Origin of the sequence: Lysobacter sp. Root916 (genome assembly GCF_001429785.1) — a bacterium.
Classification (GTDB): Bacteria; Pseudomonadota; Gammaproteobacteria; order Xanthomonadales; family Xanthomonadaceae; genus Lysobacter.
This window is the reverse complement of the sequence record NZ_LMJF01000001.1, coordinates 172114-226813: the sequence shown is the minus strand read 5'-3', so window position 1 is coordinate 226813 and position 54700 is coordinate 172114. Positions and strand designations below refer to the sequence as shown.

The following is a 54700-nucleotide window of genomic DNA, read 5'->3' as shown; positions in this document are numbered from 1 at the left end:
GTAGCGCGGCTCGCGCGCGTGCGCCAGGCCGAAGAACGCCGCCAATGCGAACAAGAACCCTGCTTTCATGAGGCCCATCCTAGCGCCGGATCGCCGCCAGGCGATCGTCGCGGCGGCACCCGAGACGATATCGGCGAGCTTGTGGGTCATCGGCGGTCTCCAGCCCTGGCGTCCTCAACACGATCGCCCGTGCCGCGTCGAGCACCAAGGACGCGGCGGTGCATCGATCCGCGCTGATGCAGCGGCCGCACGCCTGCGAAAATCCAGAGCCGCGGCTTACTCCCCACGCTCCGAAATGGCCGACGTTATCCGGTTCTGCGCATTCAGCTCCTCGAGACGGAACCACATCATCCGAATCCGCAGGTACTCGGTCACGTTGTCCAACTCGAGCCCGCGCGCCATGGTCAACTCGGTCTGGGCATCGTAGTAGCGGGACCAGGCCACCTGGCTGGCCACCAGCTTCTCGCGCTGCGCTGGCGGCAAGCTCCGGTTCAAGCGGTAATAGGTGTCGTCCAGCAGGTGCTGGACGCGCTCACGGGCTTCGCGCAGGCAGCGCATGCTGCGGCCAACCGGATCGTCGCTCCTTTGCGCCTCTTCGGCGCAGGCGCGCAGCATTTGGTCGTCCGTAGGCGCCTGAGCGGTCTCGGCGGGCGCTCGCCCGGCGATCAAAAGCAGGCCGAGCAGCCATGCCGGTTCAAGTTTCATCGTGCCCCCTGTTGCCGGCATTCTCCGCCGGCGCGGGGATCCACCTCAAGGCGGTTGGCAGGCCATGCGCCGAACCGGGCCGCGTCAGCCGACCGAAATATTCCGCGCATCCGACATGGACGTCCGCGCCGCTTCGATCAGATCGTCAATTTCAGCACCACCACCCCGATCAAGCCTGCGCACATTGCAATGAACGGCAGGCCGATACCCAGGAATTCCATGGCGCGAGCGAGCGACCGACTGGACGAATCGAGGTACGCCAAGAGCGCGGCGAAGAACGCCGCCGAGAACAGCGTTATGGACACCACCACCGACACGATCAACCACAGCAGGCCCAGCAAGCCGCAACGCACGCCGCCGACGGCATCCGACGAGCCCGTGTCCAGCGCCCATAGCACCGCATAGGCAAGCAGCGGCGTCGCAAACGCGGTCGCGAAATACAACCACGAACGCGAACGCGGCGACGCAAGCAGGTCCGACAGGCGGTCGATTCTTGACATACCGCGCATCCTAATTCACTTCCGACGGATCTTCGCCCGACGGGACGGGCCCGCGAGTCGCCCGCTCACGCCCACTCGACCTCAGGCACCCACAGCCGGGTCCAGCGGCCGATTTTCTGCTCCCGGCTCAAAAGCTGCGGCGAAGCACCGACCGCCGGGGCGAAAGCGTCGCGCTCGTCCAGGCAGCCAGCGTTGACCGCCGCGTACATGCGGCCGTCCTGCTCGTAAGTCACCGCCACCAGCACGCCGCAACGCCCGCACAAGCGGAACAGGGCGGCCTCGGAGCCCTGGCGGTACGACAACAAGGCCTGCGCGTCGGCCACGGCGATGCGCAGCGCGCCGGCCGGGTCGGAGACATAGGCCGCGCCATGCATGCGGCAGAAGCTGCAGTCACAGGCGCGCGGATGAGTGTCCGCCGGCGCCAGCGCGCTGGTGTAGACAAGCCGCACCGAACCGCAGTGGCAGCCACCGGCCAGCGAGGACGCAGCCGACAGGGGGCTCGACATCGCGCTCATCCCACCAGGAGGTCGAAGATCTGGGCGCCCGAGGAAAGATCGGCGCGGTAGAACTCGGTGTAGCCGCAGGTCTCGCAGCTCACGTACTTGAACTTGTTGGTCGATACATCCAGCACCGAGGAGACCAAACCGCCGGCCGCGCGCAGCTCGCCTACGGTGCAGGACTCGCCGTTACATTTGACGCAGCGGAAGGATGACATGCCGTTCTCCTCGGGTTGCATGGTCAGGGGGTGCAACGATGGCTCGCGAATTCCATCAACCTTTCGGTCAGCGAGCCACCCTCCTGCCACCGGATGTCGAGTATCACCCAGCGCCCGCGTTGCTTGCCCAGCAGCACTGCATCGGTCCAGCGCACCTCATCGTCGACTAAAGCGACCCAGACCCTTGCGACATCGCGGTCGACCCGCTCAGTCGCCGCCACCATCGCGTCGGCTTCGTCCGCACCCCAAAAAAAGGGGTTCTGATCGAGCATGTAGGGCTTGATGCCGCGCGGGGTGATGCGTGCGCAGGCGTTCTCGTACACGTCGTATGCGGCCAAAGCCCGGTAAAGATCCTCGCCCAACAGCGGAGCCATCGTCGCGAACCGCCCCTGTACGGGCTCGGGTCGGTCGGGATGGATCGCCAGCCGATAGAAATCCGCCGCCACTTGGGCGGGGCGCTGACCGGCCATCACGGCGATGGGCGCAGCAAGCATCGCGAGGACGAACCCGCACCGAAGAAGTTTCACGCGCCCAGTCTCCCATCCAGCTGCGGGCGAGACGCCCGGCCTGAGCCAACTATCGGGCTAGCAGCGCCGAAACGGCAAGTATCGGCCGAGGGTTCCAGCGCTCTCCGTCCCAACCGCGCAGGTCGCAACTAAGACAGCGCGACTGCCACGCCTGCGAGGTAACACAGCAGCGAAATCGCGATGCCGATCAGCGGCGCCCTAAACCAGTAGATCTTGGCCACCACGAACAAGGTGCCCAGCATCAACGCGCCGACCGTGAGCAGATAGGCCGAGGAAAACAGCAACTCGCGATGCGCGATGGCCAGATAGCCGTAGATCAGCCCGTACAGGATCGCAGCCAGGCTGTGGCTGATATTGAAGCCGACCCAGAAGTCCCACATGCTGGCCTTCCTGGTGATCCCCGGCGAGACCTCGCGCATCCGCGCCTCCAGTGCGCGATCGCGCGGACGCAGCTTGGGGCCGACGAAGGTGATGATCAAATGGGCGGTGCCGAGCGTGAGCAGCACCGCCGCGCTCACGACCAGCAAAAGGGTGGCTATCACTGGACACGACTCCCGGTCGCGAGCCCGACGCAGGCTGCCGCATTAGTTTAGCTGGCCGGCCTCAAGCACGAGCCGCCGTGCGGACCGGCCGCCTCGGCCCTAGCCCCGCCTCCAGGCGGCCATTCGTGCTGCGCGTGGCTGTCGCGGGATCGGGCTCCTGCTACGGCCACGGCCGGGCCGGGCCCTCGCTTCGGTGCGAACGGGCGCATGATATTCGGACCAGATTGGGCAAGGTCTCCGGCGGACTTGAACAGGCTGCGAAGGGAGATCGAAAGCGAAACGCCGAGTTGGCGTCATGCACCCTCGCGCCGCTGGACCGTTCAGACCTCAGGAACCACGCACATGACAGACATCGCCCCCGCACCTGCCTGCCCGAAATGCGCAAGCTCCGCACATACGCGCCCCAAGCTGTTACTGATAGCACCGTTCGATTCCGCTCATTTCGAGCAATCTCCCGACACCCGGTCAGCCTGCGAATGCCATGGACAGCTCAGCGCCGACGGCCTCAAACCGAATGCCGTGCCGCAGGCGCCTCTGCAACAATTTGTGTCCGGCCTCTACTGCCAGGCTTGCGGTATCGCCTTCGTCCCGGACGAGATGGCCAAACCCACGGCACAGCGGTGGATGCTCACGCTGCAGGGGTTTCACCCGATCCAACCGGACGGCTCGTTAGGGCCGGCTCAGCAGCGCGTGGCAGGGAGCCATCGGGACGTCGAGTAAATTCGGAATACCGTCCCTCAGGTGTCGTCCCCCAAAGGGCGGGTTGACGGCAGGGCAGCGCGCTATTCGCCGCCGTCGCGCTGCAGCACGGCCTTCGTCGTCTCATGGCCGATCGGGGCCGACGTATGCTCGTGAAATATTCTCCAGGTCTCGCCAGCCCGACGCATCGCCACGGTGATCCGGTTGTCCAGCGAGCGCAGGCGTCGACCATCGGCGGAGTAGGCCGTGTAGCGCAGCAAAGCATGGCCCACGGCCAGCCCCGCGTCCGCACTCGACGCCACCTCCTCAGCCTCGACCACGACATAGTCGCTGCCCAGCGATGCGAACCACTCCGTCGCCATCCGTCGCCAGGCGTCGATGCCTCGCAGCGACCATGCGCCCCACATGTCGAACACCTGCAAGTCGTCGCTGTAGATCGCCAGGAAAGCCTCGACGTCCTTGGCGCGCACGGCGGCCTGGTAGGCGTTCAATACCTGTTGAAAGGGCGTGTGCTCCGGGCTCATTCGGCATCCCATCGATGGGGTACGACCTTCGACGGCGTCGGGCCGCCGGTCAATGCGTGTGATCGGGCATATCCGGCATATCCGGCATATCCGGCGCTAGCGTACCGCCCGGTTGCACCCTCGGGACATCGCGCTTCAGATCGGTGAGATATTCCACGTAATACGTCAAGTCCGCCGAATCGACCTTGGCCAGCTTCGCGTCCAGGGCCTTGAGCCGGGCATCGGAACGTTCGACGTTGCCGAATTCGCGCTCGTAGACGGCGCCCACGAACAGGTACTCAAGGGTCTGCTGTTCCTTGAGGCCGGCAGGGGCAGTGAGCGCCGCATCGATCGCGGCCAACGCCTCGCGTCGCAGCTTGGTGGCGCGTGCACCATCGCCGGCCGCCTCGTACATGTACGCCAACGAGCGCAACAGCGCGATACGTGCAGGCTCGTCCAATTTGCGCTGGGCGTAACTGCGCTCCAGCGCTGCGATCTTTTCGAGCTCGGTCGGCGCTTGCGGGCCGGGGCGGTAAGCCTCGGCGAGCCGCTGGGCGATGGCCGACTTTTCGTTGTCGCTGAGTTTGTCGGCGTCTTCGATGAAGCTCGCGAAGCCGGACTCGGGACAAAACCAGATCATGTTCGCGGCCGCATGTGGCCAGAACACCTGGTCGTACTTAGACGGAAATTGATAGATGTAGGTGCCGTAACTGTTGGGCACCGGCACCTTGCATTTGGCGCCGGCCTTGATCGGATCGTCGATCTCCTGCTCGCTCAACGTGATCGCCGATGCGCAGAACGAGCACGCGCCCAGCAGCAGCGCCAAAACGAATACGAGGCGATTCATGGCATGACGCTCCGGACGCTATGAAGACGGAACCCGAGGCTTGGGCCGCTGTTGCGAAATGTAGCCGCAAGGCGCAAGCGAATACCACCGTGGCGCAACCCACCCCTTAGCTTGCGCCAAGCGCCTCCACGACCGGCCCTAGCCGGGACCGATGCCCGTAAGAACGAGCAGCAACTCGCTACGACCGTCGGCGCGCCGTCCGTGATCCGGGGCGAAAAATCGGCATGACCACCAACGCGGTCAGAGTCGGTACCGGGCAGTGCCACATGAACGCGGCATCCCAGGCACCGAAATACAGTCGACCGAAGGCGGCAGTCGGCGCCCCCGCTTGCCGGGAGCGCACTGGCGCGCGCGGCGCCGTCGCCATCCGACCGAATCGGGCGCGCCCTTACGGACGCGCCCGATCGGGTGGAACTCAGCGCTTGCCGTCCTCTTCCTCGGGCTCGACGGTGGGATCGGCGGCCTTGTCCTTCTTCTTGTCTTTCTTCTTGTCCTTGGCGGCTTGCTCGGCCTTGGCCTTCTCGGCCTCTTCGGCCTTCTTCTGGGCCTGCGCGGCGGCCTGCTCGGCCGTCGGGTTCTGGGCGGCGTCCTGCGCCATCGCCAACGGCGCCACCAGGGCGGCGGCGATCAGGCTGGGAATCCAATACTTGCGGGTGGTCATGGTGCGGTCCTCCGATGTCGTGGGGCTCACAGGAAAGGCGGGGCGCCTAGGCCGCTCCCCTCAGCGACGGCGCGACCGTAGCGGCTGCTTCCCTGCTCGCGACTGAACGGCCAAATGTTAACCCGTACGGACCACTCATTCCGGGTCGTCGCTGCCTTCGTACGGTTCCCTAGACCAGGCGTCTTGCGGGCTGGCCCTGTAGGCGCACCACCCTGGCGGCATATCGGCCAGATCAAGCAGGCTTGGATCGCGGCCGATCATGCAGCCCAAGCACACCAACTTACAGTCCGCTGACGCGCTCGTCGTGCCGCACATGAATTGCCATTCGCCGTCGTGGTCGTGATACACCTCCAAAATAGGAAGCGTTCCTTCGATGACATGCCTGGTCGTGAACGACGCGCTGTTGACTGGAACGTCGAAAGGCCAGTCTGCCTCACTGAAGTCGTGATCGTGTCCCATCGTCCGTACCCGACTTGATTGAATCATTGGAGGGCGAGCCCTCAGTCCCAATAGATCGTACAGACCTCGTAAGAAGCGGCGGACTCCCGCCCTATGCGCCATCAGCCACCATTTCGGCAGGACTCAATCGCATCCTGCGTCGCCCTCCGGGTGACCTCGCTCGCTTCCTTGTTGGCCACATCTGTTATCCACAGGTACTTCTGGCCCGTGGAAGAGCTTACAAATCGATTAATTGCCGTGATCTCAGCTCGACTGAACTGGATCGGACCATCGATGACCGCCCCTTTGCTTCTATAGAACAGTTCTCGAGCGTACAAACTGTAGCGAGCCCCTGGATCCGACCCGCTGAACGCGTTCATTTCATCAAGCTCCTCTTGAGTCAGCGTGGAGCGTAGATATGCCTCATACGCCGGCGCCATCGAGCCGCCATCAATACTCATAACGCAATCGCTGAATTTTCGCCCCGCGCCGGGGTCGTTCTTGACGGCAAGCCTTAGTCCTGCAACCGATTGCTCGGACAAACTCCTCGCCGCCGCACCAGGGAGCTCATTCGCTGCGGTAGCGACGCTCGCCAGCAGTAAGAAGACAAGCATGACAAAGCCTCGACGTCGTCTCATATATCCCCACTATAGGACCAGGCGCAGCCCCGCCTCTAATGAACGGCTGGACTCACCGATTCTCGAACTGCTTCTCTGAATTCCTAAGTACCTGTTACAAGCGCCGCATGTTCGGCGACAGCGTCGCTACGAAGCCCAGCCTTACAACCCTTGAACATCGCCGCGCGAGACCCATCCGACGTCGGAGTCCAGCCCACTCGCGAAGCGGTTTGGACAGAGTGAAGCGTAGTGGTGCCTACGGTGTATTGAGCTGTGAAAGCTCGACACAGTAAGAACGTCCACCAGCCGTCTTGAATTCAACTCGACAATCGTACGCTACAGACCCGCCGGGCACGGGCAATGGGTCGTGAAATCGGTATATGGCGGTAGCGCCGACCAGCAGATCGGTGTCGAAGCCTTCCTTTGCAAGAAGCTCAGGCAACAATCCGGCCAATTTATCGATGGCATGCGCGCCCTCCCCCAAAAGCGCCGGCTCCGATGCTCCGGCCAGCAGATCGATCTTGACTTGATTTTCGGCGCGCACCGAGCGGGCCAAATGATTGATGCCGTAGTCGCCACCCCAATAGTTAAATGTGCTCGCGAACTGATGGCAGAGGTTGTGCGCAACGGATTTCAGCGGTTTTAGCGATGGCACCTATCCGCCCCCCCCTAATGCCTGAATCGAGCCGATCCACGAAGCATGCAGAGCATGCCACAGGACCTCCACCCTATTGGATTGAGTGGATATCCGCCCCTCAAGCCTGCAGCTCCGTAGTTCCCATGCGGCTCCAGATATCTCGTGCCCGGAAGAAGCCATGAACTGAGCGGTCAGGCCGTACTGACGAGGCCCGCACGCTTGGATCGAACTGCATCCGGCACCTCGTACTCGTCCATGTAATCGCTCAACAAACGAAGAGCGCTATCTTTCTGCCCGACTTTCGCGAGCGTGAACAGATAGGCAAGTGCTGAACGTAGTTCTTGAACCAAAATCTAAAGGTTGAGGCGCTCATCTGATCGGCAAACAGCTCCGGCAGCTGTTCGACTCGCTGGCTGCGCTCGAAAAATTGAACAGCCATCGGCCAAGCCTTCCGGAGCTGAGCCGACGCTTGGCGGCGGAAGTCCTCTGCCTCGCTGAAGCTGCGCATGTACCAATCGTTGTAACGCTTGAAATGGTCGACCGGATCGAACCGAAGGTCGAACATGGACGAACGATTGGTTCTATGCCAAGCCAGCTCATTTCCCTTTAGATGGGGCACATAGTCCAGCGATATCCCCCAGATATAGAGATATGCGCCACCTTTCATCGCTTGCACCGTGAATAGGTGTCTTATCGGAGCGAACCTGTCGCACACCCATTTCCTAGGAGTTACCTCCACGAAGCCTTTTGGCTCCAGGGAACTTCCTACGACCCACCGAAAGGCCGAATCAAGCTCTTCTTTGGATAGAAACGACATTTCCATCTACGGATCAAGCGCTGAACTTGGCCAGCTCACGACAGCGAGCGAGCCCGGATGAATTCTCAGAACGCACGCCAGACGGCATACACGCCCCACGCTACCGATAGCGCCACAGACACACGAGCCAGCCCACCCCATACGGGACTGTTCGCATTGTGGGCGCAACGCCAAATGCTCACCAAGGCAAAAACCATATAGAACAAGAGCATTGCGACTAATAGCAGGCTAACCGACAGGCTCGACAGGGCGGAGTATTGGCGGAGTGGCGCAAGCACAAAGGCAACCGCGCCAAAGGCCGCCAAAGCCACGAATTGCCCTAGGACGCCTACCAGCCAGTAGGCTTGCCAGAGCCGCGCGGAGCCTGACCAACAGCGAGCGAAGAAATTTTGACTGGATGCCGATGGGGTTGAATTCACTGGGAATGCTCTACGCCTGAGTCAAGCCGGCCCGGGAAGCGGATTCTGCTTGAACGAATTGTTTGACTGCACGAGCCACTGCCTAACTCTATCGTGATGCGGACCCCATGCATCCCAAGCCGACTGCGCCCAGCGCCTCACCATTGCCGCATGCGCCGACGTTTCCGTCGCCTGCAGAACGTCATGTACGGTGACGGCACCCAGCGCCGAAGGTGGCTCGAGCCAACTAAACGTATGCTTGATCCGTCCCGCGGCGAGCATGGCCTCATTGGCCCTGTCGGGCGCCAAGCCATGCTCCAGGAACAGGCAGAGCCGGATCAAGTGGACCCCGACGGACTGGATGCTTTGTCGGCAGGGGCTGCCTGGATGCTGCACCGCATAGGCATCCACGCTCAATCTGTGGATCGATAGCAATGCGGGCTCACTGTACTCGCGCGCCAAGACCTCGCCGAAGGCCGCCCAGCAGGCCGGCGACGACACCATATAGGGATGCATCGGGCCATCGCACCGAGGGAACGCAGCGCCGCAACCTGGGCATGTTTCAAGGTTCATGCGTGGTGCCGGTGCGATCTAGCGCCTGAATTAGGCCGAATCGCGAAACGGCTTCGGCGTGCATGAATGTTAGGCGACACCATGACGACGGCGCCGAACAAGAGCCGCAATAACCGCCACTTGCCAGAACAGCCAAAGCGCAAGCCATGCAACGGCGAAGGGCCAAACCGCATACATGTAATGGACACCCTCTCGCAGTGTCCTTGCAACCAGCGCCCCATCCAGAAAGACCGCGAGCACGGCAAGCAAGACCAGGCCGAGCCCAGGGCCTCGGTTGGTATACGCAACCGAGACGCAAGGGTAAAGGACCAGGGACATAAGCCCGAACGGCAATGCGGAGTTCCAGCCGTGCCCACCGCCGGCCGCCATGAGCGACAGGAGAGCTGAAAGGAGTCCGAGCGCAATTCCGGCGATCAAGTATTTGAGCATTCGAAGGAACCGTTGGCGCGCCTGATGTCTGAACTAAGCCCTGCCCATAAGGGGGTTCGACTTGAGTGAGTTGCCCGGCCACATGCCCACGCTCTTCCAGTCCGAACATTTTTCAGCCGGGTCTATGAGTTGCGCACGCCAAGCGCCGGTCAGAGGATCCCAAGCTCTTTGGTCCATCAAAATGCGCCCGTCGAGTAGCGAAAAGGTAAGCGAGTAGTAGTCGTTGGTCGAACTGCGCATGTGGTGCCACGAACCACTGGCTTGAACTTGTGAAACGTTCTTCAGCTTAACGAGAATGCATCGATTGAGATTGATACTGAAGCGCGGTGACGTTATCCGAACTTGCGTCCAAGCCTGCGAACTGGCCGGATCACGGGAATGTGCACCTTAACCGGCCCATAGGTCGCGGGAATCGCGCTCAGAGTGCCATCTGCCTTAATGGGCAGTATCCGGTTTTGGTGGGCAGATACCGAGCCTGTCACAAGCGAAAACACCACAGTTGCCGCGAGCTGTTTCATATGGCCCAAGCTGGGCCACAAGGATCGAGCTGCGCAGAAGCGCCCGGCATTTGCCCGCAGCCTGAGACCGTCGGTTTCGGTCCGGTTGACATTCAGAACCCCAATCGGTGAAGCAAGTGAGTCAGCTCGAATTGCTGGCAGGGCGCCTCGGGCAGTGCCCCGTCCTCGAGAATCCCCATCTCGAAACCTCCTTCGACATCCTCGTAGTAGAGCAGCCCCTCGGGAAGCTCTGCTACCACCAGAACGGACCCCATGGCGCCGTACCTGCGTATCGGGACGGCGTAGAACGGTACGCGCCGAGTAGCGAATGCCTCCCGCTCTGAGGGCGAACACGCTTCAAGTTGCTCCACAACCAGCAGCTCCAGCTCCGCGACCGTGATCGGCTGCCATGCACCCAATGCGGGACCCCGAACAGGATCGGATGCGGCTGGCTTCGCAAGCGCGCGCCATCGCAGCAAGGCCCATATCAACATGGCGAGCGCCAGTAAATTGACGCCCACCTTCCCGGCGTCTATCCAGCTCAGCGTGATGTTCAGATGCACGCCAAGCCAGACCGAGTAGAAGAACCAAGGGGTCTGAAATGAAGGCACTTGAGCGGCAAAGACCGCGATACCTAGCGCTCTGGCCCAAGACAGATTGCGGAAAGAGCCGACGCCCGCGATGAGCGCCGCCACGATGGCGGGGGCCAGAACCAGCAAGACGCCCGTCGAGAGCCCGCCTAAGGCCGCGAGCCACAGTGTCGTGGCGATGCCGGCAAGACCTTGAAAGATGAGAAATACAGCTATGAACTTGTCTTGCTTGGTCATCGACCGGCCCCCGCAACCCTGCACGCCGCCAAGCGCGCCGCGCGAGGCCCATGCCATTTACTTTACGGTGTTGCGAGGAGCCGACGGCACCGGCTGGACGACCCCATCGACCGGATGGGCGCGCACCACCCCCAGCTTGACCCCGCCCCACCCCGTCGCCATGCTCGCTGCGCTCACTCAGGGGACCTTCCATGCGCCGTCTGGCTATTTCGTTCATGTTGTGTCTGGGCCTTGCGGCCGTCGCGCCGGTTTGGGCTGGCCATACCGGGGTGCCGGTGGGGCAGATCCGGATCGACGAGCTGATGGGCGATACCCAGAAGACCGGCGGCGGGATCGGCAGCAGCGAAATGATCTGGTGGCTGCCGCCGCAGCTGTGGGCCTATGTGCTGGATCAGCAGAGTGCGGGCGCCAAGGGCGCGACCAAGCAGGCGACCCAGGAGGCGTCTGCGCAGTTCCAGGACCTGTTTTCCCGGCATACGGTGATCGCGGCCCTGCGGATCAACAATGAGACCCAGGACATCAGCTTCACCAGCGAGGCCGATCTGCGCAGCCAGCTGAAGCTGGTCGACATGCATGGCGGGGTGCACCGGCCGATCGCGGCCGACAAGGTCGACCCGGCCCTGAAGGGGCTGCTGAACACGATGCGGCCGCTGCTGACCAGCATGATCGGTCCGGCGGGCGAGAATATGCAGTTCTATGTGTTCCCGGGCCGTACCGCCGACGACAAACCCGTCGCCGACCCGCTCGGGGATGGCAAGATGCTGGTCCGGCTGGACCGTAGCGAGTTCAGCTTCCGCCTGCCCCTGGGCGGCCTGTTGCCGGCGCGGCGCGACCCCGCCAATGGCGAGCTGTTCCCGGGCGGCTACCGCTACAACCCCTACACCGGCGCCGAATTGCAGGCCGTCGGCGCCGGGCGCTAACCGATTCCCCCTTTGCTTCACTACCCCATGCAGGTTTCATGAGCAGTCGTTACAACGCCGCCGATATCGAAGTCCTTTCCGGCCTGGACCCCGTCAAACGCCGTCCGGGCATGTACACCGACACCACCCGGCCCAACCACCTGGCCCAGGAAGTGATCGACAACGCCGTCGACGAAGCCCTGGCCGGGCATGCGCGCAGCATCGAGGTGATCCTGCACGCCGACGGCAGCGCCGAGGTGTCCGATGACGGCCGCGGCATGCCGGTCGACATCCACCCCGAGGAGAAGATCCCCGGCGTGGAGCTGATCCTGACCCGCCTGCACGCGGGCGGTAAGTTCAGCAACAAGAACTACACCTTCTCCGGCGGCCTGCACGGCGTCGGCGTCAGCGTGGTCAATGCGCTGTCGACTCTGGTCGAAGTGCACATCAAGCGCGACGGCAACGAATACCGCATGACCTTCAAGGACGGCGACCGCGCCACCCCGCTGGAGGTGGTCGGCACGGTCGGCAAGAAGAACACCGGCACCCGCGTGCGCTTCTGGCCCGACGCCAAGTACTTCGACACGCCCAAGTTCAACCTGCGCTCGCTCAAGCACCTGCTGCGCGCCAAGGCCGTGCTCTGCCCTGGCCTGAGCGTGAAGCTGCACGACGTCGCTAGCGGCGAAACCGCCGAGTGGTACTACGAGGACGGCCTGCGCGACTACCTGCGCGGCGAGCTCGAGGGCCGCGGCGAGCTGCTGCCGCCGGACCTGTTCGTCGGCCAGCTCAAGAAGGACACCGAAGTGGCCGACTGGGCGGTGGCCTGGGTGCCGGACGGCGAGCTGGTGCAGGAAAGCTACGTCAATCTGATCCCGACCGCGCAGCACGGCACCCACGTCAATGGCCTGCGTACCGGCTTCACCGACGCGCTGCGCGAGTTCTGCGACTTCCGCAATCTGCTGCCGCGCGGCGTCAAGCTGGCGCCGGAAGACGTGTGGGACCGGGTCGCGTTCGTGCTCAGCATCAAGATGACCGACCCGCAGTTCAGCGGCCAAACCAAGGAGCGTCTGTCCTCGCGCCAGGCCGCCGGCTTCGTCGAGGGCGCCGCCCACGATGCGTTCTCGTTGTGGCTGAACCAGCACACCGAACTGGGCGAGAAGATCGCCCAGCTCGCGATCGAGCGCGCCGCGGCGCGTTTGAAGACCGAGAAGCAAATCGTCCGCAAGAAGATCACCCAAGGCCCGGCCCTGCCCGGCAAGCTCGCCGACTGCACCTCGCAGGATCTGTCGCGCACCGAGCTGTTCCTGGTCGAAGGCGACTCGGCCGGCGGCAGCGCGCGCCAGGCGCGCGACAAGGATTTCCAGGCGATCCTGCCGCTGCGCGGCAAGATCCTCAACACCTGGGAAGTCGCGTCCGGCAGCGTGCTGGCCTCGCAGGAAGTGCACGATCTGGCGGTCGCGATCGGCTGCGATCCGGGCAAGGACGACATCACCGGCCTGCGTTACGGCAAGGTCATCATCCTGGCCGACGCCGACTCCGACGGCCTGCACATCGCGACCCTGCTGAGCGCGCTGTTCCTGCGCCATTTCCCGGCGCTGGTCGCGGCCGGCCACATCTTCGTGGCGATGCCGCCGCTGTTCCGCGTCGACGTGGGCAAGCAGGTGTTCTACGCCCTGGACGAGGAAGAGAAGCGCATCCTGCTGGAGAAGATCGAACGCGAGAAGATCCGCGGCGCGATCAACGTCACCCGCTTCAAGGGCCTGGGCGAGATGAACGCCTCGCAGCTGCGCGAGTCGACCATCCACCCCGACACCCGCCGCCTGGTTCAGCTGACCGTCGACGACGGCACCGAAACCCATTCGCTGATGGACATGCTGCTGGCCAAGAAGCGCGCCGGCGACCGCAAGCAGTGGCTGGAGACCAAGGGCGATCTGGCGACGCTGGAGGTTTGAGCGTCGCCGCGCTTTCAGGAACCGCCGTGGAAGACGACAGGCCATTGACCGCCGCGGACGGTCGCGCGGAATCCGCGCTGCACTACGCGGCATGGTCCGGCGATCTGGATGAGGTGCGGGCGCTGATCGCGGCCGGGGCCGACGTGAACTGGCAGGATTCCATCGGGGAAACGGCGCTGTTCGGCGCCGCAGCCTGCGGCCGTACGGACATCGTGCGTTGCTTGCTGGAGGCCGGCGCCCGCCACGACCTACGCGAACGCAGCGGCTACACGCCGCTGCACTGGGCCGCCAGCCACGGCAATCTGGCCACGCTCGAAGTTCTGGCGCTCGCGGGTGCGGACACGGCGGCCACGGACGACGCCGGTCGCTTGCCGATCGATGCGGCGCATATCCACGGAAAAGGCGCACATGTTGCGTATCTGAAGACAGTGGGACCGGCGCGCGCCTCGCGGCGACGCTAGGCTTGGTGTATAGCTGAGGCAGCGCCGCGTTGCCTTAAGCGCGTCGCCCCGCTTGCGGCGCCGCCTCCGCTCGGTCGCCGCGCACGCTCATCGGACCGAGATCTGCGATGAACAGCCACGAGCAACCCACACCGCGCCCTCTTCTGTTCTATCTGGCGATCGCCGCGGCGGTCGCGCATGCGCCCTTGGTCTGGTTGATGCGCACCTTCAGCGGGCCCTGCGGCGATGGCTTGTGCGGGTTCTGGGAAGCGATCTTCCTGTGGCTGATGTCGGGCTTCGGCGGCGTGGTATTGGCGCTGGTCGGCTGGGCGCGCGGCGAGCGGCCACGTTGGCTGGTGGCGCTGGTGCCGGTGGCCTTGGTCGTGCCGGTGGCCGTGTTGTTTATCACGGCGACGTTGACCCAGGGCTAGGTCGAAACGCTGCGCGACGACATGCCGCACAGCGCATCGCGCTTTGGGGTAGGAGCGGCGTGAGCCGCGATCGGGGAGACAGATACGCTTGCGCAAGATGGTCACGAGCCCTGCGCCAGGCGCGTCGTATGTGTTGTGGCGTGGTCGCGGCTTGCGCCGCTCCTACAGGATGCTGGCGGCGGTACCGCGCATTTGCACGCGGCGCCTACCCTAGAGCAGCTTGCCTAGGCGGATTGAAGCGCGCGCAGGGCCGCGCGCAGCGGCGTGCGCAGGGTTGCGGGGCGGCAGCGTTGCAGGTCGATCTTGGGGGTCGCATGCCAGCGCGCACAGTCGTCGATCGCGCGGGCGATATCGGCGATCAGGGCCTCGTCGGCGACGACGTCCTCTTCCAGGAACAGCGCCTTGACCTCGAACACGCCCTCGCGGCGGTGCGCCTTGGCGTCGAGGCGGCCGACCAGACGACCGCGCGCGAGGATGGGCAGCACGAAGTAGCCGTAACGGCGCTTGGGCTCGGGGGTGTAGCACTCCAGGGTGTAGTCGAAGCCGAAGAATTCGCTGGCGCGTTCGCGATCCCAGACCACCGGATCGAAAGGCGACAGCAAGGTGGCGTGGCTTGCGCGCAGGCGTCCCGTCGCGGCCAGCGCGAGCGCGGCGGCGTGGTCGGGATGCACGTAAGCCGGCGCGTCCCAGCCCTTCACCGCCACCCGCAGCAAGGCGCCCTGCTCCACCAGCGGGTCCAAGTCGGCGTCGCGCAGGCGCGGTTTGGTGCGGTAGTAATCGGCGATCCAGCGCGCCTGGGTCAGGCCCAGCGCGCGCACGGACTTGAGCAGGGTCTCCCGCCGTACCGTGGCGATATCCAGGCGCGCGGTGTTCCAGTCGGGCACGACGCTGCCGGCCACGCGCTCGGTGAGGTCGTAGACGCGGTGAAAGTTCTCGCGCCGCGCGACCATCAGTTCGCCCAAAGCGAACGCAGCTTCCAGCCAGCGCTTCTCGTCCTTCCAGCCCCACCAACCGCCGCCGCCCGCCTGCTCGCGCTCGAAGTCGGAGGATTTGACCGGGCCCAGGCCGCGTATGTGTTCGAGCAGGCGCTCGATCTTGGCGCCGCTGCTGCTGCGATGGGCCTGGGCGTTGCGGATCGCCCAGTGATGGGCGCGCTGCGGCATGGCGTTGCGATGCAGCAGGTAGTCGCTCATCGGCGCGAAGCAGGCTTCGTGGGCCCAGACCTCGAAGATCTCGCGCTGGGCCAGCAATTCCTCCAACCAGGTCTGCGGGTAGGCGCCCAGGCGCGAGTACAGCACCAGATACGGGCTGCGCGCGACGATGTGGATGGTGTCGATCTGCAGCAGTTGCATGCGCGCGATCGCGGCCAGCAGGTCGGCCTTGCGCGCGCGCCGGCGCGGACGCGCGAGCAGGCCTTGCGCGCTCAGGTGCAGCGCGCGCGCCTGCGCGAGCGTCAGGACGGGCGCCGCGACCGCGGTCTTCATCCGGCCAGGCAGGTCCGCAGCAGTTCGGCCAGCAGCGGCTGCAACTTCGCGGCCTTGGCTTCGTCGTAGGCGAAGCTGGCCTCGTCCATGTAGTTGCGCTGGCTCAGTTCCAACTGCACCGCCTGCACGCCGGTCTCGGGCGAGGCGTAGTGACGGGTAATGTAGCCGCCCTTGAAGCGGCCGTTGACGATCCAGTCGTAGCCGCCCTGCCCGGCCAACACCGCTTCCAGGCGCGTCTGCAACTGCGGCGAGCAGCTGGCGCCGCCGGAAGTGCCCAGGTTGAGATCCGGCAGGCGGCCCTCGAACAGGAACGGCAGTTCGCTGCCCTTGATCGAATGGCCTTCCCACAGCACCACGCGGCCGTGCTCGCCGCGCAGGCGCGCGAGTTCGGCGTCTAGATTCTCGTGATACGGCCGCCAATATTTCTCGACGCGCTCGGCGACTTCCTCAGGCGACGGCGTCTGGCCGTCCAGGTAGACCGGCTCGCCGGTGAACTGCGCCGCCGGGCACAGGCCGGTGGTGTTCTGACCGGGGTACAACGAGGTGTCGTCGGGCGGGCGGTTGAGGTCGACCACGTAGCGCGAATAACGCGGCACCAGGATCGAGGCGCCCAGCTCGCGCGCGAACGCGTACAACACCGACACATGCCAGTCGGTATCGGGCGCGCGCCGCGCCGAGGGCTGCATGCGCTCGGCCAGCGCCGGCGGGATCGCGCTGCCGTCGTGCGGCAGGCTGATCAGCAGCGGCGCACTGCCGTGGTGGAGTTCGAAGACCGGTTCGGTCGGCGCGGGGACGGTGCTCATGGCGGTTCAGGGTTTCAGCTGGCGCTCGAAGAAGTCCATGGTACTGCGGTGCACCTGCATCCAGGTCGCGTAGCGCAGGAAGAAGTGGTCTTCGTCGGGGATGACCAGGGTTTCCAGCGCCACGCCGCGCGCACGCAGGCGCTCGACCAGGTCCACGCTCTGGCTGAACTTGACCGCGCGGTCGTCGTCGCCGTGCACGAACAGCACCGGCGAGCGCCAGTTCTCGACCTGCGCGACCGGCGAGGACTGCCCCGCCAGTTCCAGTTCGTCGGGCTTGAGGCCCCACAGGCCGCTGTTGTCGCCGCCCTTGGCGCTCTCGCGCCAGTCGTGCACGCCGTGGCGGTCGACGCCGGCGGCGAACAGATCGGAATTGCGCGACAGGGCTTGCGCGGTCAGATAGCCGCCGTAGGAGCCGCCGTAGATGCCGATGCGGCGCGCGTCGACCTCGGCCAGGCCGGCCAGGTGCGCGCGTGCGGCCAGCACGTCCTGATATTCGCTGGCGCCGCGCGGGCCTTGCTTGGCCGCGCGCCGGAATGCCTGGCCGTAACCGGTGCCGGCGCGGAAGTTCAGCGCCAGCACCACGAAGCCGCGGCTGGCCAGCCACTGATTGCTGGCGTAGTCGTTGTAGTAATAGCTGCTGTAGTGCCAGCCCGGCAGCATCTGCCGGATCGGCCCGCCGTGCACGTAGATCAGCGCGGGGCGCTTGCCCTTGAAGCTGGCCGGCGGCAGGAACACGGTCGCATGCGAGACCACGCCGTCGGCGGCGCGCAGCGTCAGCGTCTTGGGCTCGACCAGCGCCTGCGCCGGGAACGCCGCCGGCAGCTGCGCGGGGAAGATCCGGCGCGGCTCGCCGCCTGCGGCGGGCATCACCGCAATCGCGGTCGGGCGGCGCGCGTCGGCATGACGGAACGCGATCCATTGCGCGCCGGACAGCGGCAACGGATCGGTGGCGATCTGGCCGTCGCCGCTCAGGCGCTTGGGCGCGGCGCCCTCGGAGGCGGCGTACAACTGGCGGCGCTCGATGTCGTCGCAGTTGGCGCTGTAGACCAGGGTGCCGGTCTCGCTGAGGCCCGCGGTTTCGACTTCGCAGTCGCCGCGACTCACCGCGACCGGCGCGCCGCCGTCGGGCGACAGCGCGTACCAGTGCAGCCAGCCGTTTTCTTCCGAACTGAACAGCAGGCGGCCATCGCAGCCCCAGCGCAGTGGCTCGGGCACCGCGAACTGGGCGTAGCCGCCGGCCGTGTCGCCCGAGCGGAACAAGCGACGCGCCACGCCGCTGTCGGCATCGGCGACCCAGACCTCGAAAGGATTGGCCGCGGTCAGATCGAAGGCCTGGCCCGGACGCGTGCCGGCCGTGCGCAGGAAGGCGATGCGCTTGCCGTCCGGCGACCAAACCGGCGCGCTGTCGTTGTTGTAGTCCGGGGCGATCCAGCGCACCGAGCGCGCAGCCAAATCGAGCACGCCGACGAAGCTGTGATCGCCGCGGTTGCTGACGAACAGCAGACGGCCGCCGTCCGGCGAGAAGCCCGCCGCACTGTTGGCGCCGCGCGTCTTCAGCAGCGCTTCCACGCACCAGGCCGGCGCCTTGGCGAACGCATGCGCATAGCAACCCACGCCCTTGCCCTGCACGATCAGCGCGTCGCCGCCGGGCGCGAAACTCACGCTACGGCCCGCGGCCACGCGCTTGGGCGCGATCGCGCCGTCGGTAGGCACCGCCCATACCGCCTGTTCGGCGCCGTCGGGATCGCCGGTGGGGTTGCTGGCGTTGCCGGCCGCGTCCGGACCGCCGCCGCGCACATACGCCAGGGTGCGGCCGTCGGCGCTGAGCGCGAGCGAGCTCAGCAACTGGCCGTCGTCTTCGGCGTAATCGGTGAGCTTGCGCGGCGCGAACTCCGGCGCGCGCGCGACCCAGAGGTTGCGCGCGCCGCGCTCGTTGGCGACCCACGCGATGACCGGCGCCTTGGCCGCGGCCACCGGCGCTTCCGGCTGCGGTGCGGACAGCAGGTCGGCGATCTCCATGCCCTGCGCCGACGGCGCACCGACCAGCGCGCCCACCAGCATCCAACCCTGCCACCGCTGCTTCATGCGTTTCGCTCCGTGATTGTTGGATACGGGTGTTCGGTACGGCCGCTACCGCGACTCAACGCATCAGCACCACTTCCTCGGCGCTGGTGGGATGGATCGCGATGGTGTCGCGCAGGTCCTCGAGGGAAATGCCGCGTTTGAGCGCGACCGCGAAGCCCTGCAGGATCTCGTCGGCGGCCTCGCCCATCAGGTGGATGCCGACCACGTGGCGCTCGTCGCCGATGCAGATCAGTTTGAACAAACTGCGCTGCGGAGAATTGGCCAAAGCGTGCAACATCGGCCGGAAGCCGGCGCGGTACACGTGCACCTGGTCGCCGTGACGCTCGCGCGCCTGGGCTTCGGTCAGGCCGACCTGGCCGATCGGCGGATGCGAGAACACCACGGTGGGAATGTCGCGCTGGTCCAGCAGCGCGCTGGCGCCGCCGTAGAGACGGTCCATGAGCCGGCGCGCGGCCGCGATCGCGACCGGGGTCAGGGCGGGATCGGCGGTGACGTCGCCGACCGCGTGAATGCCTTCGACGTTGGTGGAATGGCGCACGTCGACCTGGACATAGCCGTCCGCATCGACGAGCACGCCGGCCGCCTCCAGGTCCAGCGACGCGGTGTTGGCCCTGCGCCCGGTCGCGAACAGCAGGCGGTCGTAGCGCTCGCTCAGCGCACCGCCGGTATCGCGCAGGCGCACGCCCTCGCCGTCGCGCTCGACCGCGGACAGGTGGTAGCCCAACTGCAGATGCACGCCGGCGTGGCGGTAATCCTCGGCCAACTGATCGACCAGTTCGCCATCGAAACCGTCCAGCAGCCTGCCGCGCACCAGCAGATCGACGTGGCTGCCCAGCGCCTGCAGCAGGCCGGCCAGTTCGACCGCGATGTAGCCGCCGCCGACGATGGCCACGCGTTCGGGCGCGGCGGTCCATTGGAAGAAATCGTCGGACACGCCGCCCAGTTCGGCGCCCGGCAGCGACGGCCGCAGCGGATGCCCGCCGGTGGCGATCAGGATGTTGCCCGCGCTCAGACGCACGCCGTCCATGCATTCGACGGTGCGCGCATCGATGAAGCGCGCGCGCATCGGCGCGACCACGATACCGGCCGCGTCGAGGCGGCGGCGGTAGCTGTCGTGGATGTTGGCGATGTAGCGCTGGCGGTGGGCGATGAAGGTCGGCCAGTCCAGCGCCGGCGCTTCGCCGACGTCGAAGCCCAGATCGCGCGCCATGCGCAGGCGGCCGGCGACGTCGGCGGCCAGCCACATCGCCTTCTTCGGCACGCAGCCGACGTTGACGCAGGTGCCGCCCAGCAGATGCGGTTCCAGCAGGGCGACGCGGGCGCCGTGTTCGGCGGCGCGGAAGGCGCCGGCCAGGCCGCCCGAGCCGCCGCCGATCACGATCAGGTCGAAGTCGCGTAGTACGTCGCTCATGCGAATCGCTCCGGTCGATAGGGCGTGGGATCGATCGCGGGCGCGCGCCCGCCGATCAGGTCGGCGACGAGTTGGCCGGTGCCGGCGCTCATGCTCACGCCCATCATGCCGTGTCCGGTGGCCAGCCACAGGCCGTCGCGGCCGGGCACGCGGCCGATCAGCGGAATGTCGTCGCTGCTCATCGGACGCCAGCCGTACCAGCGCTCGCGTTCGACCGGGCCGACCGGCTCGTGCAGATACTCGGCCGCGCCGCGCTCCAGCGCGGCCAGGCGACGCGGATTGAGGCTGTCGTCGTAGCCGGAGAATTCCATGGTGCTGCCCAGGCGGTAGCCGCTGCCCCAGGTGGTCACGCAGACCTTGCGCTCGCGCAGCACCACCGGCCGGCGCGGCACGCGCGCCGGGCGGTCGTAGGTGATCGAATAGCCTTTGCCGGGCTGGATCGCGCGCTTGAGTCCGGCCAGACCGATCGCATCGGACAGCTGCGGCGACCAGGCACCCAGCGCGAGCACGACCTCGCGCGCATGCAGCGCCCCTTGGCTGGTGCCCAGCGCGACGCCCGCGCCGTCGGTGTCCAGCGTCTGCAGGCGGCAGCCCTCGACGATCACGCCGCCGCGCGCGCGCACCGCCTGCGCCAACGCATCGACGTAGCGATCCGGGCGCAGCACCGCATCGTGGTCGAAGCGGATCGCGCCGGCCAGGCCGGGTTTGAAGGCGGGATCTTCGGCCTCGTAGCGGCGGCCGTCGATCAGTTCGATGCGGATGCCGAGCTCGCGCAGCAGGTCGAGTTCGATCTGACCGGCGGCGAACGTGCGCTCGTCGCGGAACACGTAGTCGACGCCGCTTTGTTCGAACTCGCACCGCAGGCCGTAATCGCGCACCCAGTCCTGCAGGCGCTCGCGCGAGTCGTTGAGCAGCGCCGATTTGGCCAGCGCGCTCTGGCGCCAGTCGCGCGCATTGCAGCGCAGCGCGAAACGCAGCAGCCAGCCCCACAGGCGCGGGTCCAGGCGCGGGTGCACGTACAGCGGCGCATCCGGGGTGAGCATCCAGCGCAGCGCCTGCGCGATCACGCCGGGCGCGGCCAGGGGCGTGGCGTGACTAGGCGTAATCGTTCCACAGTTTCCGTGCGAACTGCCGCTGCCCAGGGTGTTGGCTTCGAGCACGCAGACCCGGCGCCCGTCGTTCAGCAAGGCCAGCGCCGAGGCCAGGCCGATGACGCCGCCGCCGACGACGGCGATGTCCGTGTCGCGCACCGCGTCCGCACGCGCGTTTTGCAGGGATTCACTCGACAAGGCAGTGCTCGGGTCGATCGAAGATCCGGAAGTGTGACCGCAATCCTGCGGCGGGTGTCATTCGCGGCTTGCACCATCGAAAAACGCGTCGCCCGGGCACTTACGGTTCAAAGACTCGGCGAGCCGACCCCGCAGCGATGCGCCGGCCCGCGTGAGTAACGGAATAAACAGTAACGGATGTGGACTCCATCCACCAACCATCTTTCGACACTTTGGGGAATCACGCACATGCAAGCGAAGACCGCCCTGCTTAGCGCCGCCATCGTCGGCGCGCTCACTCTGCTGGCCAGCCAGTCCGAAACGCTCTCCAACGCCGTGCAACGCCACGCGCCGGGTTTGGGCCAGGCCGCGACCGCCGACGTCGGCCGCACCGCCCATTCGCATCCCGCCGGCAGCGGCCTGCAGCCCCTGCTGGCTCGGGCCGCCGACGGCGCGCGCCCCGGCAGCGAGCAGATGTTCGCCTCGACCTCGCCCGCCGAAGCCGACGCCTCGCCGGCCGCGGACCGCGCGCGCGGCCTGCTCGAAGGCCCGGCCGCGCGCGAAGCGCACCGCGTCGCCGCCGACGGCTTCGTCGCCCGCGACGTGATCGTCGACCGCGACGGCACCGAGCACGTGCGCATGGACCGCAGCTATCAGGGCCTGCCGGTGATCGGCGGCGACATGGTCGTGCATACGCGCAACGGCAAGCTGCTCTCGATCACCCAGGGCGACGAGATGAAGACCTTCGCGCGCCCAGGCATCAAGCCCACGCTGAGCGCGGCCCAGGCCGAGATCGAAGCCGGTGCGGCCTTCGACGGCTCGGTGACCGAAATCGAATCGACGCGCCTGGTGGTGTTCGCACGCGGCGGGCAGCCGACCCTGGCCTATCAGGTCGACCTGCTCGGCGATCGCCGCAACGATCAGGCGCCGGGCAACATGACCTATTACCTCGACGCCGCCAACGGCAAGGTGCTGCTGGAAGACGACCGCTTCCACTCCGCCGCGGCCACCGGCACCGGCAAGACCCTGACCCTGGGCAACGTCGGCATCGGCACCAACTCGGTCAGCGGCGGTTTCCAGATGACCGACGTCACCCGCGGCAGCGGCTCGACCTGGGACGCGAACAACCGTCAGAGCACCTCCGGCGCCACGCTGTTCAGCGACAGCGACAACAGTTGGGGCAACAACACCGTGTCCGACCGCGCCACCGTCGCCGCCGACGCCCACTACGGCGTGGCCGCGACCTGGGACTATTACAAGAACACCCACGCCCGCAACGGCATTTCCAACAACGGCGTGGGCGCCAAGAGCTACGTCCACTACGGCACCAACTACGTCAACGCCGGCTGGAACGGCGTGATGGTCTACGGCGACGGCGACGGCGTGACCTACCGTCCGCTGGTAGCGCTGGACGTGGCCGGCCACGAGATGACCCATGGCGTGACCGGCGCCACCGCGCGCCTGGGCTACTACAACGTCAAGGACGCCGGCGGCCTCAACGAGGCGGTGTCGGACATCTTCGGCACCCTGGTGGAGTTCACCGTCAACAACGTCAACGACCCGGGCGACTTCGTGATCGGCGAGGAGATCTTCATCAGCAATCCCGGCGACAAGAAGGGGCTGCGCCTGATGTTCAAGCAGGACGCCGACGGCAAGTCCTTCGCCTGCTATCCGTCCGGCGGTTTCAGCGCCTCGCTGGCCTATCAGCGCGGACCGCACGATCCGCACAACACTTCCGGCGTCGGCAACCGCCAGTTCTATCTGCTCAGCCAGGGCGCCGTGGCGCCCAGCGGCTTCGGCTATACCAATGCGCAGATGGTCTGCAACGGCGACACCAGCCTCGTCGGCATCGGCCGCGCCAAGGCCGGCGCGATCTGGTACCGCGCGCTGACCCGTTACTTCGTGTCCAGCACCACCTATCCGCAGGCGCGCACTGGCACCCTGCAGGCGGCGGCGGATCTGTACGGCAACGGTTCGGCCGAATACCAGGCCGTGGCGCGCGCCTGGTCGGCGGCGGCGGTGAACTGATCCGGATCGCAGGCTCCACCCGAACGGCCCGCACCCGCGGGCCGTTCGCGTTCAGGGCAGCGCGGGCAGGACCGGCTGGCGCAACGCGGGCCGACGCGCGTAGGTGAACCAGCGCCACAGCCATTCCATCGGGCCGTAACGCAAGCGCGCGAACCACAGGCGCGCGAATGCCAGTTGCAAGCCGAACAGCACGCAAGCGCCCAGAATCTGCGCCACGCGCGAGGCCTCGCCCCACAGGCCCAGGCCGTAGCCGTAGAACACCAGGGTGCCGATCACCGACTGCATCAGGTACAGGGTCAGCGCCATGCGTCCGGCCGGCGCGAACGCCAGCGGCCAGCGCGCGCCGCGCTCGAGCGCGCGCACGATCCAGGCCAGGTAGGCCAGCGACATCAGCGGCGCGGCCAGCATCTGCAAGGTGGTGGCGAACATGTCCGAGGCGCTCAAGGTCCTGCCGGTCAGCACCGGCTCGCTGTCCACCGCCAGCCCGATCAGGGTGATCGCCAGGCCCAGCGGCCCCGCGCCCCAGCGCAAGGCGGCGTAGAAGCGCGGATAGCGCGCGGGCGCGACGATGGCGCCGCTGCGCACGAACCAGGCGCCGATCGCGAACAGGCCCAGCGCCATCGGCACGAACATCCAGTAGCTGGGCAGGGTCGCCGCCACGAAGTAGTCCCAGCGCAAGGCGCTGGCCTGCGCGTAACTGCCCTGCGCATAAGCCGCTATCTCGCGTGCGCGCAGGGCCTGATCGACCGCGAAGTCGCCCAGGTCCGCCGCGTCCTGGCCGACCAGCGCGATCGCCAGCGAGCTCAGCAGCAGCATCGCCACCAGCATCAGGTTCAACAAGGCGCCGATCGGCCACAGCGCGCTCTGCGGCGCGTTGCGCAGGAGCAGCAGCGCGAACGCCGCCAGCGCGTAAGAGACCAGGATGTCGCCGGACCAGATCGCGAGCGCATGGATCAGGCCGATCGCCAGCAGGCCCACGCTGCGGCGCAGGTACAGCGGCAGGAAATCGACGCCGGCCGCACGCGCGCGTTCGCTCATGCTGGCGAAGCCCATGCCGAACAGCAGCGCGAACAGGGTCCAGAACTTGCCCTGCACGAAGATATAGACGAAGCCGTCGGCCAGCCGGTCCGGCCAGGCCTGCGCGGGCGCGATGCCGGTGCCGACGTCGAACAGGGAGCCGGTGAAGGATTCGACGTTCATCAGCAGCACGCCGAGCAGGGCGATGCCGCGCAGCGCATCGAGGCTGACGATGCGCTGGCTGGACGCGAGCGGGCCCAGGGCGGCCGGAGCTTGGGAATTCATGCCGGCACTCTACGCGCCGTACCCAGCGCGGCGGATCGGCTGGAAGTTTGGGGCAATGAGTGTGCCAGCAACGAAAACGGCCCGCAGCGCGGGCCGTTTTCTTGTCGATGCGCGGCGCAGCTTAGTGCTGGTGACCGCCGTCGCCGTGCACGTGGCCGTGCTCGACTTCCTCGGCGCTGGCCTCGCGCACTTCCACGATCTCGACCGCGAAATGCAGGTCCTTGCCGGCCATCGGGTGGTTGAGGTCGACGTCGACCACGCTCATGCCGACCTTCTGGATCGTCACCGCGCGCGGGCCGAAGTTGGTCGGCAGCACGGCCTGCATGCCGGGCTCCAGGCGCGCGTCCTTGAAATACTTCTTCGGCACGCGCTGGGTCAGGCCTTCCTGACGCACGCCGTAGGCATCGGCCGCGGCCACGTCGACTTCGAACTTCTCGCCGGCCTCGCGACCGTCCATGGCGGTCTCCAGGCCCGGGATGATGTTGCCGTGGCCGATCAGGATCGCCAGCGGATCGCGGCCTTCCGAGCTCTCCAGCGGCTCCTGGCCCAGCTCGTGGGCAGCGCGCTCGGAGACGGTGTAGTGGAAACGGACGACGCGATCTTTCTCGATTTTCATTGCGGGACTCGACTGGCGGCCGACACAGCGGCGCGGATGGGTAAGAAAGCGGCGACGGCGGTAGGCCGGCGCGGCGAAGGCTTGTCGTCGCCGGCGCCAGCCGCCAAGCTAACGGCCGTGACGAAGGCCGCGCATTATCCCGGCAACACCGCCCCCGCGCCAGCGCGCGGCGCGAGCCCGTGGCCGGTCGCGGCGCCGCGCTGGCTGGCGATCGGCCTGGCCTGCGCCCTGCTCGCGGCCTGCGGCGGCGGTCGCGAAACCGTGCGCCGCCCCGCTCCGACCATCAGCCCCCGGGTCTGGCCGGTGGTCGAGCCGGCCGACCCGGCCTCGGCCAATGCGGTGCTGATGCGCGCGATCAGCCTGGTCGGCACGCCCTACCGCTACGGCGGCAATACCCCCGAGGGCGGCTTCGACTGCTCCGGCCTGGTCAACTACGTCTACCGCGACATGCTGGCGCTGACTCTGCCGCGGACCTCGCGCGACCTGGCAGGCTTTCAGGGGCCGAAGATCGCGCCCGAGCGCCTGGCGGCCGCCGACCTGGTGTTTTTCGGCAGTTCCGGCAACGTCAGCCACGTCGGCATCTACGTCGGCGAGGGCCGCTTCGTGCACGCCCCCAGCACCGGCGGCACGGTCCGTCTGGACCGTCTGGACGGGCCCTACTGGCGCGACCATTACAGCGGGGCGAAACGGGTTCTGAAGTAGTCGGCGGCCAAAATGTGAGCAAAATCACAGGCTTGTTAACGGACTGCTAACGAAATTTGAACCTTCTGCTCCCTTTCGGCAGGCATGATCGCTCGGTGTTGATTCAGTGATGACCGCGTGACGACCCAGCTTCTCCGCCAAGGCCGCCCAGCAGCCACCACCGCCCCCCGCCTTGCGCGGGCCGCATTCCGCATTGCATTTGCCCTCTGCCTGGCCGCCCTGGCGCTGCCGGCGCTGGCGCAGGAGCAGCCCTCCGCCGTGGCCTCGTTGGCCGGCGGTTCGGCCATGAGCGGCGACTCCGCCGACACCCCGGCCCCGGCCACCCGCCACCTGCTGCCCGACGCGATGACCCTGCCGGATCGCGCCCTGCTGCTGGCCACCGATCTCAACCGTCTGCTGGCGCCCGGCGCCGCGAACCTCAACAAGACCAACGCCAGCGCCGCTCCGGCCGGCGAAGGCCGCATCAAGGGCATGCTGCAGCGCGCCCTGGCCCTGCTCGGCACGCCCTACCGCTGGGGCGGCAACTCCCCGGACAAGGGTTTCGATTGCAGCGGCCTGGTCGGCTACGTGTTCCGCAACGCCCTGGGCATCGAGCTGCCGCGCGTCTCGCGCGAGATGGCCAAGACCGGCGAGCTGATCAGCGACCGCGACGACCTCAGCGAAGGCGATCTGGTGTTCTTCGGCCGCAAGGGCCGGGTCGACCACGTCGGCATCTACCTGGGCGAAGGCCGCTTCGTGCACGCCCCGCGCACCGGCAAGGACGTGACCGTGTCCAGCCTGGACACCGGCTACTGGAGCGGCAAGTTCATGGAAGCGCGCCGGGTCGAAGGGATCTGAAGCGCTAAGCCGCTAAATCTCCAATAAGAAGGCCGCCTCAGGGCGGCCTTTTTTGTTCCTGCCTCGCCCCTACCCACCTCCGCCTTTTCAACGGCGGGAACCGCCTAAGGGCTCACAGCGGGTCGGAACTCTGGCTGAGGTAGCGCTCCACCGTCGCCTCGATGCCCTTGCTCAGCTCCATCACCTTGAGCGCGTACTCGGCCAGGCGCTTGTCGTCCTCGCTGGTCGGGGTCCAGGGCGGTACCGGGGTCGGCTTGCCTTCGACCTGGTCCATGGCCACGAACACGATCACGCAGTGGGTGCACAGCCGCTCCTCGGGCTCGCCGTCGTCCAGGCCCGGGTCGCGCGCCTTCACGTCGACCGCGAAATGCATGCTGGTGGTGCCGGTGTGGATCAGCTTGGTGTGCACGGTGACCAGGTCGCTGATCCGGATCGGGGCGACGAAGCGGATCCCACCCACCGCGACGGTCACGCTGTACTTGCCGCTCCAGCCGACCGCGGCGGCATAGCCGGCCTGGTCGATCCACTTCATCACCATGCCGCCGTGGACCTTGCCGCCGTAATTGACGTCGGTGGGCTGGGCGAGGAATCGCAGGTTCAATTCGCGCTGTTGGCCTTTCATGCCGCCACTCCCTTGCACAGATGACGGACCACGGCCGCGCCGACGCCGAGCACGGCGCCGCGCAGGCGTTCGTCGGTAAGCACCCCGGTCTCGGGCAGGCGCTCGGCGGCCGCGCCCACCGCGACCTGCTGCGGCACCACCAGCAGGCCGAGCTTGGACAGCGCGTCGCGCAGCACCAGCAGCGAACGGATTCCGCCCAGCGGCCCCGGCGAGGCCGAGACGATGCCGGCCATCTTGTCCTGGAACAGCAGGGTGCCGGAGCGGCCGTCGGCGGTGGCGCGCGACATCCAGTCCAGAGTGTTCTTGACCAGCGCCGGCATCGAGCCGTTGTACTCGGGCGTGCTGATCAGCAGGCCGTCGCAGCCGGCCATCAGCGCCTGCAAGCGGTGCACGTTGTCGGGCATGCCGGCGGCCTCGAGATCGCCGTCGTAGACCGGCAGCGAGTAGTCGCGCAGATCGATCAGCTCGACGTCCGCGCCCGCGGCGCGCGCGCCTTCGGCCAGGATCGGGATCAGGCGGCGATTGTAGGAAGCCTGACGCAGGCTGCCGGCGAAGGCGAGCAGGCGCGGACGCGGCGGCGGGGTGGCGATAGTGCGGTCGGCGTCGGGCGCGCGCGGATCGGAGGGGCTGGCGGACATGCGCTGGCTCCGTGAGTCGGGGCGCCGATTATGCGCACAGCCGCCGTGCTTGCGGCGATACGCGCGACCGGCGATGCTCGCCGCGATCGCTCGGGGAGACAGGACATGGGACGCACGATACTGGCGGTGCTGGCAGGGCTGGTGGTGGCCTGGATCACGATCACGCTGTGCGAGTTCGGCGGGGTGATCCTGCATCCGCCTGCGCCGGGCACGAACCTGGCCGACCCCGACGCGCTGGCCGCGCATATCGCCGGCGCGCCGCCGGCCGCGATGGCGCTGGTGCTGCTGGGCTGGGTCGCGGGTGCGTTCGACGGCGGCCTGGTCGCGGCGCTGATCTCGCGCCTGCACAAGCGCGGCGCGGCCCTGACCATCGGCGTGCTGGTGGTGCTGGGCGTGATCGCCAACAGCCTGATGATCCCGCACCCGCTGTGGATGACCGTCGCCGGCCTGCTGCTGCCGATCCCGGCGGCCTGGCTGGCCTCGCGCCTGGTCGGGGGCCGACGCAAGGACGCCGCATGAGTCGCGGCGAGGTGCGCAACGCCGGCAAGGCGATCCTCTACACCGTCGGCCTGTTCGCGGCCGCGTTCGCGATCGGCGCCTGGCTGGCTGGCTACGCCGCACCCGGCCACGAAGCCGCGTGGTGGATCAGCGGGGCGCTGCTCGCAGTCGGCCTGGTGGTCGGCCTGAAAGTATTGGAAGCCGCTGCGCTGCTGGCCGCGCCCTTCTGGCTGGCCAAGATGGCCGCGCGCTGGGCGGTCACCGGCAAACCGCTGGACCCGCGCCAGGACGGCGACCGCCACGACTGGATCGCCTATCTGCTGTTCGTTCCCTCCTACGCCTTGTTCGCGCTGCTGACCGGCGCCGGCATCGGCTTCGTCGGCGGCGGACTCGGCTTCTTTTTGAGCGCGTTGCTGTACGGCGCGGTCGGAGTGGTGCTGGGCGCGGTGGCGGCTAGGGTTTTGTTGAAGCATGCGTTGGATGCGGGCTAAGGCTGGCAGCGACGCGCGACGATGCGGTTCGCCTTTGGCTCACCGCATCCTACGGGCTGTCGTCGACGCTCCGACCGCGCTCTGAAGTCACTTCTTCCGGCCCAGGCAAATGGTGCTTGGGCTCTCGCGGAGATGATGGTCGCAGGAGCAAGGGCATTTGCGCCTGCAGCGCTGCACTACCCTCACCCCAACCCTCTCCCGCAAGCGGGAGAGGGGGCTCAATGCTAGAGCGTGGCGTAGACGCGAAGCAGGCCGCCTGCCAACTCACTTCGCCGGCGCGACGAACTCTCCATAGGCCTTGAGCTGCTCAGCCACCGCCTTGCCATCGCCGACCACCACGATCGACTGATCGGCCGGCACGAAATACTTCTTGGCCAAGGCCTGCACCTGCCCAGCATCCACCGCTCGAATGCGCGGCACATACTGCCCCAGGAAATCCGACGGCAGCCCCATCAGCCACTGATTGGCCAAGGTCGCCGCGACCGAACCCTGCTGCTGGTTGCTGATCATGTAACCGCCCGCGATGTAACGCTTGGTGTCCTCCAGCTCCTGCGCCGGCACCGCTTCCTGGCCCAGACGCTCGAACTCGTGGAAGAACTCCTTCAGCGCCGCGCCGGTGACCTCGTTGCGCACGTCCGCGCCGCCCTGCACGCGCCCGCCGGCGCGCGCGGCCTGCAGGCCCGCGCTGGCGCCGTAGGTGTAGCCCTTGTCCTCGCGCAGGTTCTGATTGACGCGGCTGCTGAAACCGCCGCCCAGCACCGTGCTGGCCAACTGCATCGGCACGTAGTCGGGATCGGTGACCGGAATCGCCGGGCGCCCCAGGCGCAGCGTCGACTGCACGCTGCCGTCGCGCTGGATCAGCACGAAGCTGGGCTTGGCCTCGCGACGCGCGGGCGCCGTGTCGGCGATCGCCTCGCCGCTGGCTTTCCAGTCGCCGAAGGAGGCCTGCGCGAACTTGAAGCCGTCCTCGGGCGTGACCCGGCCGGTGATCACCAGCAAGGCGCGATCGGGACGGAAACGGCGCGCGTGCTCGGCGCGCAGCTGCTGCGGCGTGATCGCCGAGATCATGCTCTCGGTAGGCTGCGTGCGCGCGTAGGGATGGTCGCCGTAAGTAGCCGTCAGCAGTGCGCGCGAAGCCTTGAACGAGGGCTGCGCTTCGGCCGCCTTCAGCGCCTGCAGGGCGTTGGCCTGGGCCAGCTTGACCTCGCCGTCCGGGAACGCCGGCGTGCGCGCGATCTCGGCCAACAGAGCCAGCATCGGCGCGGCGTTGGACACCAGCGCATCGCCGTAAAGGTTGATGCCGTCGTTGTTGGCCGAAGCGCCAACGCTGCCGCCGTAGCCTTGCGCCGCTTCGGCGATGGCCTTGGAATTGCGCTGCGCGGTGCCTTCGTTGAGCAGGCCCGCGAGCTGCGCGGCAAAGCCGGACGCGTCGGCCGCATCGGCGGCGTAGCCGGCGTTGCGGATCGCCAGCACGTAGTCGACGCGCGGCATGCCGTCGCGCGGCAGCACCCACACCTCCAGGCCGTTGGACAGCGTCTTCTTGACGATGTTGGGCACGGGCAGCGGGCGGTCGGGCGCGTATGCGGGCAACTGCGCGGGCAGCGCGGCCTTGGGGCCGGCCTGCGCGGCGCCGGCGAAAGCCAGGCTCAAGGAGATCGCGACGGCGATCAGGTTCGGATGGGTCTTCATCGTCGTCTCCTCAGTTCTTCTTGGCGGCGGCGGGCGCGGCGGCCGGGGCCAGCATCGCCGCGGGCTTGCGGTCGATCACGGTGCGGTTGGCCGGGGTCAGATAGGTCTTGGCCACGCGCTGTACGTCGGCCGAGGTCACGCCTTCGATCCAGCCCGGAATCTGGTTGACCACCCCGGCATCGCCCCACAGGGTCTGCAGCTTGGCCAGCGCGTCGGCGCGGTCGATGAAGGTCTCCAGGCCGTTGTACCAATTGGCCAGCAACTGGGTCTTGACCCGCTTCAGCGCGGCATCGTCCACGCCCTGATCGGCGACCTTGGCGATCTCTTCGTCGAACGCCTTGAGCAGCGCGTCGGCGCTGGAGGTGGGCTTGTACAGCGCGTTGACCACGAACAGGGTCGGGCCGTCGTATTCCCACTCGCTGGTCAGGCCGTACAGCAGCTCCATGTTGAGCGCGAGCTCGCGACCCTTGACCGTGCCCTGGTAGAAACGCGAAGCGTCGCCGTCGGCGAGCAGCGCGCCCAGCACCGCCATCGGCGCCTGGTCCTTGCTGCCGCGGTCGGGCATCTTCCAGCCCACCGCGATCGCCGGCACCTGGGCCAGCGCGTCGGATTGGACGATGCGCTTCTCCTGGGTGTTGAGGCCTTCGCGATAGTCCGGCGCGGCCGGCGTCTTGCGCGCCGGGATCTCGCCGAAGTACTTCTGCGCCAGCGCGAAGCCCTGCTCCGGCGTGATGTCGCCGGCCAGGCCGAGCACGGCGTTGTTGGGGCCGTAATAGTCGCGGTGGAACGCGGCCACGTCCTCGAGGCTGGCGTTCTCCAGGTCCTGGAAGCTGCCGTAGCCGTCGTGGTTGTTCTCCCACTTCTGGAACGCCTGCTGGCCGATATCGATCCACATGAAGCCGCCGTAGGGCTGGTTCTTCACGTTGACCCGGATCTCTTCCTTGACCACGTCCTGCTGGTTCTTGAGCGTGGTCGGGTTGAAGTCCAGGGTCTTCATGCGGTCGGCTTCGAGCCACAGGATCGGCTCCAGGGCCGAGGCCGGCGCGACTTCGATGTAGTTGGTGAAGTCGGCACGGGTGGAGCCGTTGTTGCGGCCGCCACCGCCGGTGATCACCCGGTCGAACACGCCTTCCTTCGCGTTCGGCGTGCCTTCGAACATCAGGTGCTCGAACAAGTGGGCGAAGCCGGTGCGGTTCTTGGGCTCCAGGCGCATGCCGACGTGGTAGACCACGCTGACGCCGACCGTGGGCGAGGTGTGATCCTCGGACACGACCACGGTCAGACCGTTGTCGAGTTTCTTGACCGCGACCGGCAAGGTCCAGCGATCGGCGTCGGCCGCAAATGCGGCCGAAGTCGTCGTCAGGCCGGCCAGCAGCAGCGCGAGATGGCGCAGGCGCATGGAAGTCTCCGTTTTCCCCAGAAGACGCCCACCCTAACCTTGCCCGGCACCGGCATACCGGGCCAGAAGTCACGTGAAGACGCGGCGCTTAACGCGGACCGGGCGCGATGCGGGAATAAGCTGCAAAATCGCGCGCCGATGCTGGCTGCGCCTGCGCGAATCGCCGACACTGTGCGCCCCCTCGCATGCCCCGAACCCGCCCGATGCCATCGCTGCGCCAAGCCGCACTCGCTCTCGCCCTGTCCCTGGTCGCCACAGGAAATGCCGCCGCCGGCAGCACCGCCGCCGAAGCCCTGCTCCCCGAAGCCAGTGCCTATTCCAGCTGGGACAGCTGGCGCCAGCCGGTGGCGCCGTTCCGCGTCGCCGAACGCAGCTGGTACATCGGCACCGCCGGCTTGAGCGCGGTCCTGATCAAGACCGACGCCGGCGCCGTGCTGATCGACACCGGCCTGCCGCAGGCCGGCGACATGCTGCTGAAGCACATGCGCGCACTCGGCGTCGAACCTTCGCAGCTCAAACTGATCCTGCACAGCCACGCCCATATCGACCACATCGGCGCCCTGGCGCAGATCCAGCGCGCGACCGGCGCCCAGGCGGTCGGCAACGCCGAGGCCGCGGTGCTGCTGGCGCGCGGCGGCAGCGACGACATCCACTTCGGCGAGGGCATGCTGTTCCCGCCGGTGCAGGTCCAGCGCATCGTCATGGACGGCGAAACCGTCGAGCTCGGCGGCCTGCGCTTCACCGCGCATTTCACCCCGGCGCACACGCCCGGCAGCATCAGCTGGACCTGGGACGACCGCATCGACGGCAAGCCCGCCCACATCGCCTACGCCGACAGTCTGAGCGCGCCCGGCTACCAGTTGGTCGACAACCCGCGCTATCCGCACATCGCCGACGACTACCGGCGCGGTTTCGCCGCCGTGCGCGCCCTGCCCTGCGACCTGCTGCTGACGCCGCACCCGGACGCCAGCGGCTGGGACCCGGCCGACACCGCCGCCCCGCACAAAACCCCGATGAGCTGCCGCGCCTACGCCGACAAGGCCGAGCGCGCGTTCGACAAGACCCTGGCCGAACAAACCGCCAAGGCCAAGGAAGCCCGCTGATGCCCTACACCCCGATCGTCGCCACCCTGGGCTATGTGCTGTCGCCGGACGGGCGCGAGGTGCTGATGGTCCACCGCAACGCGCGTCCCGACGACCACCAGCTGGGCAAGTACAACGGCCTGGGCGGCAAGCTCGAGCGCGACGAGGACGTGGTGGCGGGCATGCGCCGCGAGATCTTCGAAGAGGCCGGCATCGTCTGTGACGAGCTGCACCTGCGCGGCACCATCAGCTGGCCCGGCTTCGGCAAGCACGGCGAGGACTGGCTGGGTTTCATCTTCACCATCACCCGCTATACCGGCACGCCGTTCGCGAGCAATCCCGAGGGCACGCTGGAATGGGTGCCGCTGGAGCGCCTGCACGACCTGCCGATGTGGGAAGGCGACCGCGAATTCCTGCCGCTGGTGTTCGACGCCGACCCGCGCGCCTTCCACGGTGTGATGCCGTACCGCGACGGCCGCATGCAGTCCTGGCGCTACTCTCGCGCTTGAAGCCGGCGCGCGCGAAACCGGCGCGCCTGAAACCTCAGCGTCGCGCCTCCGTCGCCATGCGCACCGCCAGCGCGGCCAGCACCGTGCCCATCAGCCAGCGCTGCACCGACAACCAGGTCGGGTGACGGCCGAGAAACGCGGCCATGGCGCCGGCGCTGATCGCGATCGCTGCGTTGACGGTCACGCTGATCGCGATCTGCAGGCTGCCCAGGGCCACCGACTGCGCCAGCACGCTGCCCTTGGCCGGATCGATGAACTGCGGCAGCAACGACAGATACAGCACCGCCGCCTTGGGATTGAGCAGGTTGGTCATCAGGCCCATCGCGAACAGGCGCCGCGGGCTGTCCTGCGGCAACTCGCGCACCTGGAACGGCGAGCGCCCACCCGGCTTCAGCGCCTGCCAGGCCAGGTAGCCCAGATAGACCGCGCCGGCCATGCGCAGCGCGTCGTAGGCGTAAGGCACCGCCATCACCAGCGCGGTGATGCCCAGCGCCGCACACAGCATGTAGAACACGAAGCCCAGCGCGACGCCGCCCAGCGAGATCAGGCCCGCCTTGGGCCCCTGGCAGATCGAGCGCGAAATCAGATAGACCATGTTCGGCCCGGGTGTGAGCACCATGCCCAGCGCGATCAGGGCGAAGGCGATCAGATTGGCGGTGTCGGGCATCGCAGGGGCTCCGGGAAGTAACGCGCCGCGCGATCGTCGCGCGGCACGGGATCAGGCGCTGTCCTTGCCGGCCGCCTCGGCCGACTCCAGGCCGACGTTGGTCGACGCCGCCTCGTAGACCGCACGGTCGAGCAGGCCGGTCTCCTTGGCCACCAGCACCGGCACCAGCATCTGCCCGGTCACGTTGGTCATGGTGCGCATCATGTCGAGCACGCGGTCGATCGCGTACAGATAGCCGATGGTCTCCAGCGGCAGGCCGGCGGCGCTGAGCACCACCGTCGCCATCACCACCGCCGTGCCCGGCACGCCGGCGGTGCCGAAGCTGCCCAGCACCGAGGCCAGCATGATCACCAGGTACTGCGACAGCGACAGGTCCAGGTCCGCGTATTGGGCGATGAACACCGCCGCCATCGCCGGATAGATCGCGCCGCAGCCGTCCATCTTGATGGTCGCGCCCAGCGGCACCGCGAACGCGGCGTAGTTCTTATCCACGCCCAGGTTGTGGGTAACGCTGCGCAGCGAGACCGGCAGCGCGGCAAAACTCGACGAGGCCACGAACGCGACCTGCATGCCCGGGAACGCGCCGCGGAAGAACTTCAACGGATTCAGACCGTGCGCAAGCAGCAGCGCGCTGTACACCACCGCGATGTGCAGGCCGCAGGCCAGGTACAGCGCGATCACGAACTTGCCCAGCGGCAGCAGCTTCTCGAAACCGTAGCCGCCGATCAGCGCCGCGATCAGGCCGAAGGTGCCCAGCGGCGTGAACTCCAGCACGAAGCGGGTGATCTGGATCATGGTGTCGCTGGCTTCGCCGGCGAGCTTGCGCAGCCCGGCCACGCGATCGCCCAGCTTGACCAGGGCGAAGCCGATCAGCCCGGCGAAGAAGATCACCTGCAGGACCTTGCCCTCGGCCATGGCCTGGAAGGGATTGGACGGCACCACGCCCAGCAGCACGTCGATCGCGGGCGGCACCTCCTTGGGCTTGTAGTCCCCGGCGATCTGCAGCGTGCCCACGCCCTCGCCCGGCGCCACCAGATGCGCGACCGTCAGGCCGACGCCGACCGCGAGCACCGCGGTGAACGCGAACCAGGCGAAGGTGCGCCCGCCCAGCGCGGCCACCGATTTCTGTCCATGCAGGGAGGCGACCGCGTTGATCACCGCGAACAGCACCAGCGGCACCGCGATCATCTTGATCAGGGTCACGTAGAGCTTGCCCAGCGGCCCGAACCAGGTCTCGGCCGCGGGGCCCATCAGCCAGCCGGCGAGCGCGCCGAGCACGAAACCGCCCAGCACCCGTTGCCAGAACGGGATCTTGAACCAGGCCGACACCAGGGTCATGCGCATACCTCGCCGCGACGAACCAGCACCTTAGCCGAGGCGCCCGACCGCGGCGACCCCCGCCGGTGCAACACCGGTATCCCATTCCAGCAACAACCGCAGGTCATAATCGCGGTTTCGTCCGCCACCGGTCCCCGAGATGTCCCGTACGCGCACCGCCTGCCTCGCCCTCGCCGTCACCCTGTCCCTCAGCGCCTGCGCCAGCTCGGCGCCACCGCGCGCCGCCAGCGGCGCCGCCGCCGTGGGCGCCGCGACGCTCGCGGTCGACGTGCCCACCATCCGCCATCCCCAGGACGAAACCCCGCAGTGGTGGTTCCGCGACGGCGCCAGCCAGGCCGCCGCACGCGGCGCGATGGGCGGCAAGGCCAAGAACGTGATCCTGTTCGTCGGCGACGGCATGAGCCTGACCACGGTCGCCGCCGCACGCATCTACGAAGGACAGAAGAAAGGCGGCCCGGGCGAGGAGAACCGCCTGAGCTGGGAGCGCTTCCCCTCCACCGCGCTCAGCAAGACCTACAACACCGACTCGCAGACCCCGGACTCGGCCGGCACCATGAGCGCCATGGCCACCGGCGTGAAGACGCGCGCGGGCGTGCTCAGCATCGGCCAGCAGGCCGCGCGCGGCAGCTGCACCGGTGCCCTGGCCGCGCCGATCCTGAGCCTGTGGGAACTCGCCGCCGGCAGCGGCCTGGCCACCGGCGTGGTCACCACCACCCGCGTCACCCACGCCACCCCGGGCGCGACCTTCAGCCATTCGGCCGACCGCAACTGGGAGAACGACGCCGACCTGCCCGAAGACGCCAAGACCGCCGGCTGCCACGACATCGCCCGGCAGATGATCGAATCGCCCTACGGCAACGGCCCGGACGTGCTGATGGGCGGCGGCCGCACCAACTTCATGACCGTCGAGCAGCGCGATCCCGAGTACGACGACAAGGTCGGCCAGCGCCTCGACGGCCGCGACCTGATCGCGAGCTGGAAGCAGCACCACCCCGACGGCAGCTACGTCTGGAACGCCAAGCAGTTCGCGGCCGCGCCGGCCGGCAAGCCGCTGCTGGGCCTGTTCGAACCCGACCACATGCAGTTCGATCACGACCGCCCCAAGGACGGCGCCGGCGAACCCAGCCTGGCCGAGATGACCCGCGCCGCGATCGCGCGCCTCAACCGCCTCAGCGCCGACAAGGGCGACAGCGGCTGGGTGCTGCTGGTCGAGGGCGGCCGCATCGACCACGCCCACCACTACGGCAACGCCTACCGCGCGCTCACCGAAACCGTCGCCCTCAGCGACGCGGTGCGCGCGGCCAGCGAAGCGACCTCCGCCGACGACACCCTGATCCTGGTCACCGCCGACCACTCGCACACCCTCAGCTTCGTCGGCTATCCGGTGCGCGGCAATCCGATCCTGGGCAAGGTGCGCGGCACCAGCGGCGAAGACGGCGACGCCGCCGACTACGCGCGCGACTCGCTGGGCATGCCCTACACCACCCTCAACTACAGCAACGGCCCCGGCTACGTCGGCGCCAGCGCGCAGCAGCCCGAAGGCCCCAAGCGCTTCCTGCACACCGCCAGCGGCACCCAGCAGGCCGAGCACGGCCGCCCGGATCTGACCAAGGTGGACACCGAAAATCCCGACTACCTGCAGGAATCGCTGGTACCGACCAGCAACGAATCCCACGGTGGCGACGACGTCGGCATCTGGGCCCGCGGCCCCGGCAGCGACGCGGTGCGCGGCAGCGTCGAACAGAACACGATCTTCCACTTCATGCTGCAGGCCATGCCGAAGCTGCGTGCGGCACTGTGCGCCAAGGGCGACTGCGACGCGCAGCAGGTGCCGGTGACGCTGCCCAAGCCGGAAGATTTCAAGAGTCGCTGAGAGTCTCGCGGCGCATCGGGGGCACTCCCCGAACCCAGCCTGACCGCATCGCGGTCGGGCGTTGGGTGCAACGCGAGTCGATGGCGCGCGAGTGTGCACGCCACCCGTTTTCGTGGGGATGACAACCAAAGGCGTCCTTAGCTTCGATGGCCACTACGCGCGCACCTGCGGTTCCGTCCTAAAGGCACTGGATCCCCGCCTTCGCGGGGATGACGGCAAAAGCAGAGCCGAGCTGTACCAGCGGTTGCGGTTGCCGTTGCGGTTGCGGTTGCGGTTGCCGTTGCCGTTGCCGTTGCGGTTGCGGTTGCAGTTGCAGTTGCAGTTGCAGTTGCAGTTGCCGCGGCATTTGAATCCAAAAGCAACGCACTCACCCGACCAACCGTAGACCCGTAGGGCGGCGCGCAGGACGCGCGCCGTTTTTCGAATGGACAGGGATGTCCATTCGAAAAATCCCGGCGAAAGCCCAGAACTCGCAGGGGAGGGTTGGTCACGCTAGCCCTTCTCTTTGGTTACGTTCTCTTGGGCTAGCAAGAGAAAGTGACCCGCATGCGCAGCAGGCGGAAGCCGTTGACCTTCGTGAAGAGCAGATGCAAAGCCAAGCAACAGCAAATCCTCCCCAACCCTCCTTTTACAAAGGAGGGAGCTAAGAGCTAAGAGCTAAGAGCTAAGGGCTAAGGGCTAGGAGCTAAGAGCAAGCGGTCGGCATTCGGTCGCACACGAACCTGCGGTTCGTACGCGCGCGCCTAGAACGGCTTGGCCAACACCAGATACACCACGCCGACCAGCAACAACACCGGCAGCTCATTGAACAAACGCAGCGTCCTAGAGCTGGGCAGCGCCCGCCCCTTATCGACCCCCTTGAGCCAGCGCCCGGACACGATGTAGTGCCCCAGCATCAACACCACCAGCGTCAACTTGGCATGCAGCCACTCACCGGTGATGCCGAAATGCAGCCATAAGGTCAGCCCCAGCAGCGCCGCCAGCCCGAACATGATGTGGCCGAAGCGATACAGGCGCCGGCCCATCAACACCAGGCGCGCCCGCACCGCCGGCTCGTCGCCGACTTCGGCCAGATTGACCAGGATCCGCGGCAGATAGAACACCCCGGCCATCCACGCCATCACGAACACGACATGGGCGGTCTTGGTCCAGAAATACGCATTCATCGCAGGCTTCCTGTGGGTGGCGGTTGCGGGCCGGGCGCGCGGCCGCGCTAGGATGCCACGCCGCCGCCCGCGGACGACGCCACCACCCCCACGCAGGACACGATGAGCAAACAGTACGACCGCGACTACTTCCAACGCTGGTACCGCGACCCCGAGATCGGCGGCCGCGCGCGCCTGGAGCGCAAGGTCGCCCTGGCCGTGGCCAGCGCCGAATACCATCTGGAGCGCCCGATCCGCAGCGTGCTCGACATCGGCGCCGGCGAGGCCGCCTGGCGTGCGCCGCTGCTGAAGTTGCGCCCGAAGCTGCGCTATCTGGGCTTCGACAGCAGCGAGTACGCGGTCGCCCGCCATGGCGCGCGCCGCAACCTGCACTACGCGCATTTCGGCGATTTCGAGACCCTGCGCCCCTGCCCGCCGGTCGACCTGCTGGTGTGCAGCGACGTGCTGCACTACCTGACCCCGCGCGAACTCGAACGCGGCCTGCCCGGGCTGGCCGAGCTCTGCGGCGGGGTCGCGTTCCTGGAGACCTTCACCCGCGAGGACGGCGTCGACGGCGATACGGTCGGCTTCAAGCGCCGCCCGGCCCGCTATTACCGCGAACGCTTCCAGGCGGTCGGCTTCGCCCCGCTGGGCTCGCACCTGTGGCTGGCCCCCGGGCTGCGCGAAGGCGCGGCCGCCCTGGAAACCGCGGGCTGAACGCCGACCCCGGCTTAACCCCGGGTCCTCCGCTATCGGCTATGCTGCGCCGCAGCAAACCGCCGTTCGCTCACCGTCGTTCCTGGGGATCCGCCCGATGCTGCTTTACCAGATGCACGAACTCGGCCGCGCCTGGCTGGCGCCGATGACCTACTGGGCCGATGCCGGCTCCAAGATGTTCGCCGCCCCCGGCAGCTGGCTGTCCACCGTGCCCGGCGCCTCGCGCGTGGCCGCGGGCTACGAGTTGCTGTACCGGATCGGCAAGGACTACGAGAAGCCCGAGTTCGGCATCCACTCGCTGCAGATCGACGGCGACACCTACCCGGTGATCGAGCGCGAGATGAAGCGCAAGCCGTTCTGCCGCCTACTGCGCTTCAAGCGCTACGCCGACGACGCCGACAACATCGCCGAGCTCAAGGACGATCCGCCGGTGCTGGTGGTCGCGCCGCTGTCGGGCCACCACAGCACTCTGCTGCGCGACACCGTCAAGACCCTGCTGCGCGACCACAAGGTCTACATCACCGACTGGATCGACGCGCGCATGGTGCCGGCCAGCGAGGGCGCCTTCACCCTCGACGACTACGTCGCCTACATCCAGGAATTCATCCGCCTGATCGGCGCCGAGAAGCTGCACGTGATCAGCGTCTGCCAGCCGACCGTGCCGGTGCTGGCGGCGGTGTCGCTGATGGCCGCGCGCGGCGAAACCACGCCGCGTTCGCTGGTGATGATGGGCGGCCCGATCGACACCCGCGAAAGCCCGACCCAGGTCAACGACCTGGCCGTGCACAAGCCGCTGTGGTGGTTCGAGGGCAACCTGATCCACCACGTGCCGGCCAACTACCCCGGCAGCGGCCGTCGCGTGTATCCGGGCTTCCTCCAGCACAGCGGCTTCGTGGCCATGAATCCGGAGCGCCACTTCCAGTCGCACTGGGATTTCTATCAGGACCTGCTCAAGGGCGACCTCGAGGACGCGGCCTCGCACCGGCGCTTCTACGACGAGTACAACGCCGTGCTCGACATGCCGGCCGAGTACTACCTCGACACCATCCGCGTCGTGTTCCAGGAACATCTGCTGCCGCGCGGCCTGTGGGACGTGGCCGGCGAGCGCGTGAACCCCGCCGCGATCGGCAAGACCGCGCTGCTGACCATCGAAGGCGAGCTCGACGACATCTCCGGCCAGGGCCAGACCCGCGCCGCGCACCGCCTGTGCACCGGCATCGCCGAGGCCGACCACCAGCACATCGAGGTCAAGGGCGCGGGCCACTACGGCATCTTCAGCGGCCGCCGCTGGCGCGAGCAGGTGTATCCGCAGGTACGCGACTTTATCGCCAAGTACGCGGCGTAAGGGCTAGCGACCCTCCCCTCTCTTCCGCTGTGCGGGAGAGTGGACATAACGAAGGCCCGGCGGAGCGATCCATCGGGCCTTCGCTTTTTCGCCATGCGCATGCCACGACAACCGCATCATCCGCATGCTGGCTACCCCGCGACGATGCGGTTCGCTTTCGCTCACCGCATCCTACGACAGGCAATTGCGGATCGGTTGTTCCCGCCTCTTCCTTGCCGTTGCTGTTGCTGTTGCTGTTGCTGTTGCTGTTGCTGTTGCTGTTGCTGTTGCTGTTGCTGTTGCTGTTGCTGTTGCTGTTGCCGCGGCATTGAAGTCCAAAAGCAGCGCACTCACCCGACCAACCGTAGACCCGAAGGGCGGCGCGCAGGACGCGCGCCGTTTTTCGAATGGACAGGGATGTCCATTCGAAAAATCCCGGCGCAGGCACCGAACTCGCAAGGGNAGGGCGGCGCGCAGGACGCGCGCCGTTTTTCGAATGGACAGGGATGTCCATTCGAAAAATCCCGGCGCAGGCACCGAACTCGCAAGGGAGGGTTGGTCACGCTAGCCCTTCTCTTTGGTTACTTTCTCTTGGGCTAGCAAGAGAAAGTAACCCGCATGCGCAGCAGGCGGAAGCCGTTGACCTTCGGTCAGAAAAGGCGAAAGAAAAGCAACAGCAAATCCTCCCCAACCCTCCTTTTCCAAAGGAGGGAGCTACAAGCAGGAGCCTGCCGGCATTCAGCCGTGCTTGAACCTGCGGTTCGTAAGCCGCACGGCTTCACCCTTTGATAAAGGAGGGAGTCAAAGGCAGAAAAGCCTTCGCTGAGGCCTCACCCTTTGTTGGGTGGGTTAAGAGGGACTCGCTTAACCTCAAAAACGACGAAGGCCTGGCGGATCGATCCGCCAGACCTTCGCGTTTTACCTACGCTCCGCTCAGTTGTACTGCGAAGACTTCACCAGCAGATGCTTGGCCAGCGCACCGTGGAAGATCGCGACGCCGCGGGCGATGTGCAGGGTCACGAACAGCAGCACGATGCCCAACGCCACCGCCAGCGGCCAAGTCCAGGGCTGCGACTGCGAGGCCAGATTGACGCCGTCGATCCAGATCGTACCGTTGCTGCCGAACAGCAGCGCGATCGGCGCCAGGATCAGCGACAGCGACACGCTCAGGCCGGTCACCGCGATGGTGAAGTAGAGGATGCCCAGCGGCATCATCAGCAGCATGTACAGCAGCGTGCCCCAGGTGCGCGGATCGACGAACATGTCCTTGATGCGGTCGAACAGCGGCTTGCCGCGTCCGCTGTACAAGGGCCTGCGCGGCATGCGCTCGCCCAGCATCACCTCGACCAGGCGCCCCTCGACCAGCGACAGCACCCGCACCGAGCCCAGGAACAGGATCACGAACGGAATGCCGATGATCAGCAATGCCAGGCCCGCCGACAGCGAGGCGCCGGTGACCACCCAGGTGAAGTAGAAGATGCCGGTGGCCAGCGACAGCAGCATGTAGAACAGCGCCGCGTAGGTGCGCGGCTCGGCGATCACGCCGAAGAACTGGCCCAGCGCCGACTTGCGCGGCTGCGGCCGCGGCGTGCGCAAGGCGGTCTGCACGGTGACCTCGGTGTCGCGGTAGATTTCGGCGACCTCGTCGGGCGCGCCGTAGCTGCCGGCGACCGAGGCGATCACGTCGGCCTCGCTCTTGCCGGGATTCTCGGCCATCTCCGAGCGCAGGTATTCCTCGGCGTCGTACAACGCGTCCTGGACCAGGGCCGGGTCGGCGCCGCCCAGCGCCGCGCGCAAGCGCTCCAGGTAATCGGGGATCGAAGTCGGAAGCGGAGTGGCGTGGCTGGCGTTCATACGGACGGTCCTTCAAGGACGGAATCGACGGAATCTCGGGTGGCGCGCCAGGCCGCGGTCCATTCGTGCAGGACCTCGCGACCGGCGTCGGTAATGCGGTAGTAGCGGCGCGGCGGTCCCGACACCGAGGGCTCGACGTGGCTGTCGAGCAGGCCCGCGGCGCCCAGGTTGCGCAGCACCGGATACAGCGCGCTCTGCTTGCCGCTGAGCACGCCCTCGCCTTCGCGCTCCAGGCGCTTGGCGATCTGATAGCCGTACATCGGCTCCTGCGCGCCGCCGAGCACGGCCAGCAAAGCCAGCGACACGGTGCCGGCGCTGAGCTCTTTCTGGAACTTGCGGAGATGGAGTTCTAGGTCGGTCATGGCCCGGTCCTACTAGCTTGGTGTCCACAGTAGTGCGAACTTCGCTATACCGCGCATGCCATTAGTAACTAGGCCTTACTACCGCTCCAGATCGGCCGCCGCGCTACCCTGCCGGTCCCGCCGATACGGAGTCCGCCATGGACCTGCCCCGCCCCGGTCCCGCGCATGCGCGGCTGATGCGTCTGGCCGGCCGCTGGAGCGGCGAGGAGCAGCTTTCGCCCTCGCCCTGGGGCCCCGGCGGCCGCGCGATCGGACGCAGCCAATGCCGGCCCTCGCTGGACGGCATGGCCTTGATCCAGGACTACGAGGAGGAGCGCGACGGCCAGGTCGTGTTCCGCGGCCATGGCGTGTTCCTGGTCGAACCCGGCAGCCAGGCCGTGCTGTGGTGGTGGTTCGACAGCATGGGCTTCCCGCCCGAACCCGCGCGCGGCGACTGGGATGGCGAGGTGCTGCGCTTGGAGAAGACCACCGCGCGCGGCGAGGCGCGCTACCGCTACGAGTTCGACCAGGATCGCTACCGCTTCGTGATCGAGAACCGCTTTCCGGGCCAGGACGAGTTCACCGAATTCATGCGCGGCGACTACACTCGCTCGACCTGAAGGGGAGATCCTACGATGCGTTCGAAGCCGTACTCGTCCAAGCCCTCGGCGTGGCTGTCGCCGCTGCTGATCGCCGCGACCCTATCCCTGCCGCTGGCCGCCGCGGCCGCCGGCGCGGCCAAGCCGCGCTCGATGCAGGAGATCCTCGACGCCACCAAGCCCACCGACTGGCGGGCGCTGGATCCGCGCGACACCCTCTACCTCAATCTGCCGCGCGGCCGCGTGGTGATCGAGCTGGCGCCCGACTTCGCGCCCGCCCACGTCGCCAACATCCGTGCGCTCGCGCGCAACGGCTATTGGAACGGGCTGAGCATCAACCGCTCGCAGGACAACTTCGTCGTGCAATGGGGCGATCCGGCCGAGGACGACAAGAGCCGCAAGCCGCTGGGCAAGGGCACCAAGGCCAAGCTGCCGGCGGAATTCGCGCGCAGCAGCGACAAGCTGCCCTTCCACGTCCTGCCCGATCCGGACGGCTGGGCGCCGCAGGTCGGTTTCGCCGACGGTTTCCCGGCCGCGCGCGATACCTCGGCCAAGTCGGCCTGGCTCGCGCATTGCTACGGCATGGTCGGCGCCGGCCGCGACGTCGCCGCCGATTCCAGCAACGGCACCGAACTGTACGTGGTGATCGGCCAGTCGCCGCGCCAGCTCGACCGCAACATCACCGTGGTCGGCCGCGTGGTCCAGGGCATGGAGCTGCTGTCGGTGCTGCCGCGCGGCACCGGCGCGCTGGGTTTCTACGAGAATCCGGCCCAACGCGTGCCGATCGCCTCGATCCGCCTGGCCGCCGACCTGCCCAAGAAGGATCGGGTCGGGATCGAAGTGCTGCGCACCGACAGCGCCGCCTTCGACGAGATCATCGAGTCGCGCCGCAACCGCCGCGACGAGTGGTACAAGCAGCCGGCCGGCCACATCGACCTGTGCAACGTACCGCTGCCCACGCGCGAAGTCAGCGAAAAGGCCCCGGCCGCCAAGCCCGCCAAGCCCGCCAAGGGCAAGGCCAAGTAAGCTGCGCGCCGCCGCGACGCTCAGGCGTCGCGGCGGTGGTTCAGCACCTGATGCTGGAACAGACACATCCGCACCACGCTGCGGTAGCGGCCGTCGCTGAAGAATTCGTCCACCAGCACGCCCTCGCGCTGGAAGCCCGCGCCCTCGTAGATCGCGATCGCGCGCAGGTTGTCCACGTCCACCAGCAAGTACAGCTTGTACAGGTTCAGCACCCGGAACGCGTAGCTGATCGCCAGCCGGGTCGCCGCACGCGCATAGCCGCGGCGCTGCTGCTCGGGCGAAATCATGATCAGGAACTCGCCGCGCCGATGCAGGTGGTCGATCTCGACCAGCTCGACCAGGCCCACGCGTTCGCCGTGCGCGTCCTCGACGATGAAGCGGCGCTCGGACTGATCGTGGATGTGCTTGCGGAACAGTTCCTCCAGCTCGACGAAGGACTCGTAGGGCTCCTCGAACCAGTAACCCATCACGCTGCGATTGTTGTTGAGCTGATGGACGAAGTGCAGGTCGCTGCGCTCCAGCGGACGCAGGGTCACCGACGGCGCGGGGGCGGATTCGCTCGTGTTCATGCGCGCACCCTACTCCATCGCCGTGGACGCCGGATGACGCGCGCGCGGAGCCGATTCCGCGCCGTCACATGGCCTTAGCCCGGCCGCGCCTAGCCTCGTTTCTGCTCTCCCGCGATAGGAACCAACCATGCCCCTGCTGCGACTGCGCGTGACCGGTAGCGAAGACGATGCCCGCGCCATCGGCAACCTCCTGGTGAGCCTGGACGGCATCGAACACGTCGAGGAAGTCGCCGACCTGATGCCGCGCATGGACGACTCCGATTCCAGCTCGGCCGGCCTGCCCGACGACCGCGGCCCGGGCACCCACGAGCTCGAAATCGACGCCCCCAACCGCGCCAGCGCGGAGAAAGTGCGCGAGGCGGTGGAGGCGCTGGCGTTCGATCTGGATGTGCTGGTCGAGTTCGAGAGCGAAGAGGAGCGCTGACCCAGCTGGCGCAGCTTTGCGATCTGTTCTTGGCGAGCGCTGTCGAGACATGAGCGGCGGGGTCGCGCGACTCAAAAGCAAATCCCCCTCACTCCCCCCTTTCCAAAGGGGAAGACAAACGGGGCTGTCGCTCCCGGTCAGCGCATCGCTTTGAGCGCCGCGGTCGCGCCCGGCAGCAGCACGCGCAGGCGCGCATCGTCGGACACGTCGGCGCTGACGTAGATCGCCTGCAGGAACGCGAGCAGGTCGTGGCGGCGCGCCAGCCAGGCCGGGTCGCGGTAGGCCAGCTTGGCATCGCCCAGGCGTGCCGGCAGGCCGGCGAACCACGCCGTCCATTGCGCCTCGTCGCGAAAACCGCGCCGCGCCGCGTACAGCACCGGCGCCGCCAGACGCTCGGGCTCGCCAAAGACGTAGGCATGCCCGCTTTCGGGCACCGCCTGGGCCGCGACCGCATCGACGATCGCGGCCAGTTGGGCGTCGTCCAGCGCCGGATTCAAGCTCAATTGCATCAGCCAGTCGGCGCCATGGGCGACGCCGTGGCGCCAGCCGTTGCGCGCGTCGTAACCGCGATAGTCGCGCACCGAGGTTTCGTAACGCACCGCGCGCGCGACCATCGTCGCGCGCTCCTGCGCGCTCATCCAGGCCGCGACGCGATCGGTGCGCGCGACCTCGGCCAACACCAGGGCCGCGAACGGATGCACATAGCCTTCGCCTTCCGGCCCGTCCAGGCGGAAGTACAGAAGGTCGCTCAATCGGCGCAGCGCCGGAGCCGGCAAGGCACCCTTGCGCATCCAGGCCGACAAGGCCTCATAGGCGATGCCGTCGCGCAAGGTCGGATCGGGATCGCCGAGACAGAACACCAGCCCCTGCGCCAACGCCTCGAGGCGGACCGGATCGGCGAGCGCGAATTCCTCGCGCTTCAAGGTCTCCAAGGCCGCGCGGTCCCAGCCCTGCGGGGGACAAGCGAAGGACGGCGACGCAGCGGCGTATCCCGGCGCGGCGAGCAGCAGCAGCCAGCACGCGACGGCGCGCACTCAGGCCGCCTTGCGGCCGCGTCGGCGCAACAGACGCAGCAACCACAGCGCGCCCAGCACCACCACGCCCAAGGGCAGCAGCACCGCGAAGGCGCGGATCATCCAGGCCACCACGCCGGTCACGATCGCGCCGAAATCGCCCAGGGCCTGGCCGATCTCGCTGCGGTTGGCCTGCGATTGCGGCGCGTTGAAGCGCAGCGTGAGCAACTGGGTGTCGACCCGGCGCTGCTGCTGCGCGCCTTCCTGCTGCGCGCCCTGCAACTGCGCCTCGATCTGGGCGATCTGGGTCGAGAGCACCATCATGTCCTGGATCTTCAGATCGTGGCGGCCCTGGAACTCCAGCAGCCGCGCGTGTTCCTTGCGCAGGCGATCCTGCAGCAAGGTGTTGTCGCGCATCACCACGGCCAGATCCTCGGCATGGGTGTTGCGGCTGGCGATCTCGTCGCCCTTGCCGGCCAGCGCGATCAGCGGGTCCACGCCCGCGGGCACCACCCGCACCTGCAGGCTGGCGCTGGGGACGTCGCCGCCCTGCTGCTGCAGGCCCAGCACCGCGCAGGGACCGAACTTGCCGCCGTTGCAGGCGTCCTGGGCCGCGCGCAGGCGCTTGGGTATCTCGGCCGCCTCGATCTTGAGGTCGACTTCGTGCTCGTAGGCCAGCTTCACGCCCAGATCGGCGGCGCCACCCGCCGCGCGGCCGGGCGAAGCGGCGGTGCTTTCGGGCGAGGCGGCGGCCGCCTCTTCCTGCGGCGCATGTTTGCTGCAAGCGGCCGCGGCCGCCAAGGTCAAGGCCAACGCGGCCGTGGTCCAAACGCTGCGCATCGCGATTCTCCCCGAGCCCCCTGTGGGCTGGGCCGACTATGACATCGCCGCGATGGGCGCCACCAGCGGGGGTGACGCCCGACGTTCAGCGCGCCGCAAGCCGGCCCTGTCGCGACGGTCGCTCGGCCCGATTACGCCGGAGGCCGGGGAATGTTGATGACCTGCGGGTCGCATTCGAACGACTGTCCGGTCTTCTCGTCCTCGACCGTCACGCCGAAGTAGATCGCCTGCGCGGTCCTGTTCTGGGCATCTAGCTGCAGCGAGCGGTTCTGGATCCCCAGGGTCGCGTACTCCGGCGCCGCCCTGTTGTCGTTGCTGATGCGCACCGAGCGCATTTTGAAGCGCGCCGCCGTGCTGGGCACGAACACCACGTCGATGGTGCCGGCCTGGTCGATCTCGTAACTGGCGCGGTCGAAACCGCAGACGTAAGCCGCGTCGGGCGTATGCGGAAAGCCCTGGTTCTCGCCTACGTGGGTAACGGAAAGAAAGATGGTGAGGATGATGCCGCCAACCGGGTCTGCCATGACCTGCTCCTTGTCGGTACTGCCGTTGGGTTTCCTGTCCACGCGGACTGGAAACCGGTCCGTCGCGCGCACCCCGGCGGGTACGCGCGACGCCGGCCCATGCTAGCAACGAGGCATCGCAGCCGCTGCCGACCCGCGCCGCGAAGCACGGGCCCGCAAGCGCCGGTCCTGCATCGGCCGCCTCAGAACCGGTGCTTGAAGCCCACCGTCACGAACCGCCCCAGCCCGTCGTACTGGGTGATGTCGTAGGGCAGCGCGCCGCCGGCCGGATCGAACGGCGGATCGCGGTCGGTCAGGTTCTGCACCGACAGGTACAGCGTGCTGTCGCGCAGGCCTTGGTAAGCCAGGTACAGATCGAAGGTGTGGCTGTCGCCGACCTTGCTGCGCAGGCCTGGGTTGCTGCGCGCGTCCACCACCTGCTGGGCATAGCCGCCGATGTAGCGCCACGACAGCTGCGCGTTCCAGTCGCCGCGGTTCACGCCCAGCGAGGTGATGCCGCGCCACTTCGGCAGCGCGCCGAAGCGGTTGCCGCCCGCGCCTTCCAGCGCCGCCTGACCGGCGACCTGCGGCTGTTCGTAGCTGAGCAATCGGGTCCAGCTGCCGTCCAGGGTCCAGTCGGTCGCGCCCGCGTGCCAGACCTGGCGGCCCTCGATATCGAAACCGGTGGTGGTCAACGTGCCCTGGTTGGCGTAGCGGTTCTCGATCAGCTGCAGGCGGCCCTGCGCATCGCGGGTGACGCGACCGGGATAGGCGGTCGGGTTCGACACGATCGCCTGCAGGCTGTCGGGCCCGATCAGATCGCGTTGGCGGATGCGATACAGGTCCACGCCCAGGCTGGTGTCGGCGCTGGGCGACCACAGCACGCCGAGATTGACGTTGCTGGAGCGCTCGGCGTCGAGATCGGGATTGCCCGCACGCAGGATGGTCACGCCGCGCGAACCGCCGGGCTGCACCGGATCGTAGGGATCGATCACGCTGCCGTAGCTGATGGTGGTGCTCTGCGCGATCTCCGGCAGCGACGGCGCGCGGAAGCCGCGCGAGGCGTTGAGGCGCAGCAGCCAGTCCTCGTTGGGCTGCCAGCGCACGCCCAGCTTGGGCGAGAAGGCGCTGCCGAAGTCGCTGTAGTGATCGCCGCGCCCGGCCAGTTGCACCTCGACCGTGTCGAAGGGCTTGAGGCTGAACTCGACGAACGCCGCCGAGACCCGGCGCTGGCCGTCGATCAGATTGATCGCCGGGCGCAGCTCGGTGCCCGACAGCACCTGCGGGCTGGTGCGCGCGTCCTGGGCCTCGTCGCGGAATTCCACACCCGCCGCCACGCCCACGTCGCCGGCGCGCCACTGCCAGGGGAAGCCCGACACCTTGGCGTTGACCGTGGCCAGGCGATAGGTGCCGGGGCGACGCGTGGACAAGCGCAGGGTCTCCAGCGCGCCGGGCGTGCGGCCCGGGTTCAAGAAGTCGTAACTGCCGTCGGCCAGCACGCGCTCGAACGCGTAACGGTCGACGAAGTTGCGCACGTACTCGCGCTGGCGGCTCTCGGAATAGTTGGCCGCCAGCTCCCAATCCCAGACCTCGCCGCGTCCGCGCAGGCCAACCAGGGTGCGCTGGAACTGCGATTGGTTGATCTTGTAGCGCGGGCCCAGGTCGAGGAAGGTGGTTTCGAACGGCGTCGGCACGCCGTAGGGATTGTTCGGATGCCCCACCGGCAGCACCACCGGGATATCGACCAGGCGCCCGGTGTTGCGATCGTAGGCGCGCAGGCCCGCGCCCACCGACAAGGGCGCGCCGAAGTAGGCGCCGTTGTGGCTGGTGCTGTAGAGCAGCTCGGCGAAACCCTGCACCGAATCGTTGAACCAATAGTCGCCGGCCAGCGAGGCCTGATAGCGCTCCGCGTCGGGCAGCAGGGTGCGATAGGGCTGGGTGTTGAACGCGCAAGCCTCGCCCGGCAGCGGGCTGCCGAAGTCGGCGTAGGGCCGCGCCACGGTGCCAGGCTGGCAATTTGGGAAACGCTGCGGCGCGCGCGGGTTGCTCAAGTAAGCGCCGCCCTGGGTGGACCAGCCGGCGAGCCGGCCGCCCGGCTGATCGCGGTAGTCGCCATCGCGGGTCAGATCGCGTTCGTCGGCATCCAGGCGGCCGCGGTCCAGCACGTCCAGACTGAAACGCAGGCTGTAACCGTCCTTGTCGGGATCGCCGACGCCGGCGCGCAGGCCCAGACTGCGCTGGTCGATGCCGCCCTCGGTGGCGGCGCCGTAGGCCGCGTCCAGCTCCACGCCTTCGATCTTGCGGCGCAGGATGATGTTGACCACGCCGGCGATCGCATCCGAACCGTACAGCGCCGAGGCGCCGTCCTTGAGCACTTCGATGCGCTCGACCGCGCCCAGCGGCAGGGCGTTGAGATCGACGAAATTGTCCTGGGTGTTCTGGGCGAAACCATAGGCCGCGACACGATAGCCGTTGACCAGCACCAGGGTGTTCTTCTGGCTCAGGCCGCGCAGCGACACGCCCGCCGAACCGTTGGCGAAGCTGCCGGTGTACTGCTCGTTGAAGCTGTTGCCGCTGTTGGCGGTGAGGCTGCGCAACAGATCCGACACGGTGACCTTGCCGCTGCGCTCGATCTGGGCGCGGTCCAGCACCAGCACCGGATTGACGCCGGCCTCGTCGCTGCGGCGCAGGTTGGTGCCGGTGACCTGGACCGCGTCCAGGGTGACGCCGGCGTCGGCGGCGGCTTCGTCGGCCTGCGCCAGCGGCGCGGCCAGGGCCAGCGCCAAGGCCAGGATCAAAGGTCGGCGGCGCGGGGAAGGCGAAACGGAAAACGACATGCAAGCACTCCAATAGACGGACAAGGAAAGGCAAGAGAGACGAAAGGTCCGTCCGTAGCGGCACGCCGCAGCGCACCCGCGCCACCACGCGTGCGGCGCGACCTGGGAGAGGGAGAGATGGCCGCGAGTCGAATGCGCTCGCGTGCCGCTCCGGACGGTGAGCGGTGGCAGGCTCAGCCCGTGACGGGCATCGCCTGCGATCTACACCGGGCGACGCGGTCGCGCGGCGGAGCGATGAGGAGGCGGCGCGCAGGCAGCGCGCGGAGATCGAAGTGCGGGGTCATGCGGAACTCGTGCGGGGACGGCGGCGTTACGGAAGGCAGGTGTCGCGCTCAGCGACGACACGACTCCGTACAGCGCAGGGCGCCCGCCGGCAGGCGGCGCAAACGCGGGTTCACAGGTCCGATGACGATCACGGTTCGCAGGTCTTGCTCGATGCCGCGACAGGCGGCGGTGGAGAATTTGTTGCATCGCCGCATGCGAGCGTCAAGCCGGGCTTTCGACGCATGCCGCGGCTCGCGACACGCCATGCCGGGATTTCCAAACGAAGCCTGAACGTGCGGCGCGCGCGAGCCGGTCGGCTATGCTGCACGCGAGGCCACGGCCCGATCAGCGAACCACGATGTCCGACGACAAGCCCATCGACCACTACGACAAACCCGCCGGCGGCTGGGATGCCCTGCGCAGTTCCTGGCAGGCGCTGCGCGACCAGCAGGTCGTGATCAAGGGCGCCGGCACCCTACTCAAAGCCAATCAGCCCAAGGGTTTCGATTGCCCGGGCTGCGCCTGGCCGGACCGCAACGCGCACTCGACCTTCGAGTTCTGCGAGAACGGGGTCAAGGCGGTCGCCAACGAGGCCACGTCCAAGCGGGTGACGCGCGAGTTCTTCGCCGCCCACAGCGTCGCCGAGCTGGCCGACATGGACGATCGCGCGCTCGAGGCGCAGGGCCGGCTGACCGAGCCGATGTCCTATGACCCCATAAGCGATCGTTATGTGCCGATAGCCTGGGAACAGGCGTTCGCACGCATCGCCGGGGCCCTGCAAGGCCTGGACAGCGCGAACGAAGCGATCTTCTACACCTCCGGACGCACCTCCAACGAAGCTGCGTTCCTGTACCAGTTGTTCGTACGCGAGTACGGCACCAACAACCTGCCCGACTGCTCCAACATGTGCCACGAGCCCTCGGGCGTGGCCCTGACCGAACAACTGGGCAGCGGTAAGGGCTCGGTCACCCTGGACGACTTCGAACGCGCCGAGGCGATCTTCGTGTTCGGCCAGAACCCGGGCACCAACCACCCGCGCATGCTCGGCGAGCTGCGCAGCGCGGCCAAGCGCGGCTGCCGCATCGTCGCCTTCAATCCGCTGCGCGAACGCGGTTTGGAACGCTTCGCCGATCCGCAGTCGCCCACCGAAATGCTCAGCGGCGGCAGCACCCGCATCGCCAGCGAGTACTACCAGCCGCGCATCGGCGGCGACCTCGCCGTCGCCACCGCGCTGGCCAAGCAGGTGGTCGAGGCCGGCGCGGTCGACCAGGCCTTCGTCCACACCTATACCCGCGGCTACGACGCCTTCGCCGACGCCCTGCGTGCGACCCCGTGGCCGGCGCTGGAGCGCGAATCGGGCCTGAGCCGCGAACAGCTGGAGCAGGCCGGTCGCATCTACATCGACAGCCGCGCGACCATCCTGTGCTGGGGCATGGGCATCACCCAGCACCGGCGCAGCGTGGCCACCATCCAGATGCTGGCCAACCTGTTGCTGCTGCGCGGCAACATCGGCAAGCCCGGCGCCGGCCCCTGCCCGGTGCGCGGCCATTCCAACGTGCAGGGCGACCGCACGATGGGCATCTACGAACAGCCCTCGGCGCGCTTCCTGGACAAACTCGGCGCGGCGTTCGGCTTCGCGCCGCCGCGCGAACACGGCTACGACACCCTGGCCGCGATCGAGGCCATGCGCGACGGCCGCGGCAAAGTGTTCTTCGCCATGGGCGGCAATTTCGCCGCCGCCACGCCCGACACCGGCCTGGTCTACGAAGCGCTGCGCAACTGCGCGCTGACCGTGCACGTGAGCACCAAGCTCAATCGCTCGCATCTGGTCCACGGCCGCGAGGCCCTGATCCTGCCCTGCCTGGGCCGCACCGAGATCGACCTGCAAGCCACCGGCCCGCAGGCGGTCACGGTCGAGGATTCGATGAGCATGGTGCACCTGTCCTCGGGCATGAACCCGCCGGCCTCGCCGCAGCTGCTGTCCGAGCCCGCGATCGTCGCCCGCCTCGCCGCCGCCACCCTGCCCGACAGCGCGACGCCCTGGCTGGCCCTGGTCGAGGACTACGACCGCATCCGCGAGCGCATCGCCCAGGTCGTCGACGGCTTCGAGGATTTCAACCGCCGCGTGCGCACGCCCGGCGGCTTCCATCTGCGCCATCCGGGCCGCGAACGCGAATTCCCGACCGCGACCGGCAAGGCGCAGTTCTTCGTGCATGCGCTGGCCGACGCCGACGCGAGCGCGCCGGCCCTGTTGCAGCTGATGACGGTGCGCTCGCACGATCAGTACAACACCACCGTCTACGGCCTGGACGACCGCTACCGCGGCGTGCACGGCCTGCGCCGGGTCTGCTTCATCGGCCGCGAGGACCTGGAAGCGCTGGCGTATGCCGACGGCGATCTGGTCGACATCACCTCGGTCTGGGACGACGGCCGCGGCGGCATCGAGGAGCGCCGGGTCGAAGGTTTCCGCCTGGTCGAATACGACATTCCGCGCGGCTGCCTGGCCGCCTACTTCCCCGAGACCAATCCGCTGGTGCCGCTGGGCAGCCATGCCGAACGCGCGCGCACGCCGGCGTCGAAATCGATCCCGGTGCGACTGAGCCGCAGCGCCGTCGCCGTCGCGCGATGAGCGAGGACCCCGCCCTGGACTTGCTGCGCCTGTTGGCCGAGGAAGACCGCCAATCCATCCATCGCGTCGCCAAGCGCCTGGGCCTGGGACTGAGCGAGCTGCAGCGCCTGCTGGCCGCGCTGGGCGACGACCCGCGCTACGACGGACTGGACCTGATCGTGCAGCAGCGCGAGGGCGAGCGCGTGCTGCTGGCGCTCACCGACAAGGGCCGCCGCCTGTGCGGCCAGGCATGAACGACGCCCTGCATTCGGTGCGCACCCTGCGCCTGCACGGCGACGCGCGCGGCGAACATGAGGACGCGGTCGTGGTCGAAGCGCCGGTCGCGCTGCTCTACAACGGCCTCGCATTCGCGGTGATGATGGCCACGCCGGAATCGCTGGAGGATTTCGCGCTCGGCTTCGCGCTCAGCGAAGGCATCGTCGCCGCGCCGCAGGAGTACCGCCTGGTCGACGTGGTGCGCAGCGAGGCCGGCGTCGCCCTGCATGGGGCGATCCCGCAATCGCGCTACGACACCATCGCCGACCGCCGCCGCAACCTGGAGGGCCGCAGCGGCTGCGGCCTGTGCGGGGTCGAATCGCTGCGCGAAGCGGTGCGTCCGGTCGCGCGCGTGGACAACCCC

Annotated in this window: 58 protein-coding genes (2 of these 58 running past the window's edge); 21 read left to right on the top strand and 37 right to left on the bottom strand. The window is 67.6% G+C overall.

From position 1 onward, the window contains the following. The 7 genes from ASE35_RS01095 to ASE35_RS01065 form a co-directional block, all read right to left on the bottom strand. On the bottom strand, positions 1–69 hold the beginning of the coding sequence (locus ASE35_RS01095) for a phosphodiester glycosidase family protein (protein ID WP_057162710.1). Its footprint begins 627 nt before the window's first position; 69 of the gene's 696 nt are visible here — the first part of the coding sequence; its start codon is at positions 67–69; its stop codon lies off the left edge, out of view. 207 nt (positions 70–276) lie between these two features. Next, entirely contained in the window at positions 277–705 is a 429-nt protein-coding gene (locus tag ASE35_RS01090) for a lysozyme inhibitor LprI family protein (protein ID WP_162259005.1), read from the bottom strand. Positions 706–842: 137 nt separating this feature from the next. Next, positions 843–1214, bottom strand: coding sequence for a hypothetical protein (locus ASE35_RS01085; protein ID WP_157489207.1), 372 nt, complete (start codon positions 1212–1214; stop codon positions 843–845). Positions 1215–1270: 56 nt separating this feature from the next. After that, complete coding sequence (locus ASE35_RS01080) at positions 1271–1711, bottom strand: GFA family protein (protein WP_057163384.1); 441 nt, start codon at positions 1709–1711, stop codon at positions 1271–1273. Positions 1712–1716: 5 nt separating this feature from the next. Further along, entirely contained in the window at positions 1717–1920 is a 204-nt protein-coding gene (locus tag ASE35_RS01075; RefSeq protein ID WP_162250595.1) for a zinc ribbon domain-containing protein, read from the bottom strand. 23 nt (positions 1921–1943) lie between these two features. After that, complete coding sequence (locus ASE35_RS01070; protein ID WP_157489205.1) at positions 1944–2447, bottom strand: hypothetical protein; 504 nt, start codon at positions 2445–2447, stop codon at positions 1944–1946. Between the two features lie 128 nt (positions 2448–2575). Further along, positions 2576–2989 (bottom strand): hypothetical protein, encoded by a 414-nt coding sequence (locus ASE35_RS01065; RefSeq protein ID WP_057162708.1) that lies wholly within the window; start codon positions 2987–2989, stop codon positions 2576–2578. A gap of 342 nt (positions 2990–3331) precedes the next feature. Here ASE35_RS01065 and ASE35_RS20900 point away from each other — a divergent pair, with 342 nt between their 5' ends. Then, on the top strand, positions 3332–3709 hold the full coding sequence (locus ASE35_RS20900) for a hypothetical protein (RefSeq protein WP_157489204.1): 378 nt from the start codon (positions 3332–3334) through the stop codon (positions 3707–3709). Positions 3710–3771: 62 nt separating this feature from the next. Here ASE35_RS20900 and ASE35_RS01055 read toward each other — a convergent pair whose 3' ends face one another. The 9 genes from ASE35_RS01055 to ASE35_RS21830 form a co-directional block, all read right to left on the bottom strand. Then, entirely contained in the window at positions 3772–4212 is a 441-nt protein-coding gene (locus ASE35_RS01055) for a nuclear transport factor 2 family protein (protein ID WP_057162706.1), read from the bottom strand. 49 nt (positions 4213–4261) lie between these two features. Beyond that, positions 4262–5038, bottom strand: coding sequence for a hypothetical protein (locus tag ASE35_RS01050; protein ID WP_157489203.1), 777 nt, complete (start codon positions 5036–5038; stop codon positions 4262–4264). A 415-nt stretch (positions 5039–5453) separates the two neighbouring features. Continuing rightward, complete coding sequence (locus tag ASE35_RS01045; protein ID WP_057161413.1) at positions 5454–5699, bottom strand: hypothetical protein; 246 nt, start codon at positions 5697–5699, stop codon at positions 5454–5456. Positions 5700–6259: 560 nt separating this feature from the next. Continuing rightward, complete coding sequence (locus ASE35_RS01035; RefSeq protein WP_157498876.1) at positions 6260–6751, bottom strand: hypothetical protein; 492 nt, start codon at positions 6749–6751, stop codon at positions 6260–6262. A 259-nt stretch (positions 6752–7010) separates the two neighbouring features. Then, entirely contained in the window at positions 7011–7409 is a 399-nt protein-coding gene (locus ASE35_RS20895) for a hypothetical protein (RefSeq protein ID WP_157489201.1), read from the bottom strand. 247 nt (positions 7410–7656) lie between these two features. Next, positions 7657–8058, bottom strand: a complete 402-nt coding sequence (locus ASE35_RS01030; protein WP_157489200.1) for a hypothetical protein — start codon at positions 8056–8058, stop codon at positions 7657–7659. Positions 8059–8648: 590 nt separating this feature from the next. After that, positions 8649–9179, bottom strand: coding sequence for a DUF5946 family protein (locus ASE35_RS01025; protein ID WP_255357117.1), 531 nt, complete (start codon positions 9177–9179; stop codon positions 8649–8651). A gap of 69 nt (positions 9180–9248) precedes the next feature. Then, on the bottom strand, positions 9249–9608 hold the full coding sequence (locus ASE35_RS01020) for a hypothetical protein (RefSeq protein WP_057161416.1): 360 nt from the start codon (positions 9606–9608) through the stop codon (positions 9249–9251). Between the two features lie 610 nt (positions 9609–10218). Further along, positions 10219–10932, bottom strand: coding sequence for a hypothetical protein (locus ASE35_RS21830; protein ID WP_235569974.1), 714 nt, complete (start codon positions 10930–10932; stop codon positions 10219–10221). A 191-nt stretch (positions 10933–11123) separates the two neighbouring features. Here ASE35_RS21830 and ASE35_RS01010 point away from each other — a divergent pair, with 191 nt between their 5' ends. The 4 genes from ASE35_RS01010 (at position 11124) to ASE35_RS00995 (ending at position 14654) form a co-directional block, all read left to right on the top strand. Next, complete coding sequence (locus ASE35_RS01010) at positions 11124–11852, top strand: hypothetical protein (RefSeq protein WP_157489198.1); 729 nt, start codon at positions 11124–11126, stop codon at positions 11850–11852. 38 nt (positions 11853–11890) lie between these two features. After that, positions 11891–13783, top strand: coding sequence for a DNA topoisomerase IV subunit B (parE, locus tag ASE35_RS01005; RefSeq protein ID WP_057162700.1), 1893 nt, complete (start codon positions 11891–11893; stop codon positions 13781–13783). Then, entirely contained in the window at positions 13780–14244 is a 465-nt protein-coding gene (locus ASE35_RS01000; RefSeq protein WP_162258810.1) for an ankyrin repeat domain-containing protein, read from the top strand. The genes parE and ASE35_RS01000 overlap by 4 nt, the downstream gene beginning before the upstream one ends. A gap of 107 nt (positions 14245–14351) precedes the next feature. Then, positions 14352–14654 (top strand): hypothetical protein, encoded by a 303-nt coding sequence (locus tag ASE35_RS00995; RefSeq protein ID WP_057162699.1) that lies wholly within the window; start codon positions 14352–14354, stop codon positions 14652–14654. A gap of 224 nt (positions 14655–14878) precedes the next feature. Here the strand turns inward: ASE35_RS00995 and ASE35_RS00990 are convergent, their stop codons facing one another. From ASE35_RS00990 to ASE35_RS00970, 5 genes are read right to left on the bottom strand one after another with little or no spacing between them, the layout of a single operon-like run. After that, positions 14879–16138, bottom strand: a complete 1260-nt coding sequence (locus ASE35_RS00990; RefSeq protein WP_057162698.1) for a crosslink repair DNA glycosylase YcaQ family protein — start codon at positions 16136–16138, stop codon at positions 14879–14881. Then, the gene (gene hutG, locus ASE35_RS00985) at positions 16135–16941 is read right to left on the bottom strand and encodes an N-formylglutamate deformylase (RefSeq protein ID WP_057162697.1); all 807 of its coding nucleotides are present in this window, start codon (positions 16939–16941) and stop codon (positions 16135–16137) included. Before hutG ends, ASE35_RS00990 begins: the two co-directional genes overlap by 4 nt. A 6-nt stretch (positions 16942–16947) precedes the next feature. Beyond that, complete coding sequence (locus tag ASE35_RS00980) at positions 16948–19026, bottom strand: prolyl oligopeptidase family serine peptidase (RefSeq protein WP_057162696.1); 2079 nt, start codon at positions 19024–19026, stop codon at positions 16948–16950. Between the two features lie 55 nt (positions 19027–19081). Next, positions 19082–20437 (bottom strand): glutathione-disulfide reductase, encoded by a 1356-nt coding sequence (gene gorA / locus ASE35_RS00975; RefSeq protein WP_057162695.1) that lies wholly within the window; start codon positions 20435–20437, stop codon positions 19082–19084. Continuing rightward, a complete protein-coding gene (locus ASE35_RS00970) occupies positions 20434–21726 on the bottom strand; it encodes an FAD-dependent oxidoreductase (RefSeq protein WP_200956979.1) in 1293 nt (430 codons plus the stop codon). Before ASE35_RS00970 ends, gorA begins: the two co-directional genes overlap by 4 nt. A 228-nt stretch (positions 21727–21954) precedes the next feature. Here ASE35_RS00970 and ASE35_RS00965 point away from each other — a divergent pair, with 228 nt between their 5' ends. After that, positions 21955–23733, top strand: coding sequence for a M4 family metallopeptidase (locus ASE35_RS00965; RefSeq protein ID WP_235568792.1), 1779 nt, complete (start codon positions 21955–21957; stop codon positions 23731–23733). Between the two features lie 51 nt (positions 23734–23784). Here ASE35_RS00965 and ASE35_RS00960 read toward each other — a convergent pair whose 3' ends face one another. Continuing rightward, positions 23785–25035 (bottom strand): DUF418 domain-containing protein, encoded by a 1251-nt coding sequence (locus ASE35_RS00960; protein WP_057162694.1) that lies wholly within the window; start codon positions 25033–25035, stop codon positions 23785–23787. Between the two features lie 121 nt (positions 25036–25156). Next, positions 25157–25651: a peptidylprolyl isomerase gene (locus ASE35_RS00955; protein ID WP_056172755.1), complete on the bottom strand. Its 495-nt coding sequence runs from the start codon at positions 25649–25651 to the stop codon at positions 25157–25159. 36 nt (positions 25652–25687) lie between these two features. Here ASE35_RS00955 and ASE35_RS00950 point away from each other — a divergent pair, with 36 nt between their 5' ends. Both ASE35_RS00950 and ASE35_RS00945 read left to right on the top strand, forming a co-directional pair. Next, on the top strand, positions 25688–26353 hold the full coding sequence (locus tag ASE35_RS00950; RefSeq protein ID WP_082611061.1) for a C40 family peptidase: 666 nt from the start codon (positions 25688–25690) through the stop codon (positions 26351–26353). Positions 26354–26545: 192 nt separating this feature from the next. Further along, positions 26546–27190: a C40 family peptidase gene (locus ASE35_RS00945; protein ID WP_235567165.1), complete on the top strand. Its 645-nt coding sequence runs from the start codon at positions 26546–26548 to the stop codon at positions 27188–27190. 112 nt (positions 27191–27302) lie between these two features. On the opposite strand, the gene ASE35_RS00940 is transcribed toward ASE35_RS00945, so the two are convergent. Continuing rightward, positions 27303–27812, bottom strand: a complete 510-nt coding sequence (locus ASE35_RS00940; RefSeq protein WP_056172749.1) for a hotdog domain-containing protein — start codon at positions 27810–27812, stop codon at positions 27303–27305. After that, complete coding sequence (locus ASE35_RS00935) at positions 27809–28450, bottom strand: NAD(P)H-dependent oxidoreductase (protein ID WP_082607359.1); 642 nt, start codon at positions 28448–28450, stop codon at positions 27809–27811. Before ASE35_RS00935 ends, ASE35_RS00940 begins: the two co-directional genes overlap by 4 nt. Positions 28451–28555: 105 nt before the next feature. Between ASE35_RS00935 and ASE35_RS00930 the strand changes: the two genes are divergently transcribed. Next, positions 28556–28969 carry a hypothetical protein gene (locus ASE35_RS00930; protein ID WP_057162693.1) on the top strand — a complete coding sequence of 138 codons (414 nt, stop codon included), beginning with the start codon at positions 28556–28558 and terminating at the stop codon, positions 28967–28969. Further along, complete coding sequence (locus ASE35_RS00925; RefSeq protein WP_057162692.1) at positions 28966–29439, top strand: hypothetical protein; 474 nt, start codon at positions 28966–28968, stop codon at positions 29437–29439. Before ASE35_RS00930 ends, ASE35_RS00925 begins: the two co-directional genes overlap by 4 nt. A 264-nt stretch (positions 29440–29703) precedes the next feature. Here the strand turns inward: ASE35_RS00925 and ASE35_RS00920 are convergent, their stop codons facing one another. Next, a complete protein-coding gene (locus ASE35_RS00920; RefSeq protein ID WP_056172742.1) occupies positions 29704–31128 on the bottom strand; it encodes a pitrilysin family protein in 1425 nt (474 codons plus the stop codon). Between the two features lie 10 nt (positions 31129–31138). Next, positions 31139–32527, bottom strand: coding sequence for a pitrilysin family protein (locus tag ASE35_RS00915; RefSeq protein ID WP_057161429.1), 1389 nt, complete (start codon positions 32525–32527; stop codon positions 31139–31141). A gap of 203 nt (positions 32528–32730) precedes the next feature. Between ASE35_RS00915 and bla the strand changes: the two genes are divergently transcribed. Further along, entirely contained in the window at positions 32731–33630 is a 900-nt protein-coding gene (gene bla, locus ASE35_RS00910; protein WP_082611060.1) for a subclass B3 metallo-beta-lactamase, read from the top strand. Next, a complete protein-coding gene (locus ASE35_RS00905) occupies positions 33630–34118 on the top strand; it encodes an 8-oxo-dGTP diphosphatase (RefSeq protein WP_056172736.1) in 489 nt (162 codons plus the stop codon). The genes bla and ASE35_RS00905 overlap by 1 nt, the downstream gene beginning before the upstream one ends. A gap of 34 nt (positions 34119–34152) precedes the next feature. On the opposite strand, the gene ASE35_RS00900 is transcribed toward ASE35_RS00905, so the two are convergent. Both ASE35_RS00900 and ASE35_RS00895 read right to left on the bottom strand, forming a co-directional pair. Further along, positions 34153–34785: a LysE family translocator gene (locus tag ASE35_RS00900; RefSeq protein ID WP_057162691.1), complete on the bottom strand. Its 633-nt coding sequence runs from the start codon at positions 34783–34785 to the stop codon at positions 34153–34155. Positions 34786–34836: 51 nt separating this feature from the next. Continuing rightward, the gene (locus tag ASE35_RS00895) at positions 34837–36123 is read right to left on the bottom strand and encodes a dicarboxylate/amino acid:cation symporter (RefSeq protein ID WP_057163379.1); all 1287 of its coding nucleotides are present in this window, start codon (positions 36121–36123) and stop codon (positions 34837–34839) included. Between the two features lie 139 nt (positions 36124–36262). On the opposite strand from ASE35_RS00895, the gene ASE35_RS00890 reads away from it, so the two are divergent. After that, complete coding sequence (locus ASE35_RS00890) at positions 36263–37996, top strand: alkaline phosphatase (protein WP_057162690.1); 1734 nt, start codon at positions 36263–36265, stop codon at positions 37994–37996. Positions 37997–38739: 743 nt separating this feature from the next. On the opposite strand, the gene ASE35_RS00880 is transcribed toward ASE35_RS00890, so the two are convergent. After that, positions 38740–39162 carry a CopD family protein gene (locus ASE35_RS00880; protein WP_056172728.1) on the bottom strand — a complete coding sequence of 141 codons (423 nt, stop codon included), beginning with the start codon at positions 39160–39162 and terminating at the stop codon, positions 38740–38742. A 102-nt stretch (positions 39163–39264) separates the two neighbouring features. Here ASE35_RS00880 and ASE35_RS00875 point away from each other — a divergent pair, with 102 nt between their 5' ends. Beyond that, complete coding sequence (locus ASE35_RS00875) at positions 39265–39858, top strand: class I SAM-dependent methyltransferase (protein WP_057161528.1); 594 nt, start codon at positions 39265–39267, stop codon at positions 39856–39858. A gap of 100 nt (positions 39859–39958) precedes the next feature. Continuing rightward, positions 39959–41203 (top strand): polyhydroxyalkanoate depolymerase, encoded by a 1245-nt coding sequence (gene phaZ / locus ASE35_RS00870; protein WP_056176353.1) that lies wholly within the window; start codon positions 39959–39961, stop codon positions 41201–41203. A 912-nt stretch (positions 41204–42115) separates the two neighbouring features. Here phaZ and ASE35_RS00865 read toward each other — a convergent pair. Together ASE35_RS00865 and ASE35_RS00860 are read right to left on the bottom strand one after the other, a co-directional pair. After that, positions 42116–43036, bottom strand: a complete 921-nt coding sequence (locus tag ASE35_RS00865; RefSeq protein WP_057162688.1) for a sensor domain-containing protein — start codon at positions 43034–43036, stop codon at positions 42116–42118. After that, positions 43033–43398 (bottom strand): PadR family transcriptional regulator, encoded by a 366-nt coding sequence (locus ASE35_RS00860; protein WP_056172722.1) that lies wholly within the window; start codon positions 43396–43398, stop codon positions 43033–43035. Before ASE35_RS00860 ends, ASE35_RS00865 begins: the two co-directional genes overlap by 4 nt. Positions 43399–43535: 137 nt before the next feature. Between ASE35_RS00860 and ASE35_RS00855 the strand changes: the two genes are divergently transcribed. Both ASE35_RS00855 and ASE35_RS00850 read left to right on the top strand, forming a co-directional pair. Next, positions 43536–43997 (top strand): DUF1579 family protein, encoded by a 462-nt coding sequence (locus tag ASE35_RS00855; RefSeq protein WP_057162687.1) that lies wholly within the window; start codon positions 43536–43538, stop codon positions 43995–43997. A gap of 132 nt (positions 43998–44129) precedes the next feature. Then, positions 44130–45002 carry a peptidylprolyl isomerase gene (locus ASE35_RS00850; protein ID WP_235567164.1) on the top strand — a complete coding sequence of 291 codons (873 nt, stop codon included), beginning with the start codon at positions 44130–44132 and terminating at the stop codon, positions 45000–45002. A 20-nt stretch (positions 45003–45022) separates the two neighbouring features. On the opposite strand, the gene speG is transcribed toward ASE35_RS00850, so the two are convergent. Then, positions 45023–45571, bottom strand: a complete 549-nt coding sequence (gene speG, locus ASE35_RS00845) for a spermidine N1-acetyltransferase (RefSeq protein ID WP_057162685.1) — start codon at positions 45569–45571, stop codon at positions 45023–45025. 127 nt (positions 45572–45698) lie between these two features. Between speG and ASE35_RS00840 the strand changes: the two genes are divergently transcribed. Next, positions 45699–45995, top strand: a complete 297-nt coding sequence (locus tag ASE35_RS00840; protein ID WP_056172712.1) for a hypothetical protein — start codon at positions 45699–45701, stop codon at positions 45993–45995. 137 nt (positions 45996–46132) lie between these two features. Here ASE35_RS00840 and ASE35_RS00835 read toward each other — a convergent pair whose 3' ends face one another. The 4 genes from ASE35_RS00835 to ASE35_RS00820 all read right to left on the bottom strand — a co-directional run bounded on the left by ASE35_RS00835 (position 46133) and on the right by ASE35_RS00820 (position 51188). After that, the gene (locus tag ASE35_RS00835; RefSeq protein WP_082611058.1) at positions 46133–47029 is read right to left on the bottom strand and encodes a DUF2785 domain-containing protein; all 897 of its coding nucleotides are present in this window, start codon (positions 47027–47029) and stop codon (positions 46133–46135) included. Further along, the gene (locus ASE35_RS00830; protein ID WP_057161435.1) at positions 47030–47848 is read right to left on the bottom strand and encodes a DUF4349 domain-containing protein; all 819 of its coding nucleotides are present in this window, start codon (positions 47846–47848) and stop codon (positions 47030–47032) included. Between the two features lie 131 nt (positions 47849–47979). Then, positions 47980–48372 carry a hypothetical protein gene (locus tag ASE35_RS00825; protein ID WP_057162684.1) on the bottom strand — a complete coding sequence of 131 codons (393 nt, stop codon included), beginning with the start codon at positions 48370–48372 and terminating at the stop codon, positions 47980–47982. Positions 48373–48554: 182 nt separating this feature from the next. Beyond that, entirely contained in the window at positions 48555–51188 is a 2634-nt protein-coding gene (locus ASE35_RS00820) for a TonB-dependent receptor (RefSeq protein WP_057162683.1), read from the bottom strand. Between the two features lie 622 nt (positions 51189–51810). Between ASE35_RS00820 and ASE35_RS00815 the strand changes: the two genes are divergently transcribed. The 3 genes in view from ASE35_RS00815 to fdhD are tightly spaced (each overlapping or abutting the next) and all read left to right on the top strand, a layout consistent with a single transcriptional unit that may run on beyond the window. Next, complete coding sequence (locus ASE35_RS00815; RefSeq protein WP_057162682.1) at positions 51811–54081, top strand: FdhF/YdeP family oxidoreductase; 2271 nt, start codon at positions 51811–51813, stop codon at positions 54079–54081. Further along, positions 54078–54314: a helix-turn-helix domain-containing protein gene (locus tag ASE35_RS00810; protein WP_056172693.1), complete on the top strand. Its 237-nt coding sequence runs from the start codon at positions 54078–54080 to the stop codon at positions 54312–54314. Before ASE35_RS00815 ends, ASE35_RS00810 begins: the two co-directional genes overlap by 4 nt. Beyond that, a protein-coding gene (gene fdhD, locus ASE35_RS00805) for a formate dehydrogenase accessory sulfurtransferase FdhD (RefSeq protein ID WP_057162681.1) crosses the window boundary here: on the top strand, positions 54311–54700 show its 5' end (the start). 411 nt of this gene lie beyond the right edge of the window; only the first 390 of its 801 coding nucleotides appear in the window; the start codon lies at positions 54311–54313; the stop codon falls past the right edge of the window. The genes ASE35_RS00810 and fdhD overlap by 4 nt, the downstream gene beginning before the upstream one ends.

Excerpts from the sequence above, each read along its gene's own strand:
- ASE35_RS01090 (WP_162259005.1), bottom strand. The coding sequence starts at position 705 with ATGAAACTTGAACCGGCATGGCTGCTCGGCCTGCTTTTGATCGCCGGG.
- ASE35_RS00855 (WP_057162687.1), top strand. The coding sequence starts at position 43,536 with ATGGACCTGCCCCGCCCCGGTCCCGCGCATGCGCGGCTGATGCGTCTG.
- ASE35_RS01030 (WP_157489200.1), bottom strand. The coding sequence starts at position 8,058 with ATGAAAGGTGGCGCATATCTCTATATCTGGGGGATATCGCTGGACTAT.
- ASE35_RS00865 (WP_057162688.1), bottom strand. The coding sequence starts at position 43,036 with ATGAACGCCAGCCACGCCACTCCGCTTCCGACTTCGATCCCCGATTAC.
- ASE35_RS00960 (WP_057162694.1), bottom strand. The coding sequence starts at position 25,035 with ATGAATTCCCAAGCTCCGGCCGCCCTGGGCCCGCTCGCGTCCAGCCAG.
- ASE35_RS00935 (WP_082607359.1), bottom strand. The coding sequence starts at position 28,450 with ATGTCCGCCAGCCCCTCCGATCCGCGCGCGCCCGACGCCGACCGCACT.
- ASE35_RS00825 (WP_057162684.1), bottom strand. The coding sequence starts at position 48,372 with ATGGCAGACCCGGTTGGCGGCATCATCCTCACCATCTTTCTTTCCGTT.
- parE (WP_057162700.1), top strand. The coding sequence starts at position 11,891 with ATGAGCAGTCGTTACAACGCCGCCGATATCGAAGTCCTTTCCGGCCTG.
- ASE35_RS01020 (WP_057161416.1), bottom strand. The coding sequence starts at position 9,608 with ATGCTCAAATACTTGATCGCCGGAATTGCGCTCGGACTCCTTTCAGCT.
- ASE35_RS00980 (WP_057162696.1), bottom strand. The coding sequence starts at position 19,026 with ATGAAGCAGCGGTGGCAGGGTTGGATGCTGGTGGGCGCGCTGGTCGGT.
- ASE35_RS00895 (WP_057163379.1), bottom strand. The coding sequence starts at position 36,123 with ATGACCCTGGTGTCGGCCTGGTTCAAGATCCCGTTCTGGCAACGGGTG.
- ASE35_RS01055 (WP_057162706.1), bottom strand. The coding sequence starts at position 4,212 with ATGAGCCCGGAGCACACGCCCTTTCAACAGGTATTGAACGCCTACCAG.
- ASE35_RS00875 (WP_057161528.1), top strand. The coding sequence starts at position 39,265 with ATGAGCAAACAGTACGACCGCGACTACTTCCAACGCTGGTACCGCGAC.
- bla (WP_082611060.1), top strand. The coding sequence starts at position 32,731 with ATGCCATCGCTGCGCCAAGCCGCACTCGCTCTCGCCCTGTCCCTGGTC.
- ASE35_RS01080 (WP_057163384.1), bottom strand. The coding sequence starts at position 1,711 with ATGTCGAGCCCCCTGTCGGCTGCGTCCTCGCTGGCCGGTGGCTGCCAC.
- ASE35_RS01085 (WP_157489207.1), bottom strand. The coding sequence starts at position 1,214 with ATGCGCGGTATGTCAAGAATCGACCGCCTGTCGGACCTGCTTGCGTCG.
- ASE35_RS00940 (WP_056172749.1), bottom strand. The coding sequence starts at position 27,812 with ATGAAAGGCCAACAGCGCGAATTGAACCTGCGATTCCTCGCCCAGCCC.
- ASE35_RS00905 (WP_056172736.1), top strand. The coding sequence starts at position 33,630 with ATGCCCTACACCCCGATCGTCGCCACCCTGGGCTATGTGCTGTCGCCG.
- ASE35_RS21830 (WP_235569974.1), bottom strand. The coding sequence starts at position 10,932 with ATGACCAAGCAAGACAAGTTCATAGCTGTATTTCTCATCTTTCAAGGT.
- ASE35_RS00920 (WP_056172742.1), bottom strand. The coding sequence starts at position 31,128 with ATGAAGACCCATCCGAACCTGATCGCCGTCGCGATCTCCTTGAGCCTG.
- ASE35_RS00810 (WP_056172693.1), top strand. The coding sequence starts at position 54,078 with ATGAGCGAGGACCCCGCCCTGGACTTGCTGCGCCTGTTGGCCGAGGAA.
- ASE35_RS00830 (WP_057161435.1), bottom strand. The coding sequence starts at position 47,848 with ATGCGCAGCGTTTGGACCACGGCCGCGTTGGCCTTGACCTTGGCGGCC.
- ASE35_RS20900 (WP_157489204.1), top strand. The coding sequence starts at position 3,332 with ATGACAGACATCGCCCCCGCACCTGCCTGCCCGAAATGCGCAAGCTCC.
- ASE35_RS01050 (WP_157489203.1), bottom strand. The coding sequence starts at position 5,038 with ATGAATCGCCTCGTATTCGTTTTGGCGCTGCTGCTGGGCGCGTGCTCG.
- ASE35_RS00840 (WP_056172712.1), top strand. The coding sequence starts at position 45,699 with ATGCCCCTGCTGCGACTGCGCGTGACCGGTAGCGAAGACGATGCCCGC.
- ASE35_RS00950 (WP_082611061.1), top strand. The coding sequence starts at position 25,688 with ATGGGTAAGAAAGCGGCGACGGCGGTAGGCCGGCGCGGCGAAGGCTTG.
- ASE35_RS00890 (WP_057162690.1), top strand. The coding sequence starts at position 36,263 with ATGTCCCGTACGCGCACCGCCTGCCTCGCCCTCGCCGTCACCCTGTCC.
- gorA (WP_057162695.1), bottom strand. The coding sequence starts at position 20,437 with ATGAGCGACGTACTACGCGACTTCGACCTGATCGTGATCGGCGGCGGC.
- ASE35_RS00915 (WP_057161429.1), bottom strand. The coding sequence starts at position 32,527 with ATGCGCCTGCGCCATCTCGCGCTGCTGCTGGCCGGCCTGACGACGACT.
- ASE35_RS00990 (WP_057162698.1), bottom strand. The coding sequence starts at position 16,138 with ATGAAGACCGCGGTCGCGGCGCCCGTCCTGACGCTCGCGCAGGCGCGC.
- ASE35_RS01025 (WP_255357117.1), bottom strand. The coding sequence starts at position 9,179 with ATGAACCTTGAAACATGCCCAGGTTGCGGCGCTGCGTTCCCTCGGTGC.
- ASE35_RS00820 (WP_057162683.1), bottom strand. The coding sequence starts at position 51,188 with ATGTCGTTTTCCGTTTCGCCTTCCCCGCGCCGCCGACCTTTGATCCTG.
- ASE35_RS01045 (WP_057161413.1), bottom strand. The coding sequence starts at position 5,699 with ATGACCACCCGCAAGTATTGGATTCCCAGCCTGATCGCCGCCGCCCTG.
- ASE35_RS00900 (WP_057162691.1), bottom strand. The coding sequence starts at position 34,785 with ATGCCCGACACCGCCAATCTGATCGCCTTCGCCCTGATCGCGCTGGGC.
- hutG (WP_057162697.1), bottom strand. The coding sequence starts at position 16,941 with ATGAGCACCGTCCCCGCGCCGACCGAACCGGTCTTCGAACTCCACCAC.
- ASE35_RS00925 (WP_057162692.1), top strand. The coding sequence starts at position 28,966 with ATGAGTCGCGGCGAGGTGCGCAACGCCGGCAAGGCGATCCTCTACACC.
- ASE35_RS00815 (WP_057162682.1), top strand. The coding sequence starts at position 51,811 with ATGTCCGACGACAAGCCCATCGACCACTACGACAAACCCGCCGGCGGC.
- ASE35_RS00850 (WP_235567164.1), top strand. The coding sequence starts at position 44,130 with ATGCAGGAGATCCTCGACGCCACCAAGCCCACCGACTGGCGGGCGCTG.
- ASE35_RS00930 (WP_057162693.1), top strand. The coding sequence starts at position 28,556 with ATGGGACGCACGATACTGGCGGTGCTGGCAGGGCTGGTGGTGGCCTGG.
- ASE35_RS01075 (WP_162250595.1), bottom strand. The coding sequence starts at position 1,920 with ATGTCATCCTTCCGCTGCGTCAAATGTAACGGCGAGTCCTGCACCGTA.
- ASE35_RS00955 (WP_056172755.1), bottom strand. The coding sequence starts at position 25,651 with ATGAAAATCGAGAAAGATCGCGTCGTCCGTTTCCACTACACCGTCTCC.
- ASE35_RS00995 (WP_057162699.1), top strand. The coding sequence starts at position 14,352 with ATGAACAGCCACGAGCAACCCACACCGCGCCCTCTTCTGTTCTATCTG.
- ASE35_RS00880 (WP_056172728.1), bottom strand. The coding sequence starts at position 39,162 with ATGAATGCGTATTTCTGGACCAAGACCGCCCATGTCGTGTTCGTGATG.
- ASE35_RS01010 (WP_157489198.1), top strand. The coding sequence starts at position 11,124 with ATGCGCCGTCTGGCTATTTCGTTCATGTTGTGTCTGGGCCTTGCGGCC.
- ASE35_RS01035 (WP_157498876.1), bottom strand. The coding sequence starts at position 6,751 with ATGCTTGTCTTCTTACTGCTGGCGAGCGTCGCTACCGCAGCGAATGAG.
- ASE35_RS00965 (WP_235568792.1), top strand. The coding sequence starts at position 21,955 with ATGCAAGCGAAGACCGCCCTGCTTAGCGCCGCCATCGTCGGCGCGCTC.
- speG (WP_057162685.1), bottom strand. The coding sequence starts at position 45,571 with ATGAACACGAGCGAATCCGCCCCCGCGCCGTCGGTGACCCTGCGTCCG.
- ASE35_RS00860 (WP_056172722.1), bottom strand. The coding sequence starts at position 43,398 with ATGACCGACCTAGAACTCCATCTCCGCAAGTTCCAGAAAGAGCTCAGC.